The sequence below is a fragment of the Chryseobacterium sp. HMWF035 genome (assembly GCF_003094695.1).
Taxonomy (GTDB): Bacteria; Bacteroidota; Bacteroidia; order Flavobacteriales; family Weeksellaceae; genus Chryseobacterium; species Chryseobacterium gambrini.
This window is the reverse complement of record NZ_QEHP01000098.1, coordinates 1-52,762: the sequence shown is the minus strand read 5'-3', so window position 1 is coordinate 52,762 and position 52,762 is coordinate 1. Positions and strand designations below refer to the sequence as shown.

Annotated in this window: 46 protein-coding genes, 1 tRNA gene and 1 pseudogene; 32 read left to right on the top strand and 16 right to left on the bottom strand. The window is 36.4% G+C overall.

Annotated elements, in window-relative coordinates:
• Nucleotides 1-204 precede the first annotated feature (204 nt).
• From DD829_RS15010 to DD829_RS15000, 3 genes are all read left to right on the top strand, one after another.
• Nucleotides 205-2,502 carry a hypothetical protein gene (locus DD829_RS15010; protein ID WP_108411082.1) on the top strand — a complete coding sequence of 766 codons (2,298 nt, stop codon included), beginning with the start codon at nucleotides 205-207 and terminating at the stop codon, nucleotides 2,500-2,502.
• Nucleotides 2,503-2,819: 317 nt separating this feature from the next.
• On the top strand, nucleotides 2,820-3,122 hold the full coding sequence (locus DD829_RS15005; protein WP_317047722.1) for a hypothetical protein: 303 nt from the start codon (nucleotides 2,820-2,822) through the stop codon (nucleotides 3,120-3,122).
• A 16-nt stretch (nucleotides 3,123-3,138) separates the two neighbouring features.
• Nucleotides 3,139-3,483: a helix-turn-helix domain-containing protein gene (locus tag DD829_RS15000; protein WP_228408213.1), complete on the top strand. Its 345-nt coding sequence runs from the start codon at nucleotides 3,139-3,141 to the stop codon at nucleotides 3,481-3,483.
• Nucleotides 3,484-3,582: 99 nt separating this feature from the next.
• On the opposite strand, the gene DD829_RS14995 is transcribed toward DD829_RS15000, so the two are convergent.
• The 10 genes and pseudogenes from DD829_RS14995 to mce form a co-directional block, all read right to left on the bottom strand.
• Nucleotides 3,583-4,224: a DUF6266 family protein gene (locus DD829_RS14995; protein WP_108411083.1), complete on the bottom strand. Its 642-nt coding sequence runs from the start codon at nucleotides 4,222-4,224 to the stop codon at nucleotides 3,583-3,585.
• 373 nt (nucleotides 4,225-4,597) lie between these two features.
• Nucleotides 4,598-5,398, bottom strand: coding sequence for a DUF6011 domain-containing protein (locus DD829_RS14985; RefSeq protein WP_116547890.1), 801 nt, complete (start codon nucleotides 5,396-5,398; stop codon nucleotides 4,598-4,600).
• Nucleotides 5,399-5,517: 119 nt separating this feature from the next.
• Nucleotides 5,518-5,820 (bottom strand): annotated as a pseudogene (locus tag DD829_RS14980) (protein NO VEIN domain-containing protein); the annotation flags it as partial.
• 18 nt (nucleotides 5,821-5,838) lie between these two features.
• Nucleotides 5,839-6,798 (bottom strand): vWA domain-containing protein, encoded by a 960-nt coding sequence (locus DD829_RS14975; protein ID WP_116547889.1) that lies wholly within the window; start codon nucleotides 6,796-6,798, stop codon nucleotides 5,839-5,841.
• A 36-nt stretch (nucleotides 6,799-6,834) separates the two neighbouring features.
• Nucleotides 6,835-7,497, bottom strand: coding sequence for an endonuclease NucS domain-containing protein (locus DD829_RS14970; protein ID WP_108410819.1), 663 nt, complete (start codon nucleotides 7,495-7,497; stop codon nucleotides 6,835-6,837).
• 16 nt (nucleotides 7,498-7,513) lie between these two features.
• A complete protein-coding gene (locus DD829_RS14965) occupies nucleotides 7,514-9,640 on the bottom strand; it encodes a restriction endonuclease subunit S (protein ID WP_116547888.1) in 2,127 nt (708 codons plus the stop codon).
• Nucleotides 9,641-11,086, bottom strand: coding sequence for an N-6 DNA methylase (locus DD829_RS14960; RefSeq protein WP_116547887.1), 1,446 nt, complete (start codon nucleotides 11,084-11,086; stop codon nucleotides 9,641-9,643).
• A gap of 67 nt (nucleotides 11,087-11,153) precedes the next feature.
• Nucleotides 11,154-13,529 carry an EcoAI/FtnUII family type I restriction enzme subunit R gene (gene hsdR / locus DD829_RS14955; RefSeq protein WP_108409836.1) on the bottom strand — a complete coding sequence of 792 codons (2,376 nt, stop codon included), beginning with the start codon at nucleotides 13,527-13,529 and terminating at the stop codon, nucleotides 11,154-11,156.
• Between the two features lie 201 nt (nucleotides 13,530-13,730).
• A tRNA-Ile gene (locus tag DD829_RS14950) sits at nucleotides 13,731-13,804 on the bottom strand.
• A 62-nt stretch (nucleotides 13,805-13,866) separates the two neighbouring features.
• Entirely contained in the window at nucleotides 13,867-14,265 is a 399-nt protein-coding gene (gene mce / locus DD829_RS14945; protein WP_108409571.1) for a methylmalonyl-CoA epimerase, read from the bottom strand.
• Nucleotides 14,266-14,355: 90 nt separating this feature from the next.
• Between mce and rbfA the strand changes: the two genes are divergently transcribed.
• The 9 genes from rbfA to DD829_RS14905 all read left to right on the top strand — a co-directional run bounded on the left by rbfA (nucleotide 14,356) and on the right by DD829_RS14905 (nucleotide 22,738).
• The gene (gene rbfA, locus DD829_RS14940) at nucleotides 14,356-14,715 is read left to right on the top strand and encodes a 30S ribosome-binding factor RbfA (protein WP_076392997.1); all 360 of its coding nucleotides are present in this window, start codon (nucleotides 14,356-14,358) and stop codon (nucleotides 14,713-14,715) included.
• Between the two features lie 3 nt (nucleotides 14,716-14,718).
• Complete coding sequence (locus tag DD829_RS14935) at nucleotides 14,719-15,924, top strand: ABC transporter permease (protein WP_108409570.1); 1,206 nt, start codon at nucleotides 14,719-14,721, stop codon at nucleotides 15,922-15,924.
• A gap of 47 nt (nucleotides 15,925-15,971) precedes the next feature.
• Nucleotides 15,972-17,777: an endonuclease gene (locus DD829_RS14930; RefSeq protein ID WP_108409569.1), complete on the top strand. Its 1,806-nt coding sequence runs from the start codon at nucleotides 15,972-15,974 to the stop codon at nucleotides 17,775-17,777.
• 60 nt (nucleotides 17,778-17,837) lie between these two features.
• Entirely contained in the window at nucleotides 17,838-18,575 is a 738-nt protein-coding gene (locus DD829_RS14925; protein ID WP_108409568.1) for a shikimate dehydrogenase family protein, read from the top strand.
• Between the two features lie 78 nt (nucleotides 18,576-18,653).
• A complete protein-coding gene (locus DD829_RS14920) occupies nucleotides 18,654-20,459 on the top strand; it encodes a DUF349 domain-containing protein (RefSeq protein ID WP_108409567.1) in 1,806 nt (601 codons plus the stop codon).
• A 60-nt stretch (nucleotides 20,460-20,519) separates the two neighbouring features.
• Nucleotides 20,520-21,551, top strand: coding sequence for a bifunctional diaminohydroxyphosphoribosylaminopyrimidine deaminase/5-amino-6-(5-phosphoribosylamino)uracil reductase RibD (gene ribD, locus DD829_RS14915; RefSeq protein ID WP_108409566.1), 1,032 nt, complete (start codon nucleotides 20,520-20,522; stop codon nucleotides 21,549-21,551).
• Nucleotides 21,552-21,652: 101 nt separating this feature from the next.
• Nucleotides 21,653-21,835 carry a bacteriocin-like protein gene (locus tag DD829_RS14910; RefSeq protein WP_076393009.1) on the top strand — a complete coding sequence of 61 codons (183 nt, stop codon included), beginning with the start codon at nucleotides 21,653-21,655 and terminating at the stop codon, nucleotides 21,833-21,835.
• 9 nt (nucleotides 21,836-21,844) lie between these two features.
• Nucleotides 21,845-22,009, top strand: a complete 165-nt coding sequence (locus DD829_RS23690) for a bacteriocin-like protein (protein WP_165796592.1) — start codon at nucleotides 21,845-21,847, stop codon at nucleotides 22,007-22,009.
• 126 nt (nucleotides 22,010-22,135) lie between these two features.
• Nucleotides 22,136-22,738, top strand: a complete 603-nt coding sequence (locus DD829_RS14905) for an IMPACT family protein (RefSeq protein ID WP_116547886.1) — start codon at nucleotides 22,136-22,138, stop codon at nucleotides 22,736-22,738.
• Here DD829_RS14905 and DD829_RS14900 read toward each other — a convergent pair.
• Nucleotides 22,735-23,424 carry a zinc metallopeptidase gene (locus DD829_RS14900; protein WP_108410063.1) on the bottom strand — a complete coding sequence of 230 codons (690 nt, stop codon included), beginning with the start codon at nucleotides 23,422-23,424 and terminating at the stop codon, nucleotides 22,735-22,737. The genes DD829_RS14905 and DD829_RS14900 overlap by 4 nt on opposite strands.
• 105 nt (nucleotides 23,425-23,529) lie before the next feature.
• On the opposite strand from DD829_RS14900, the gene DD829_RS14895 reads away from it, so the two are divergent.
• From DD829_RS14895 to DD829_RS14815, 18 genes are all read left to right on the top strand, one after another.
• Entirely contained in the window at nucleotides 23,530-24,657 is a 1,128-nt protein-coding gene (locus tag DD829_RS14895; protein ID WP_108410064.1) for a GNAT family N-acetyltransferase, read from the top strand.
• Nucleotides 24,658-24,699: 42 nt separating this feature from the next.
• Nucleotides 24,700-24,876, top strand: coding sequence for a hypothetical protein (locus DD829_RS23685; RefSeq protein ID WP_165762924.1), 177 nt, complete (start codon nucleotides 24,700-24,702; stop codon nucleotides 24,874-24,876).
• A gap of 121 nt (nucleotides 24,877-24,997) precedes the next feature.
• On the top strand, nucleotides 24,998-25,369 hold the full coding sequence (locus DD829_RS14890) for an NADH-quinone oxidoreductase subunit A (RefSeq protein WP_108410065.1): 372 nt from the start codon (nucleotides 24,998-25,000) through the stop codon (nucleotides 25,367-25,369).
• A 111-nt stretch (nucleotides 25,370-25,480) separates the two neighbouring features.
• The gene (locus DD829_RS14885; protein ID WP_047397471.1) at nucleotides 25,481-26,041 is read left to right on the top strand and encodes an NADH-quinone oxidoreductase subunit B; all 561 of its coding nucleotides are present in this window, start codon (nucleotides 25,481-25,483) and stop codon (nucleotides 26,039-26,041) included.
• A 5-nt stretch (nucleotides 26,042-26,046) separates the two neighbouring features.
• Nucleotides 26,047-26,541 (top strand): NADH-quinone oxidoreductase subunit C, encoded by a 495-nt coding sequence (locus DD829_RS14880; protein WP_076393017.1) that lies wholly within the window; start codon nucleotides 26,047-26,049, stop codon nucleotides 26,539-26,541.
• Nucleotides 26,542-26,603: 62 nt separating this feature from the next.
• Nucleotides 26,604-27,827, top strand: coding sequence for an NADH dehydrogenase (quinone) subunit D (gene nuoD / locus DD829_RS14875; protein ID WP_076393019.1), 1,224 nt, complete (start codon nucleotides 26,604-26,606; stop codon nucleotides 27,825-27,827).
• Nucleotides 27,828-27,918: 91 nt separating this feature from the next.
• The gene (gene nuoE, locus DD829_RS14870; RefSeq protein ID WP_076393021.1) at nucleotides 27,919-28,428 is read left to right on the top strand and encodes a complex I 24 kDa subunit family protein; all 510 of its coding nucleotides are present in this window, start codon (nucleotides 27,919-27,921) and stop codon (nucleotides 28,426-28,428) included.
• Between the two features lie 102 nt (nucleotides 28,429-28,530).
• Nucleotides 28,531-29,889 (top strand): NADH-quinone oxidoreductase subunit NuoF, encoded by a 1,359-nt coding sequence (gene nuoF / locus DD829_RS14865; protein WP_076393023.1) that lies wholly within the window; start codon nucleotides 28,531-28,533, stop codon nucleotides 29,887-29,889.
• Nucleotide 29,890: 1 nt separating this feature from the next.
• Entirely contained in the window at nucleotides 29,891-30,775 is an 885-nt protein-coding gene (locus DD829_RS14860; protein WP_108410077.1) for a hypothetical protein, read from the top strand.
• Between the two features lie 42 nt (nucleotides 30,776-30,817).
• Nucleotides 30,818-31,816 (top strand): 2Fe-2S iron-sulfur cluster-binding protein, encoded by a 999-nt coding sequence (locus DD829_RS14855; protein ID WP_087705825.1) that lies wholly within the window; start codon nucleotides 30,818-30,820, stop codon nucleotides 31,814-31,816.
• 179 nt (nucleotides 31,817-31,995) lie between these two features.
• A complete protein-coding gene (gene nuoH, locus DD829_RS14850; RefSeq protein WP_108410066.1) occupies nucleotides 31,996-33,060 on the top strand; it encodes an NADH-quinone oxidoreductase subunit NuoH in 1,065 nt (354 codons plus the stop codon).
• Between the two features lie 91 nt (nucleotides 33,061-33,151).
• Nucleotides 33,152-33,709, top strand: coding sequence for a NuoI/complex I 23 kDa subunit family protein (locus DD829_RS14845; RefSeq protein ID WP_108410067.1), 558 nt, complete (start codon nucleotides 33,152-33,154; stop codon nucleotides 33,707-33,709).
• Nucleotides 33,709-34,206, top strand: a complete 498-nt coding sequence (locus DD829_RS14840; protein WP_076393029.1) for an NADH-quinone oxidoreductase subunit J — start codon at nucleotides 33,709-33,711, stop codon at nucleotides 34,204-34,206. The genes DD829_RS14845 and DD829_RS14840 overlap by 1 nt, the downstream gene beginning before the upstream one ends.
• Before the next feature lie 4 nt (nucleotides 34,207-34,210).
• Entirely contained in the window at nucleotides 34,211-34,540 is a 330-nt protein-coding gene (nuoK, locus tag DD829_RS14835; protein ID WP_108410068.1) for an NADH-quinone oxidoreductase subunit NuoK, read from the top strand.
• A 2-nt stretch (nucleotides 34,541-34,542) separates the two neighbouring features.
• Nucleotides 34,543-36,456: an NADH-quinone oxidoreductase subunit L gene (gene nuoL, locus DD829_RS14830; RefSeq protein WP_076393031.1), complete on the top strand. Its 1,914-nt coding sequence runs from the start codon at nucleotides 34,543-34,545 to the stop codon at nucleotides 36,454-36,456.
• Entirely contained in the window at nucleotides 36,456-37,949 is a 1,494-nt protein-coding gene (locus tag DD829_RS14825; protein WP_108410069.1) for a NuoM family protein, read from the top strand. The genes nuoL and DD829_RS14825 overlap by 1 nt, the downstream gene beginning before the upstream one ends.
• A gap of 16 nt (nucleotides 37,950-37,965) precedes the next feature.
• Nucleotides 37,966-39,351 (top strand): NADH-quinone oxidoreductase subunit N, encoded by a 1,386-nt coding sequence (locus DD829_RS14820; RefSeq protein WP_076393035.1) that lies wholly within the window; start codon nucleotides 37,966-37,968, stop codon nucleotides 39,349-39,351.
• A gap of 76 nt (nucleotides 39,352-39,427) precedes the next feature.
• Nucleotides 39,428-41,731 carry a GAF domain-containing protein gene (locus tag DD829_RS14815; RefSeq protein ID WP_108410070.1) on the top strand — a complete coding sequence of 768 codons (2,304 nt, stop codon included), beginning with the start codon at nucleotides 39,428-39,430 and terminating at the stop codon, nucleotides 41,729-41,731.
• 47 nt (nucleotides 41,732-41,778) lie between these two features.
• Here DD829_RS14815 and DD829_RS14810 read toward each other — a convergent pair whose 3' ends face one another.
• Nucleotides 41,779-42,951, bottom strand: coding sequence for a Pycsar system effector family protein (locus DD829_RS14810; RefSeq protein ID WP_108410071.1), 1,173 nt, complete (start codon nucleotides 42,949-42,951; stop codon nucleotides 41,779-41,781).
• 26 nt (nucleotides 42,952-42,977) lie between these two features.
• On the opposite strand from DD829_RS14810, the gene DD829_RS14805 reads away from it, so the two are divergent.
• On the top strand, nucleotides 42,978-46,694 hold the full coding sequence (locus DD829_RS14805) for a metallophosphoesterase (protein ID WP_108410072.1): 3,717 nt from the start codon (nucleotides 42,978-42,980) through the stop codon (nucleotides 46,692-46,694).
• Between the two features lie 568 nt (nucleotides 46,695-47,262).
• On the opposite strand, the gene DD829_RS14800 is transcribed toward DD829_RS14805, so the two are convergent.
• From DD829_RS14800 to DD829_RS14785, 4 genes are all read right to left on the bottom strand, one after another.
• Nucleotides 47,263-48,135 (bottom strand): hypothetical protein, encoded by an 873-nt coding sequence (locus DD829_RS14800; protein WP_108410073.1) that lies wholly within the window; start codon nucleotides 48,133-48,135, stop codon nucleotides 47,263-47,265.
• 2 nt (nucleotides 48,136-48,137) lie between these two features.
• Nucleotides 48,138-49,217 (bottom strand): FUSC family protein, encoded by a 1,080-nt coding sequence (locus DD829_RS14795; protein ID WP_108410074.1) that lies wholly within the window; start codon nucleotides 49,215-49,217, stop codon nucleotides 48,138-48,140.
• Nucleotides 49,218-49,985, bottom strand: coding sequence for a nucleoside triphosphate pyrophosphohydrolase (gene mazG, locus DD829_RS14790; protein WP_108410075.1), 768 nt, complete (start codon nucleotides 49,983-49,985; stop codon nucleotides 49,218-49,220).
• A 402-nt stretch (nucleotides 49,986-50,387) separates the two neighbouring features.
• Entirely contained in the window at nucleotides 50,388-50,921 is a 534-nt protein-coding gene (locus DD829_RS14785) for a hypothetical protein (protein WP_108410076.1), read from the bottom strand.
• Nucleotides 50,922-52,145: 1,224 nt separating this feature from the next.
• Between DD829_RS14785 and DD829_RS14780 the strand changes: the two genes are divergently transcribed.
• The gene (locus tag DD829_RS14780) at nucleotides 52,146-52,493 is read left to right on the top strand and encodes a helix-turn-helix domain-containing protein (RefSeq protein ID WP_116547885.1); all 348 of its coding nucleotides are present in this window, start codon (nucleotides 52,146-52,148) and stop codon (nucleotides 52,491-52,493) included.
• The last annotated feature ends 269 nt before the right edge of the window (nucleotides 52,494-52,762 follow it).

The window sequence follows — 52,762 nt, the reverse complement described above, 5'->3', positions numbered from 1 at the left end:
AAGCCTTCAAAGATTTTCTATTGAAAAGACGGGCTAAAGCCCGCCTCTATTGATATTACAAATAGTTTTTGATAAAAAATGTCTCCGAGTTCACGTTATAATAAATAAATAATCCCCGAGGCAGAGCCTCGGAGTATTCTCTTAGAATAAATTTTCTTCAAGTGAACTCTTTCTATAATACAATGCGATTAAAAATTAAAAAAAATGAAAAAAACAATTCTATTTTTAGCCTGTTTAGGGGGGCTGGCAATTAAAGGACAAGAAGGAAATGTAGGAATTAATACACCTAATCCTAAAGCCACTTTAGATGTAACAGGTAAACCTGCAGACATCACCCATTTAGATGGTATTATCGCACCCAGATTAACTGGAGATGAACTAAAACTAAAAACGTACACAGCAGATCAAACAGGAGCTATCATTTATGCAACCACAGCAGACTCTTCTCCTGCCGGGCAAACTATTGAAGTAACAAAAGTCGGATATTATTATTTTGATGGCACTAAATGGAAAACATTTACCGTAGAAAGCCAACTAGAAAAAGTTACAGAAAATGGAAAAACTGGGTGGAGAATCCTCGGAAAAGACCCTGCTAAATATTCCGGTACAGGCGTAAATGCAGTTGATTTATCGCATGGAACATCTAGCTTCTACCCTACTACGGGCGCTAGCGGTGAACTTTCTTTTGCAGTAGGAGCAGATGCAATTGCATCGGGAAAAAACTCAATGGCAATAGGGTATCTTGCAAGAGCTTTCCATGATAATTCTATAGCAGTAGGTTCTGTCACTTTTGCTAATGCTCCCAATACTAGTGTTTTTGGGTATAATTCTAATGCTACTGGAGACAATTCTACAGCTCTTGGATTTGCCGCTTATGCAGACGGAAAAAATTCTGTAGCATTAGGGCAAGCATCTAATGCTCACGGAGAACGTTCTTTGGCAGCAATAGGGGGAGAGGCATTTGGACTATCGTCTTTTGCGGTAGGGGAATCAGTAAGAGCAAAAAGTCTAGGAGAAGTTGCCATAGGTTATAACAATACAGATTATATTGTAGGGACAAATGGAGAAACAGTTTGGAATCCTACAGACAGACTCTTTTCTTTAGGAAATGGCCCAGATGGCACTTCTAACAGTAATGCTCTTACCATTTTGAAAAATGGAAATATGGGAGTAGGATTTGATACCCCAACAGAAAAACTAGAAATAAATGGAAAAATAAAAATAGTAGACGGCAGCCAAGCAACAGGTAAAGTTTTAACTTCAGACGCTAATGGAATTGCTACTTGGCAAACCCCTGCCTCTAATTACTGGTCAACAAATGGAAATGCAAGCACCGTAGCTGGAACAAATTTTATAGGAACAACAGACAATGTAGATTTAGTTTTCAAAAGAAATAATGTACAGTCTGGTTTAATAAATACAGTTGAACCACAATTTGAAACTCCTGACTCAGGAAGTACAGCATTTGGTTATAGCACTCTACCTAACGTAGGAAATGGCTATAATTCTGCTTTTGGCTATAAAGCGCTATCTTCTAATACTACAGGATATTCTAATACAGCTTTAGGAAACTTAGCTCTTACAAAAAATACAACAGGACTCGGTAATACTGCTGTCGGAACAGATGCAATGAAAGAGAATACTATAGGAACAGATAATGTAGCAGTAGGGCAAGCTTCTTTAAGAAGTAACACAAGTGGTATTGATAACGTTGCAATAGGAAATGGAGCATTACTTAGTTCAAATTCTGCTAACTATAATACAGCCATAGGTTTCAGCGCATTAAAAGACGCTAAAAATTCAAAAAATACAGCTATGGGATATAGTGCTTTAGGTTTTACAACTTCAGGACAAAATAATATTGCAATTGGGTATAATGCTGGTGTAGTAGGAACAAATGTAGCCGGCTCTTCATTCGATATTAATACCATATCAACAGGAAGCAATAACATTGTAATTGGTATTGATGCAGGGGTAGCAGACGGAACCGCCTCTAATCAACTCAATATAGGAAACTGGATTTATGGCACTAACGGAAATATTGCCATAGGAAAAAGAGGAACACCTCTTCCTGTTCCCACAGAAAAACTACAAGTATATGGTAAAGCTCTTTTTTATGAACAGACTGGAGGTAATAACTCGCTTATTACCATTAATCCTAATGGAGCTGATGCACAAATTGATATAAAAGAAGGCTTTGGAAATACATATTCCTTAATTTCCGGTGTCACTTCAGATACCGTAGGAGGTACATATTTAGGAGGCTTCATGATAAAAAAAGGCACCTCTCCTCAATTTGCCATATTTCCTAATGGAAATATAGTAATAGGCGGTAACCCCAGTTCAAATCCCCAAGAAAAATTACAAGTTTTAGGAAAAATAAAAGCCACAAACATTAATTTTACGGGATTACCCACTTTTGCTAATGATGCCGCAGCCACATCTTTATCAAGTGGAGACATGTATAAAACTGCTACAGGAGAGCTTAGAATAAAATTATAAAACTGTGAGTTATCAAGGAATACTGTTACGATAAAATGTCCATCACAAGTTTAAACTATATTAAAAACCAAATATTTAACTCAATTTTTGACTATCTCTCCTGGATCAACATTATCAATTCACTATAGTTGATAATGTTGATTAAAAAATTACACATCACCTCATTAAAGTACAATCTATAATAATCTATTTTTTTGAAGCATAATTTTAAACATATAAATTTAGGGTACTTAATCAGACAAAGGGTACTTGATTATAATATAACAATCTCCAGAATCTGCCTCTTTTTCAATACTACGGAAACTGAGATTTATGAAATGTACAACTCTGAAAGCCTTGATTCAAAAACGCTATTAAAATGGAGTAAATTACTGAAGTATGATTTTTTCAGACTGTACTCACAACATCTTATTTTGTATTCTCCACCTACTGCCAGAGATCCTGAGTATAAAGATAAAAATATACTCCCACAGTTCAGAAAGAATATCTATACAAAGGAAATCATTGATTTTATTTTGGAAATACTGGAAACCGGATATAAAACCAAAGATCAGATTATGGCTGAGTATGGAATTCCCAAAACAACATTACATAAATGGATCAGTAAATACAAAAAATGACCTCTAAAGAGTATAAATGATGAAAAACGCAGCACAAATAAACTATAAAAAAATTTATCAGGATATTCTTGATATGAAGTTTCCGGAAAAGAAAGAACAATGCCTCTCTGTTTTAAACAAGAAAGAACTTTCCATGCTGGATGTTATAGACCTCAACCAAAAAATATTCGGAAAATCTGATAAGCAGACCAATATATTCAATCAGAGACATCGGTCTTACGACAAATCAGCTATTTTAGAAATTCTGGAATATCAGACGGTAAATAATCTTAATAACTCTGAGCTGGCTAAACACTTTAAAATCAGCCGAAATACAATTACAAAATGGAGAAAAAATCAAGGCAATATCAGGGATTTATAAATTTTTTTTCCTAATTTATACCAGATAGAAAATAATCTGGTAAAGTGGATTTTGGAGATTCTGAAAAAAATCCCCACCCTTTCGGATGGAGATTCAAAATTAAATTAAGGTATACGCCCCGAGATACGCGCTGTTACACGCAAGGGTTTCTTTCACATTCCTGAAAAACACCCAGACCTGAATTTCCTTTCCCGCGTAGGAAGCAGGCATTGTGACATCAGCAGTCAGTGTTCCTCTTTCGGCAACGGATTCGAAAATTTCAAACGTTCCCAGCTCTTCACAATAACACACCGCATTGGCTTTGTCGGCGGTATCTGCGTTTCCCTGTGCGGAATTGTCCTCCCAGCTCAGCGCAATGGTATTTCCGGTTTGCGGAGCAGCAGTAATGTTCTGGAAACCTGCCAAATCGCCTTTCGTGATCAGCACCTTATTGTATACCAGTTCGGGAACATCGCCATTCATCTGTAATGCTTCACTGATCGTGTAGGAAACCGCCATGTTCACCCTTGATTTTGAGCCGCTCCCCGATCCGAAATATTTCGTCTGGATGTTTTTAAGCGGCTGCAGAAAGCTGATCACCATGCTGAATTTGGTCTGCTGAAGAAGCTGTTTATCGGTGGGCTGTTTCGAGCTTGGTTTGGGAATACTTCTGATAATGTCCTGTCCGCGCCAGTTTGCGCCTACAATCGTTCCCACTTTTCCTGAAAATCCTCCAAGGATTCCTTTTGTTATTCGTGCCATTTTGTGCATTTTTATTGGTTAACAGAACGAAGGTATTACAGAATTTTCCAATTTCAGGCACCTGTGAAAAAGATGACCGGTTTTGACTGCTTTTGACCGGTTTTGACCGGTTTGAAAACCCATTTCTTCGGATCATGTTCGGGTCTTCTTCGGATCGGCTTCGGAAAAATGGGATTTTTTCCGAAGGATGACCGAACAACAGCCGAAGGATTTCGGGAGGGTTTTGAGTGGTTTTTGATTGGGGAATGATAATTTAGGTTAAAAAACATGACTGTTTTTCTCATCACAAGAGTAAATCCTGAAACAAAAAATCCTTACTTTTGGATGTAAGGATAATATGAGATAACTGATAAATATTTTTAATGTCTAACTATCAGATGAATTTGGAGTTATAAGAGTTAATCATTTTTTTAGTTTGCCGAAAATAATAATCTCCACGACATACAGGACCAATTCCATAATATATTGATTCCGGAACAGTTAATTCTCTGTTACAAATAGAACAATAGCAGTTTAGTATAGCACCTACATATGAAAATTCACCATCCTTTATCATGTCAAATAAATTGAACTTTAATCTGTTAATAAAATCCTCTTCAAGAAATCCTAACTCATTTATTCTTGCCTGCAAGTATCCATTTCTATCGCAGACTATCATATATGGTTGGTCATTATATTCAAGTCTTTCAAATCCGATAAAAATTTTCCTATACTCATTTTCAATAGAATAACTTTCAATATCATAATCTTCAGATAAATTAACATCTTGTAAATTATTGTGTATTTCGAAATTTTCATTTGGTCTTATTACAATTGGAAGATCATGAATAAAGGACAACATTTTTACACCAAATTTTAATCTTAATTTATTACAAATGGAATGGAGAATAAATCTTAATTGTAGAGTTCTTGAAGTTTCTTCATTTCTTATATTTTTGAATTCATTTACTAAATTTCTTATTTTTCGATGAGAAACTTTTTGTAAAATATTTATTACGTGACCATCTAAAAAGTAAGACTTAAATTCAGATTCAACATCTTCCAACTTTACTTTCTTAAAATAATTATTTGCGAAATAACTTTTTCTCTTTCCTGTAGACGGATTTAGTTTAAGTTGATTTTTTATTTTTTTTAAATCATTAAATGAATTTAATTTTTTCAAACTGTGTTTCATGGTATCACTTGATTCTTAATTATCATTAATAGTTCCCAAATTATAAAAAATAGATCTGTTAATCAATTGATTTCTAATACTTAATTTATAACTGTTTTCTAATTATGGTATCATGGTAACTAAACAATTCGAAAATAGCCTAAGTCAGATTTAATCTTTCTATTTTTAATCGAATACGGTACTATTTTTTTATCAATGATTGCTTGAAATAAGTTCCCAACATTAATTATTTGATTTTCTTTGAAAACTTCTGAAACAAAAATCAATTCATAGTTTTCTTTATGATCTAGAAAAAAGTCCCATTCAGTTTTACTTAGATAAAAACTTTTATCGTTTCCGATCGAACCCTTGCATTCTAAATATTTTAATGATGAACCAGTACCAATTTCAAAGTCAAAAGGCTGATAGCTTTCGGTCACTTCGTTATTCCACTTAAAGTATTATAAGTCTAAAATTTTCTTCAAATAATCATTTACATAGGATTCTGATTGACGACCAATTTTTAGATTCAGTTCGTAATTTTCTAAAATCTCAACTTCATCATTTTGGTCAATTCTTTTTAAATTTGATATCTGGTTAACAACCAATTCGAGTTGTTTTCCAATCAAAGAAATTGCATTAGTATTATCCCCTATTGTTTTTTCAAGTTTTTTAATATAATCATCTGGTGGTGGTAAAGAAATGTCCGGATTTCTTTCTTGAAATGAATTTTGATCTTCGCTACTCGAATCTGTATCATTTTCAATTTTGGGTTCTGAAATCACGCTCAATGACGAACTTATAATATTAGATTTGAGTTCAAATAGCATTGATTCAATATACCTCTTATCATAATTGATTGCCCTCAAATTGACATATTTGCCACCACTCTTATTACAAAGATTTTTACTTTTTAGTTCGGCACTTTCGTCTTGGTCTATTCCGATAATATAAATTGGACATTCTAGATTTGAAGATTTCATGAAATCCAAAATTTTGTCGTCAAAATCTTTTACGTCGTTACTGTCACCATCAGTAATGATAAACATTATTTTCTTTGATAAAACACCGTTTTGTAAGAAATTAGAAAATCGTTTAAATGCTGTGTAAATGGGCGTTCCACCAATTGGGGGAACTTTAATCTCTTTAATTTTTTCAATTGCCTCATTAGTGGATGACCCCGAGTATAGATATCGTGAAACGAATTCATTATATCTATACGTAGAACTTGAGAATCTTATAATGTTAATGAAACTAAAATGTTGAATAGCTGGGAGAATATCTTCAACAAGTATTTTTTTTACCAATTCTATTCTTGGAGAACCATCTGGAAGTAATGTTTTATTCTCATATTCAGGAACACCTTTCATATATCCCATACTTCCAGAGTAGTCAATTAAAATTCTAGCATGAATATCCATTTTCTTAATTTTTATAAGTAGATAGACAAATCTCCGCTAATCTTTCAGGGAAATTTGTTTTAATATTAATTGCTTCCCTTCTTCCAAAGATTTATCATAATCATATACAAACCATTTAAAATGATCTGTTTGAGAAGGAAACATCCCTTTAAAAGTATATTTAATTCGAGGATTTTCTTTTCCGGTAATTAGGTACATTTTGATTTTTGATGCATTCTTAAGGATCTTCTTTTCCAATAAAATCCCTTTGTATCTAAAAAGCTGTTCTATGGCAGATTTCCCACCGTCCCCTATTTTTATTTCCACGATTACATCATTACCTTCTTTGTCTTTACCCATGTAATCGACTCTATCTTTTGTACCTCTTAAAATTTCTTGATTATTGGTACTTGTAACTCCTATTTTTTTCAGAATCTTATTTCTGATAAGATACGCTTCCAGTTCAGCTTCTGAATCAAATTCGTCAGTTGAAGAAAAAATTTGTGTCTTTGTAATCAAAATGTTTGAAGACACTTTTAAATCTTTCGTGAGTTTCGGTGAAGTATAATAACCATTATCTTCAAAGAACTTTTCCAACACTTTAATAGCACCGTCAACCCTTTTTTCATAACCAAACTTTTTCAAAAGGGTTTTAAAAACTATACTTTTACTACCACTTTTGTCAATCATTTCGTCAAAATTCTTGATGAGATCTTCCATAGCTTACTTTTATTAGTTATTTCTTATCAATATATTCCCCAAATCCCACCGGTTCAATTTTCTCTTTTCTAATCCATTCAAGGGTGTGATCTAATACATCAATAAATCTTTTCTTTTTATCATCCCAGGCAAGAAAATCCTGTTTTAAAATTTCATCGGTGAAAAGTTCTTTTCTTATCAATCTATTATTCCATACGGCATACATGGTGGAAATTCTCTCACAGAACTCCCAAGTCTTATCTTGGAATTTATTTAAAAGATTGTTTATACTTTCAGCCTGATCTTTAAACTCCCGATTAAATAAGGATGTTAATTCGTTTGATGCTGATAAAGGAGTGTAAGTGACTTTGGATGTTGCACCAAACTTATCTTTCTTTATTTCGAAAAATCTTAGAGACTTTAATTTTGGTTCTATCACATGTTCCAATTCCCAAGCATGAGGTCCGGCTACATTCTTCTGATATTTTAATTCTGAAGACAATTGACAATGATACTCTACCAGATGAAGCATCTTCTGTAATTTCACACGACCAAAGTCTTTTGAATTCTGAGTACTTAATTTTTTTATGATATAGCCTGCAAGAATTGCCATATCTCCGGTATCACAATTTTTCTGAATATCTTTCGAAACAGAATACATTGGAGAATCTTCTGCAACTAATTTTAGATTTTCATTTTCTACTTCATCCTTTCCTTCAAGTGCCTCTCTTAAAACTTGTTGAAGAAGTTGTTCATTATAATTTTGACTTTCTATTACTGATCTTTCTAAATCATCACAATGTTTCATAAGTTCATTTAACTTTGAAACAATTCTATTCTGAATATCTAATGGTGGAAGAGGGAAAGTTAGAAAATTCACATCATCATTTTTTAAATTTGGTTGCTGACCAATTCCTTTAAATTTACTTTTATAAATATTTAAAATAAAATCAGATTTCATTACAAAGAAAACAAAATCATTATTCAATCTATTATTAACTCTCAGTGCTGCAACTCTTTGATTTAAAAGAGAACGATCATACGAAAGTGGACATTTGCTAATTTTTAATCCCTTTGAAATATAGGGACGAGTTAACGCAAGAATTAAGTCATTATGATAAACCACATTACTTGTGTATTTTTCTAAAAAATCTTTAGGTAAATATTCATCTGTTTCAATAAATTCGTTTACACCAGCATTAGTAATTTTAATACATTTAACACCTTCATTTTTAGCAAAAGAATTACTACTAAAACTAGCACCTGAAACTAAATCAATTAGTTCTCCTAATCTACACCAAGTCCAATTTTCAGGAATTTCAAATGGAATTTCATCATCAGAAATTGGGGGTAAAGGTTTAGATTTTTTAATCTTTTTTTCTTTGATTAATTTCTCTTTTTCAGTTTGAATCTCCAGTAAAAGATCAACGCCGGTTTTTCCATCGGAAGTTTCGTTGTTAACCAATTTACCTTGCATTGCTTCTCGGAGAAATGCTTGACGTAAATTTTTAATAATTTCACTTTGGTTATTTAATTCAATAGAATTTTGATAACTAAGATTATATAAAATGTTTACCCGATTTTTTTTTTCAAAAAACAATTTGTTTGAAAGAATTTCAACTTGTTCCTCTAAGGTACACAAAGGAATTTTTATCTCTTTTAATTTTTCTGCATTTACGTTTGGAATTGCAGCACCACTTTTTAAATCAAATATTTGGTTCCAAAACAAATATGAATTCAAAAACATGTTAATGAAATCAATTTTGGCTTTTTCGTTCAATCTCAATCTTATCAAATAACTCGCATAAACTGATTTTTCTGGACAATCTTTTACAATAAAACTTTTCCCAACTGTTCCTCCAGTTCTAGTGATTAAAATATCATTTTTTTTAAGGAGAAATTTTTTATCATTTTCACAATTACAAAACGGTACGCTATCCCAGTCAACACCATTAGCTTTTATATCGGTAATTCTGACTAATTTATGAGTACCACCGGGCAAAGCCGAAGCAGTGTATCCATATTGTGTAGACTCTAAATAATATTTTAAATTTGTGGTTTGATTAGTTTTGAACAATTCAGCGAAAACAACGGAATTAGATATCTGATTTTCAATATCTGACTTTTCTGTAATAAAGGTTATTGGAAAATATTTAATGTCCATTTAATCGATTGCTTTTCTTATTTTCTGTAAAGAGTTATTAGTTCTGTCTAATGAATCAGAAAACATTTTTATTAATTCATACGAAGTAAACTCTTGTACAGTTTCAGTTCTATGGGGATTTTTAATATCTAAATCATAATTACGATCTTGTAAGATATCAATTGACACCTTCCAGCAAACCTCCGATTCTTTACGGTTATTCCACCATTCTTTAATCGGATCAAACTCAGATTCTTTAATGGGTTTTGTTTTGCTATAAGACTTTTGTCCTTCCGGTAATCGGTGTTCATAGTACCAAACTTCTTTTGTCGCAAAACTTGATGTATCGTTATTATGATGAACTTTATCAAAAAACAACAGATTGGTTGCAACTGTTGCGTAAGGTTGGAAAACAGAATTTGGTAAACGAATAATAGTGTGTAATCTACAATCTTTTAAAAGTTTTTCCCTCACTCTTTGTTTCACACCATCTCCTGTTAAAGATCCGTCCGGTAAAACAATTCCTGCACGTCCACCTACTTTTAATAAATGAATCATCAAAATAAGAAATAGATCTGCAGATTCTTTAGTACGATAGTTTTGAGGGAAATTATTTTCATTATTATTAGCTACAATTCCCCCAAACGGAGGATTTGCTTCGATAACATCCGCACGATCCTTTTCACGATATTCTGATAGAGGTTTATCTAAAGAGTCACGGTAGGTAATATTAGGAATTTCTACATCGTGTAAAATTAAATTGGTGGTTGCGAGTAGATACGGTAATGGTTTATATTCCCACCCGATAATATTATCCTGTAAAGATTTCAAATCATCTAAAGAAGAAACTTTTTTGGAGATATTTTCGATAACCGCAGTTAAATATCCACCCGTTCCGCATGCCGGATCTAAAACCTTTTCTCCTAATTTAGGATCAAGAATATGAGTGATAAATTGTGTAATCGCTCTCGGTGTATAGAACTCTCCGGATTTTCCGGCAGACTGTAAATCTTTTAAAAGACCTTCATAAACATCTCCAAAAGCATGTTTATCTTTTGTATTATTAAAATCAATTTCATTAAGTTTATTTAAAACTTTGCGAATATTGATTCCACTTTTCATATAGTTATTATTACCGTCAAATACTTCGTGAACGATAACGGCACGTTGATTTCCGGTACTTAAATCTAAGTTTCTAAGTGCAGGAAAAAGTTCTCGGTCTATAAAATAAAGTAATTCATCACCGGTCATTCCTTCATCATCAGATGCCCAATTTTCCCATCGGTATTTCTCAGGAATTGGAGATACATAATTCTTATCCATCATTTCCATTTCCTGATCTTTATCACAGAAAACTTTGAAAAACAGCATCCATCCCAATTGTTCCAAACGTTGTGCATCACCGTTTAGCCCGGAATCCTGCCACATGATTTTTCTTATACTTTCTATTACGCCTGTAATACTCATTTATTATTTTTCTAATTTGCAAAAGTACGTTCCTAAGAAATCTACACCAAGATTATAGTAACATAATTTAAGCTATTGAGTAGATTTCATTTTCAAGTTCCTTTATAGCACTGAGATACATTTCTCTCCCGCCAAAAGTTTTTACAATCTCCATTGGCGAGCCAAATTCAGAGATTGGGTTTAGCTTCAATACTTCCATTGATTCGATTGTTTCTACACCTTCATCTGCATACTTATCTACCAACGCAGTTAGGACATTTCTTGCCTGTTCACCATACTTTGCAAAATAATTTCTTTTTTTTACTTCATTTGCACGTTCCTTACGAGTTAATGGTTTTTGATCAAATGCAACGTGACAAATAATATCAAAAAGATCACATTCTTTATTTACTGCCTGCAAAAGTTCTTCAACCATGACACCTTGTTCTGCCAATTCTTGAATAATCGCATCTTTTCTATCGGAATTCTTCCAAAGATTTAAGAACTGATCTAATGAAGAATATTTTTCACTCAGAAGATCTTTAGTATAATCTTTTAAACTCACTGTAATCGGTTTACCTTCTTTATCAAAATATAATTCTCTTGAATTTAGTACAGTGACATCTACACCATTTACGTAGACTTTTGACGGTTTTGTTTTCTTTTCTGTAAATGGATCTGGATATTCTGGTTTAGGGTCATTTACTTGATCAATACTTCCTTTTTCGTCAGTTTGGAATTCGTCCGGAATATCATTATCGAAATCATCGTTTGCCGGAGTATTTTCATCAATAATTTTTATTCTTACCGGATCACCATCAAAATTAGGATCAGCAAATAAATCTGTCACATTTCTAAAATCCATAATCGTAAAATATAACTTACCAAATTCTTCATTCACTCTGGTTCCACGCCCGACAATTTGTTTAAATTTCGTCATTGATCCGATTTCGGTATCTAAGGCGATCAGTTTACAAGTTTGGGCATCTACGCCTGTAGTCATTAATTCAGATGTTGTGGCGATTACCGGATAAGTCTGTTCCGGATCAATGAAATTATCCAATTCTCTTTTTCCTTCATCATTGTCTCCGGTAATTCTCATAACATACTTATGATTTTGCAATACAAGATCGGAGTTTAGATTTGCAATTGCGGACCTCATTCTCTCAGCATGATCTATATCTCTACAAAAGACAATTGTTTTATTAAATCTGCTTGTATTTTGAAGGAACTCGGTTACTTTTTTTGCGACTGCCCAAGTTCTGTTATCTATAACTAAATTTCGGTCAAAATCTTTTCTATTGTAAATCCTATCTTCAACAAGATTGCCATCTTTATCTCTTTTATCTTTTTCAGGTCTCCAACCTTCCACATCTACATCTAAGGTCACTCTAACAACTTGGTAAGGTGCTAGAAACCCATCTTCAATCCCTTGTTTCAAACTGTAAGTGTAGATTGGATCACCAAAATATTCTGAATTACTTACAGTTTCAGTTTCTTTCGGAGTTGCAGTCAGACCTATTTGTGTCGCAGATTTAAAGTGCTTTAGAACTTCTCGCCATGCTGAATCTTCCTTCGCACTTCCTCTATGACACTCATCTATCACAATTAAATCAAAAAAATCTTCACTGAACTGTTTGAAAATGTTCTTCTCATCCTCATTACCGGTTAGACCTTGGTAGATTGCTAAGTATATTTCATAGGATTTGTCCACTTGCCTTTTTTGAACAATGGTCATTTTATCCCGAAAATGTTTGAAATCCCCTCTTTTGGTCTGATCAATTAGCGAGTTTCTATCCGCAAGAAATAAAATTCTCTTTTTGGTTCTTGATTTCCATAGTCTATGAACAATTTGAAAAGCAGTGTAAGTTTTACCGGTTCCGGTAGCCATCACCAACAATATTCTGTTTTGACCTTTAGCTATGGCTTCAAGTGTTAGATTTACTGCATTCTGTTGATAATACCTCGGAGATCTGCCGGAACCATCAAAAAAATAGTCTTGTTCAACAATAGATTTTGAATCGTCTTCATTAAGACCTTTAAATTTCAAGTATTTACTCCATAATTGTTCTGGTGAAGGGAAATCATCTAATTCAATTTCGGTTTCAACGTTCGTAGAATTAGTTTTATCATGGAATAAAAAACGATCTCCATTGGTTGAAAATACAAATGGTAATTGAAGGATGTCCGAATATTCCAATCCCTGTTGCATTCCTGCACCAACTTCATGATTATTTTCTTTTACCTCAATAATCCCTATCGGTATATTGGGTTTGTAATATAAAATATAATCTGCCCTCTTTTTTTTGCCACGAGTAGATAATTTGCCACGAACGATGATTCTACCATCTGTAAAGTTAACTTCTTCCCGAAACTGTTTCATTTTATCCCAGCCTGCTTTTTCTAACGCCGGAGTTATAAATTTTGTACAAATATCTCTTTCCGAAAATAGTTTTTTACTCATTGTAACTAATTAAGTTGATTTGGATCATGATTATTATTGCAATATAGTATATATTTTATAATGAATAAAATATATACTATTGTCTTTATTGATTGAGCAATTAATATATGATGTATAAACAGGATTAAAAGTTCAGAAAAAACGTATCTTAAATAGCTAAAAAAAAGACACTTACGATAATGTAAATGTCTTTTTAAAAAGTGGTCCCACCTGGGCTCGAACCAGGGACCACCTGATTATGAGTCAGGTGCTCTAACCAACTGAGCTATAGGACCTCAAAACTTGATTAAATTTTGTGTTTGCAAAAATAGTAAAATTTCTTTCACTACAAAATTTTTTATTGCTTTTCTTGGCAAAGTTCTACCAGTACGCCGTTCGTAGATTTGGGATGAAGGAAGACAACTAATTTATTATCAGCACCTTCTTTCGGCTCTTCCGAGATAAATTCAAAACCTTCTTTTTTCAGTCTTTGCACTTCCTCCAGAATATTTTCCACGCCAAAAGCCAGATGATGGATGCCTTCTCCTTTTTTTTCAATAAACTTTGAGATCGGGCTATCCTCTTTACTCGCCTCCAAAAGTTCAATTTTGCTTCCTCCGACAGCATAAAAAGAAGTAACTACTCCTTCCCTTTCTACAGATTCTTGTTTGTAAGATTCCTTTCCTAGGAGCTTAGCAAAAAGTTCATCAGAAACGCCTAAAGATTTTACGGCAATGCCTATATGTTCTAATTTCATAAATATTTAAATAAATTAAGTCGTAAATTTGATACAGCGAACAAATTTCAAAGTATCAATTCAAACAAAAGTACTAAATTTGCAGAAATTATGGAAAGTAACAGACAAAGAAAAGTAGCACAGATTATACAGGAAGACTTCGCAGAACTTTTCCGCAAACAGGCTTCAGAAAGCAAACAAAGCATTCTGGTAACGGTTTCGGATGTAAAAGTAACGGCGGATCTGGGTATTGCCAAAATTTATTTAAGCATATTTCCGCAGGAGCACCGCAAAGCCGTGATGAAGGAAATTGAAGAAAATAAAGCACAATACAGAAACTTCATCGGTCAGAAAATGGCGAAGCAGGTTCGTGTAATCCCTAATCTTAATTTCTACTTAGACACTTCTCTGGACGACGTTGAAAAACTGGAACGTGAATTGAGAGGTGAAGGTGACAACCCTATTCTGTAACCCTTGAAAAACATTGCATTTTATATCGCTTCCCGATACCTTTTGTCTAAAAAAGGAAGTACTGCCGTTACGTTTATTACGTGGTTGGCAGTTGGGGCGATGACGGTTGCCGTAACTGCAATGTTTGTTATTATCTCCGTTTTTTCGGGGCTTGAAGACCTCAATAAAGAATTGATTTCAAATCTTCATGCCGATCTTACCCTTAAAAGTTCATCCGGAAAAACACTGAAAGATTTCGATAAAATTAATTCCGTTCTCAAAAGCAATAAAGAGATCAGTAACTTTTCGAGAGTTATTGAAGAAAAGGTCTACATTAGCTATAACGGGAAAGGCGATATTGCTTATTTAAGAGGGGTAGATTCTGCTTACACAAAAGTAAACCCCATTAATAAAGATGTTTTCTACGGTGCTTATCCAAGCTTCAAATATTCCAATGAAGTTTTAATGGAAAACTCTCTGGATAATAGACTTTCGATTCCTGTACCGTCCAGTTCGGATTATGCAACTATCTTTATGCCTAAACCGGGAACAGGAATCATTAATAAAGAAGAAGATATTTACAACAAAAAAGATATCCTCGTCTCCGGAGTTTTTGCAGGAAAAGACCAACTGGACAATTATATTATTGCTCCTGTTGAATTGACTGAAGAGCTTTTAAATCTTCCTAAACATTCGGCTTATCAAATCGTTATCAAATTAAAGAATCCTGAAAATACAGACTCCGTAAAGCAACAGCTTATTTCTTCCCTTGGAAAAAACATTGAAGTAAAAACCAAAGAGGAAGAAAATGCGGCATTCTGGAAAATGATCAATACCGAGAAGCTTTTTATCTATTTAATTTTTGCTTTGGTAATCTTTATTACCACCTTCAATTTAGCAGGAGCCATCATCATTCTTCAACTGGATAAAAAAGAGCAGGCAAAATCCCTTATTTCGTTAGGTTTTCCGTTAAGTCATTTAAGACAGGTTTACTTTTATACCGGAGTTTTAATTGTCGTTTTAGGAATTATTTCAGGCTTACTTATAGGAACCGGACTTTGCTATTTCCAACACTTCACAGAGTTCTTTAAAGCCAACGAAACCTTACCTTTTCCGGTGAAAATAGTGGGTAAAAATTACATCACTGTTGCGGTTACCGCATCCTTATTCGGCTTTGGAATTTCATGGGCATTTTCCAAGATCAGCAAAGATTATATTACTAAAAATTAATACGTAAGCTTTCATTTTTTCGTATCTTTGCGTCCCAATTTTTAAAAATGAAACGTAAATTATTCTCTTTTTTATTGAGCTTTGTCTTGATAAGTACTTTTGCTCAGATTCCTACGGGATATTACGACGGAACTGCAGGTCTTTCCGGAGCTGCTTTAAAAACCAAACTGAAACAGATTATTACCAACGGTCATGTAGACAATGGATATAGTGCACTATATAGTGGTTATGCAACAACGGATCGCGATAATATTGCAGGAATTCCGGGACTGGAAAACGATAATACGGTTTTAGACATGTATTCCGAGAATCCTAACGGAACAGATCCTTACTCATACAGCTATCCGGGAGCGCAGTGCGGAAATTATAACAGCGAAGGCGACTGCTACAACAGAGAGCATATCGTTCCTCAAAGTTTATTCAACAGCAATGCTCCGATGGTTTCAGATATTCATTTCATCAGACCGACCGACGGAAAAGTAAACGGAATGAGATCAAACTTTCCTTTCGGAAAAGTAGGATCGGCTTCTTTCACTTCTCAAAACGGATCAAAACTGGGAACTTCTGTTTCTCCGGGATATTCGGGGACGGTTTTTGAGCCTGTTGATGCTTTTAAAGGAGATATCGCGAGAATGGTTTTATATTTCGTAACAAGATATGAAACTCAGCTTTCAGGTTTCGGAACAGGAAATATGTTGGGAGGTTCCGCATTTCCGGGATTACAGACCTGGGAACTGAACCAATTATTGGCATGGCATATCGCAGATCCTGTTTCTGCTACCGAAATTGCAAGAAACAACGCTTCTTATACTTATCAGGGAAACAGAAATCCATACATCGATCATCCTGAATACGTTGCTGAAATTTGGGGAACTCCGGTTGCTGATACACAGGCTCCGACTGCTCCAACCAATTTAGCAACAAGCACCCCTACTTCCAACACCATTTCTTTAAGCTGGACGGCTTCTACAGATAACATCGGTGTTGTAGGATATGAAATTTATAAAGACGGGGTTTTATACGCTACGGTTACCGGAACAACGGCTACGGTTTCCGGGCTGAATCCTTCTACTACCTATAATTTTTATGTGATTGCAAAAGATGCAGCAGGAAATGCTTCTGCAGTGAGCAATACCGCTTCAGGAACAACTCTTGCAGGAGGACAGCCAGGCGGAAGCTGCGGAGCGGAAGATTTCTCCAATATTCCGGCTGCGGCTTCAAGCTACGCAACACAAACATGGACGAATAATAATATTACATGGACTGCAACAGATGCCAGAACAGACCAAAATATTAACGGAACAGGAAACAAAGCGATTACCATCAGAAACGGAAGTTTAACAAGTTCTACAATTTCAGGCGGAATTGAGAGTTTAACGGTAAAGGCTCAATTGAAATTTTCAGGGAGTGCAGGAAGTTTAAATGTTCTAATTAATGGTACGACAGTAGGAACAATTCCTTACACCTCTTCCTCTACTGCAGCGGTTACGATTAGTAACATCAATATCAGCGGAAATATTGTTATCAGTATTGTAAATCCTGTAACAGATAACAGAATTGCAATTGACGACTTGAGCTGGACCTGCTTCACTACATTGGCAACTGCGGAAGTTTCTAAAGATAAGTCTCTGTTTACCATCTATCCTAATCCTGTAAAAAACAATGAATTGTTTGTAAAAGGAGAAAATCTGAATAAAATTTCGAAAGCTCAGATTTATGATCTTTCAGGAAAACTGATCGAAACGATTGAAAATCCGTTCAGAACTTCTAATAAAATTCATCTGAAAGGTTTGGCAAAAGGAAATTATATTCTGAAAACAGATTCTTCCTCAGCGAAATTTATCGTAGAATAAAACAAAAAAATATTTATCTCAAAGACCGGTTTTTCCGGTCTTTTTTTTTAATTTTATCCTATGGATTCCAATAAAAAATTAGGCTTGATCGGGAAAAACATTTCCTACTCTTTCTCGAAAAAATACTTTGAAGATAAATTCCAGAAACTGATGTTGAAAGATTATTCTTACAACATTTTTGATTTAAACGAAATTGATGAAGTGGAAGATGTTTTTTCAGCTCCGGAATTACTGGGCTTTAATGTAACGATTCCCTACAAGGAAAAAATCATCGATTATCTGGACGAGCTGAGCGATGAAGCGAGAAACATCGGAGCCGTAAACTGTGTACTGATTGAAAACGGGAAGAAAAGAGGCTATAATACGGATGCTTTCGGGTTCGAAAAGACTTTGCTGCTTCACAAAAAACCCTACCATGATTCAGCCATCATTTTAGGAAACGGAGGTGCGGCAAAAGCAGTAAAATATGTTTTGGACAAACACGGAATTCCATCGGTTACGGTTTCCAGAAGCACGGAAATTAATTATGACAATTTAGATGCTGCTTTTGTACAGGATCATAAACTCATTATCCAGTGTACTCCGGTAGGAACTTTTCCGAATGTGGAAGACTGCCTGAATTTCCCTTTCGAAGGGCTTTCAAAAGAACATTTGATTATCGATTTAATTTACAACCCAAACTATACCAAATTCATCATCAATGCCTCTGAAAAAGGAGCCAAAACAGTGAACGGATATTATATGCTGGAACAACAGGCAGAAAAAGCCTGGGAAATTTGGAATTTTCAAAAAAAATAACATAAATTAGTACTGTATTTAGCTTTTTAGCTCTATATTTAGAGGATATTTTAATGCCACTCACATAAACGATTTGCTATGATTACAGAAAACAACCTTTCTGAAAACGAGGAAAACAAAAATTCTAACGAAGTCCCTCAGGAAAAAACATCAGAACCTGCAGAACCTCAGGATGAAAGCATTCATCATGAGGAAACGGAACATGAAGAAGAGCACGAAGAAGTAGAAATTTCTCTTGCCGATGCCCTGAAGGAAATGGAAAAAATCATCAATGTACCCAATGCAGGTGAAGATTTCAAAAAATTCAATCAGCTCAAAGAAAAAGCAAGTCATTACATCCATGATGAAGTGGAAGATAAAAAGCATGAATATGCCGAAGCGGGAAATGCTCCTGAAAATTTCAGTTATGAGCATCCTTCTCAGGCGAAATTCTCTGCTTTGGTGAATATTTTCAGAGAAAAGCATGATGCTTACCAAAAGGGGCAGGAAGAAGAACAGAAGAAAAATCTGGAGCACCGCCAAACCATCATCGAAAGGCTTAAAAATCTTTATACGAATTCCGAACCGGGAACCAATCTTTTCAAATCGATAAGAGAGATTAAAGAAGACTGGTCGAAAGCGGGACAGGTTGCGAAATCTGAATTCAAGATTCTTAACAACAATTATTTTCATCATCTGAACCAGTTTTATCAGATGCTTGATCTGAATAAGGAATTTCTGGAGCAGGAGTACAGCCACAATCTTGAAAAAAGACAACACATCATTGAGCGTGCAAAACAGCTTGAACATGAGCCTGTGATTCAGAAAGCGCTGAATGAGCTGCAATATCTTCACAAACTATGGAAGGAAGAAGCTGAACCGGTTGCAGAAGAATTCCGTGAGAAAACATGGGAAGAATTTAAAGAAATTTCCAACAAAATCCACGAAAGAAAATCTGAACTTTCTGCCGCCATTGAAACGGAGCAGAACGAGAATCTGGAAAAGAAAAATCAGATCATCGCTGAAATTAAGAAACTTTCTGAGCCCGGTGAAAATCCTAACCATAATTACTGGCAGAACGCCATCCGCAGAGTGGAAGATCTCCGTTCAGAATTTCTGAAAACAGGAAGCGTTCCGAGAAAGCTCTCTAACCAGAACTGGAACGAGTTCAAAACGATTCTGAGAGGATTCAATACAACAAAAAATACTTATTATAAATCATTAAAAGGTTCTCAGCAGGCGAATCTGGAAGAAAAATTAAAACTGATCCAGACTGCAAAAGACAACCAGAATAATGAAGAGTGGGACATCGCCGTTCCTTTATTCAAAAAACTTCAGGAAGACTGGAAAAAAATAGGTCACGTTCCGAAAAGCATGACGAATAAAATCTGGGATGAATTCCGTGATGCGTGTAATGCATTCTTCAACAATTACCGTGAAAAAAGCAACGCTTCTACGGATAACTGGAAGGAAAATTACAAGCATAAAAAGGCAATTCTTGATGAGTTAAAAACAATCGGGAACGAAGATGGAAGCATCGAAAGAATTGAAGCCATTAAAACCGCATGGAACAACATCGGAAAAGTACCGAGAGATAAAATCTCCATCAATACAGAATTCAACAAAACGTTGAGAGAAAAATTGAAATTAAATAAAATCAACGAGCTGGAACTTAAAGAAGAAGGATTATCTGAAAATCAGCTTACGGACAAAGCAAGAAAAATCAAGAGCCAGATTTCTGATCTTGAAGCTGAAATCGTAAAGCTGGAAAACAATCTCGCTTTCTTTAAAAATCCTTCAAGAGAGAATCCTATGTTGAGGGATACTTATAATTCTATCGACGAGAAAAAAGCTCATCTGGAAACTTTAAAACAAAATCTTCATAGCATTATTGCGGGAGAATAAAACTATTTAAAATATTAGAAAGCGGAGCAAAGCAATTTGACTTCGCTTTTTTCATTCAGTATGCAGGACGAATTTTATATTAAAAGAGCCATCGAACTGGCTCAGAAAGCCATCGGAAAAACCTATCCAAATCCTTTGGTGGGAAGTGTGATTGTTCACAACGGTACAATTATCGGCGAAGGCTATCATCAGAAAGCAGGAGAACCTCATGCGGAAATTAACGCCATTAATTCTGTTGAAGACCCATCTTTAATCCCCGAATCCACTATTTACGTTACATTAGAACCTTGTGCACATTACGGAAAAACGCCGCCCTGTGCTTTAAAGATTAAGGAATTAGGCTTTAAAAAAGTCGTAGTGGGAGCAATGGATTCTCATGACAAAGTGAACGGAAAAGGAAAAAAAATTATTCAGGATGCCGGAATTGAAGTAATTTCAGGCGTTTTGGAAAAAGAATGTATTGATCTTAATAAAAGATTTTTCACCTACCACGAAAAGAAAAGACCTTACATTATTCTGAAATGGGCGCAATCGGGAGACGGATTTCTGGATAAGGATTTTAAACCAACCGCAGTTTCAAATTCTTTAGTGAATCAGTTCGTACATCAGTTGAGAGCCGATGAACACGCTATTTTAGTTGGAACACAGACCGCACTGAATGACGATCCAAGTTTAACGGTAAGAAATGTGGAAGGCGTTAATCCTGTGAGAATTTTAATTGATTTTGACCTTAAAGTTCCTCAGAATTTTAAAATTTACAACGAAGAAGCAAAAACCATCGTGATTAATTCTGTAAAAGAAGAAATTGCAGATCATGTTCATTTTATTAAAACCGAAAAGGACAATTTCCTTCAGAATCTTATGGAAGCTCTTTATAAAGAGCAGATTCAGTCTGTGATTATCGAGGGTGGAAAATTCACTTTACAGCAGTTTATAGATGCCAATCTATGGGACGAAGCGATTGTTATTACCAATGAACATCTTCTTCTTGGGAACGGAACCAAAGCTCCTGTTTTTGACCGGTCAAATCCATTTAAAACTGAAATTATCAGAGATAACCGCGTTGATTTTTTTCTTTCAGAAAACATTTAAATATTTAATAATCAAAAATTTAACATAATAAATATTTTATAATTTTTCACCATAGTTTGAAATTAAATATGTAGTTTTATGATGAACTAAAAATCATCATCATGAAAAATCTGAGAAAATTATCAAAACATGAACTGAAAAGTGTTTTGGGAGGAATTGAAAAATGTTATTATCTTCAAAACGGAACAAAAGTGTGTCCTTGCAACATCCACACGCAGTATAACTGCAATGGTGTCTGTATTCCGATCGGACAGGCTTGCTTTGACCCACCTATTTCACTTTAAAAATATTATATGAAAAATCTAAAAAAACTACCAAGAAAAGAGCTTAAACATCTTGTTGGCGGAATAGCACCGGTTTGCTGTTCTTATTATCCTGCAAACCTGCAAAGATGCTGTAAAACACCTTCGAGCATGAGTTGTCCTCCACCTTGGCTGGAAGGAAGCTTTCCTTGTTAATGGATTAAAGAGAACTGTAAAGGTTCTCTTTTTTATTGTCCGTTTACGGGACTTTTCTTAAAAAAATTTTACCTTTGAACAATTAAATCTAACATTCTCAGCAGAATCATTTTTTCTCTATTATATATGTTCAATTTTAAGACGATAGAATCTCCGGTAGAAAATACTTTATTAAAAGAAAAGGGAAGCAAATTTCTTGGTTTTGCGTTTCCCGTGAACAATGAGGAAGAACTGAAAAATGCTTTGGAAAAGATTCGTGCGGAACATCCGAAGGCAACGCATCATTGCTATGCTTTCAGAATGGGACTTAACGGAGAAAACTATCGGGCAAATGACGACGGAGAACCTTCCGGAAGTGCAGGACTGCCCATTTACAACCAGTTATTAGCACACGAAATTACCAATGTTCTGGTTATTTCCGTCCGTTATTACGGAGGCACAAAACTGGGCGTTTCCGGTCTGGTAAAAGCGTACAAAGAATCGGCAAAAATTACACTGGAAGAAGCAAATATTGTTACGAAAGAGCTTGAAACTACTGTTGAGATTCAGTTTAATTTTAATCAGCAGAATATAATTTTTACTTTACTGTCTAAGTATGATGCGAAAGTCCTGCAATTTGAGGCGAATGAAAACTGCATTGTAACCGCTTCTCTGAAACTTTTACAAAAAGAAAACATCTCGGAAAAACTATCCGAGATGCAGTATGTTTCATTCAAATTTAAAGATTAATCCCTTCTTCCTCCCATTAATAAAGAGATAAAATAAAGAAGCTGTACCAAAGATCCGATTGCAGCTACTACATACGTTCTTGCCGCCCATTTCAGACTGTCTTTTACGCCTACATATTCTTCCATTGTTACCGTCCCCGTATCACGAAGCCATTTCATGGCTCTGTTGCTTGCATCATATTCCACCGGAAGTGTTACAAATGCGAAAAGCGTCGTGAAAGCAAACATAATAACCCCTATTGTAAGAACAAGTTTACTTCCACTAAATGCCATGATGACAAGCCCTCCCATAATTACAAACTGCATCAGGTTGGAACTTATGCTTACTACCGGAACCAATTTGGACCGTAACTGCAACATTGAATATCCTACTTTATGCTGAACCGCATGACCGCATTCATGAGCTGCAACAGCCGCTGCCGCTGCATTTCTCTGCATATACACTGCTTCAGAAAGATTAACTGTTTTATTTTCCGGATTGTAATGATCTGTTAACTGTCCCGGAACCGACATTACCTGAACGTCGTTAATCCCGTTATCTCTCAGCATTTTCTCCGCCACTTCTTTTCCTGAAAGCCCGTTTCTGAGATAGACTTTAGAATATTGTTCGAATTTCGATTTCAGTCTCCACGAAACCAACCAGCTCACCGCCATCGAAACAATAATAATCAAATAATAACCATTCATCTCTGTAATCTTTATAATATACTTTTCATCCGATATGATGTAAAAACTGTGCCAAAGTATTGTATTAATTTAGTTATATTTGTTCCATAATTTCACGAAAAAATCATGTCAGAGATTTCAGTTATTGAAGTAAAAAACAGCGAACAGCTAAAGCAATTCGTAAGATTTCCCATGGATCTGTACAAAAACAATCCGTATTATGTTCCGTCCCTTATTAATGATGAGATTAAAATATGGAGCACGAAAGAAAATCCTGCGCTGCAATACTCTGAAGCCAAACAGTTTCTGGCGTACAAAAATAGCAAGGTTGTCGGAAGAATTGCCTTAATGATCAATCATAAGGAAGAACGCGAACTAGGGATAAGAAAAGTACGCTTTGGCTGGATTGATTTTATTGATGATGAAAAAGTTTCTCAGGCACTCATCGGAAAAGCAGTTGAGTACGCCAAAGAAAAAAACATCGGAAAGATTGAAGGACCGATGGGTTTCACGAACCTTGATAAAGCCGGAATGCTGACTTTAGGTTTCGATAAACTGGCAACGATGATCGGAATCTACAACCATGATTATTATCCGAAACATCTTGAAAAACTGGGTTTAACCAAAGAAAAGGAATGGGTAGAATTTGAAATTATGTTCCCGGATTCCCTTCCGGAGAAAATTTACAAATTCAATGAACTGATTTCCCAGAAATATCATCTGAAAGTTTTAAGATTTAAATCTAAAGAAGAAATTCTGCAGTATGTGGATGCGATGTTTGATCTGCTGGATGAAACGTACAAGCACCTTTCTACCTACACTCCTATTTCAGATGAACAGCGAAAAACCTACAAAGAGAAATATTTCCCTTTAATCGATAAAGATTTTATCGTGTGTATCGCAGATGAAAATAACAATCTGGTTTCTTTTGCCATTACAATGCCCTCCTATTCAAAAGCTCTGCAAAAATCCAAAGGAAAACTGCTTCCTTTCGGATGGTGGCATTTTTTACAGGCAGGAAAGAAAAACGACAGGGCTAATTTTTACCTGATCGGCATTCATCCCGATTATCAGAGACGCGGTGTTACGTCCATTATTTTTAAAGAAATCTGGGATATCTTCAACAAAAAAGGAGTAAAATATCTGGAAACGAATCCGGAACTGGAAGAAAACAAAAGCATTCAGCTGTTATGGCAGGATTACAATCCCGTGAACCATAAAAGAAGGAGAACCTACGCTCTGGAAATCAAATAATTTTTCATCATCAAAAAGTAGACTTATTGTAAGTTTTAAAATATGAAACCACAACTCATCATTTTCGGAATTTTAATTGCCGGATTCATTGCATACAATTTATTTTTCCAGTTGGCGGATGACAGAACCAATACGGCGGTGAATATTATCTACGCAAGTCTCCTTTTTGCCTATATTTCCTTTATGGCGTATTCTCTCATCAGAAAAATGAAAAAATAACTGTTATTTTTAATGATTCTAAATTATCCGTTTTGCCTATTTTGGAGCCACTTTTAACCTCATAAATTTCATGCTTTCTTGTTTATTCGCTAAATTTGCAAATTGAGATAATAATGCAAAAATGAATTTACCTGAAAGTTATATTCCAATCCTTATACAAGCAGGTGTTGCGATCGGTTTCGTAGCCATTTCTTTGCTTGGAGCGCATTTTTTAGGTCCGAAACAGAAAAAAGGAAATTCTGTGAAAAACCAAAGCTGGGAGTGTGGAGTCCCGGTAGAAGGAAATGCAAGAACACCGTTTTCCATTAAGTACTTTTTGACAGCGGTATTATTCGTATTATTCGATATTGAAATCGTATTTTTTTATCCGTACGCGGCAAACTTCAGAGAATTCGGAATGGAAGGATTCCTTGCCGTTCTTACATTCGTAGCGATCTTCTTCATGGCATTTTTCTATGTATGGAAAAGAGGCGCTTTAGATTGGGATAAATAAGAAATAAGAAATTATAAATTTTAAATTACAAATTTTAGATGGTGATTTTCGATTAAAGTTAACATTAACAATAATTTAGAATCTAAAATTTAAAATCTAAAATCTACTAAAATGTCAGATAACAAACCAGTAATAAGAACAGATGCACCGGCTCCGGAAGGATTTGAAGGAGAAGGGTTTTTCGCAACAAAACTGAGCAGTGTAATCGGGATGGCAAGAAAATTTTCTCTTTGGCCATTACCATTTGCAACCTCTTGTTGCGGTATCGAGTTTATGGCTACCCTGAATCCAACGTATGATGCTTCCCGATTTGGTATGGAAAGAAACTCTTTCTCCCCAAGACAGGCAGATATGTTAATGGTTTGCGGAACGATATCCAAAAAATTAGGACCGGTACTTAAAGAAGTGTACACTCAGATGGCAGAGCCGAAATGGGTGGTTGCAGTTGGAGCCTGTGCTTCCAGCGGTGGTATTTTTGATACGTATTCTGTTTTACAGGGTATTGATAAAATTATTCCGGTAGACGTTTACGTTCCTGGATGTCCTCCGAGACCGGAACAGATTATTGAAGGTGTAATGCAGGTTCAGGCTTTGGCGGAAAGCGAAAGCATCAGAAGAAGAGATATGCCTGAATATCAGAAATTACTAGACTCTTACAACATAAGCAACTAACGGAAATGACAAACGAATTTGTATTAGAAGCAATTACAAGAGAATTTCCGGAGTCTGTTATTGCAAGTTCAGAGCCTTATGGAATGTTGACGATTGAAGTAAAGAAGGAAGATCTGAAAAAAATCGTTCACTATCTGAAAGATTCATCACTGGAAATCAATTTCCTTACCGATGTATGCGGAATCCATTATCCTGAGTTTCCGGAAAAGGAAATCGGCGTGGTTTATCACCTTCACAATATGATGACGAACTTCAGATTACGTCTGAAAATATTCATGTCCAGAGAAAACATCGAAGTAGATTCTTTAGTGGAATTGTATGCAGGAGCCAACTGGATGGAAAGAGAAACGTATGATTTCTACGGAATCAAATTTAAAGGACATCCGGATCTGAGACCTATTTTAAATATGGAAGATCTTGGTTACCACCCGATGCTGAAAGAATATCGTCTGGAAGACGGAACAAGAACAGACAAGAACGACAGCATGTTCGGAAGATAAAAAAGCGAATGGCCAATGGCAGCTAGCCAATAGCCAGAAGCAAATAGCTAAAAGCAATCATTATGAAAGATAACTCATTATCTAATATACTAAACCAATACGAAAGTAAGGAACAGATTGACGGACAGTTATACACCCTCAATTTAGGACCTACCCACCCTGCAACGCACGGTATTTTCCAGAATATCTTAACGATGGATGGAGAAAGAATCCTTCATGCAGAGCAGACTGTGGGATATATCCACAGAGCATTTGAGAAAATTTCTGAAAGAAGAAACTACTCTCAGATCACTACCCTTACCGACCGTATGAATTACTGTTCTGCGCCCATCAACAATTTGGGTTGGCACATGACGGTTGAAAAACTGATCGGCGTTGAAGTTCCAAAACGTGTAGACTATATGCGTGTTATTTTAATGGAGCTTGCAAGGATCGGAGATCACCTGATCTGTAACGGTGTAACAGGAATGGACTCCGGAGCAATTACCGGTCTTACCTATATGTTCATCGAAAGAGAACGTATCTACGATATGTATGAGCAGATCTGCGGAGCGAGAATGACGACCAATATGGGAAGAATCGGAGGTTTTGAAAGAGATTTCACTCCAAAATTCCATGAGTTATTAAAGGATTTCCTTAAAACGTTCCCGCCAAGATTCAAAGAATTCTGTACATTATTAGAAAGAAACAGAATCTTTATGGACAGAACCATCGGAGCAGGATCTATTTCTGCAGAAAGAGCATTAAGCTATGGTTTCACAGGTCCGAATTTACGTGCAACCGGTGTGGATTATGACGTGAGAGTTGCGCAGCCTTATTCTTCTTACCAGGATTTCGACTTTATCATTCCGGTGGGAACTTCCGGAGATACCTACGACCGTTTCATGGTTCGTCAGCAGGAAATCTGGGAATCTATCAAAATCATCAAACAAGCATACGAAAACCTTCCTGAAGGACCATTCCACGCGGATGTTCCGGATTTCTATCTTCCTGAAAAGGCAGATGTTTACAAGAAAATGGAAGCACTGATTTACCATTTCAAAATTGTAATGGGAGAAACAGATGTACCTAAAGGTGAAGTTTACCATGCTGTAGAAGGCGGAAACGGAGAATTAGGGTTCTATCTGGTGAGTGATGGCGGAAGAAGCCCTTACCGACTGCATTTCAGAAGACCTTGTTTCATCTACTATCAGGCGTATCCTGAGATGATTACAGGTTCTGTAATTTCAGATGCGATCGTTACAATGTGTAGTATGAATATTATTGCGGGAGAATTAGACGCATAAAATTGTAAAAAGTATCATTGTAAATTTTGCAGTGATTAAAATAAATAAGTCATTAGTACATTGTACGTTGTACAATAATACATTAAATAAAATGAGCGAAACAATAGCTTTTAAACCGGAAAGTTTAGCACAGGTACACAAAATTATCGCAAGATATCCTGAAGGAAGACAAAAATCTGCCCTTATTCCTGTACTTCATTTGGCACAGAAAGAATTCGGAGGCTGGTTAGACGTTCCGGTAATGGATTATGTTGCAGAATTATTGAGTATCAAACCTATCGAAGTTTATGAAGTAGCTACTTTCTACACTATGTTCAACATGAAGCCGGTAGGTAAATATGTTCTGGAGGTTTGCAGAACGGGACCTTGCATGGTTTCGGGAAGTGAAAAAATCCTAGACCATATCCGTACAAAACTGAACATTAAAGACGGACAGACTACGGAAGACGGAATGTTTACTTTAAAACCTGCTGAATGTCTGGGAGCTTGTGGATATGCTCCGATGATGCAGTTGGGAAAATTTTTCCATGAAAATTTAACGATAGAAAAAGTAGACGAGATCCTTGATCTTTGCAGAGAAGGACAGATCGCTTTAGACTAATAGAAATTTTAAATTCTACATTTTAGATTTTAAATTATTCACTTAACGTTTAATCATAATTAATGCAAGAAGCCAAAAGCCTATTGCAAGAAGCAAATAACAATGAGTAAAAAACTTTTACTTAAAAACGCACATATTGAAGGCATCCGCTACTTTGAAACCTACCGTAAAAACGGAGGTTATGAAGCTGCTGAAAAAGCCTTAAAAATGACTCCTGACGAAATTCTTGAAGAAGTAAAAGCTTCAGGGCTTCGTGGACGTGGTGGAGCAGGATTCCCAACAGGAATGAAATGGAGCTTCCTTGCAAAACCGGAAGGTGTTCCGAGACACCTTGTTGTAAATGCCGACGAATCTGAACCGGGAACTTTCAAAGACAGATATCTGATGGAGTTTCTTCCTCACTTACTGATTGAAGGAATGCTTATTTCATCATACTGTTTAGGTTCAAATGTTTCTTATATCTACATCCGTGGAGAATATTCGTGGATCCCCGATATTTTGGAAGAAGCCATTGAAGAAGCGAAGGCAGCAGGATTTTTAGGTAAAAATATTTTAGGAACCGGTTTCGATTGCGAAATTTACGTTCAGAGAGGTGGTGGAGCATACATCTGTGGTGAAGAAACCGCATTGCTTGAATCTCTTGAAGGTAAAAGAGGAAATCCGAGACTAAAACCGCCATTCCCGGCTGTAAAAGGACTTTGGGAAAGACCAACGGTAGTAAACAACGTTGAGTCTATTGCGGCAGTAGTTCCGATCATTGAAATTACAGGAGCTGAATATGCTAAAATAGGAGTTGGAAGATCTACAGGAACAAAATTGATTTCTGCTTGTGGAAACATCAACAAACCCGGAGTGTATGAAATCGACATGACCATTACGGTTGAAGAATTCATTTACTCTGAAGAATATTGCGGAGGAATTAAAGACGGGAAAAGATTAAAAGCCTGTATTCCGGGAGGAAGCTCTGTTCCGATTGTTCCTGCTAATTTATTATTAAAAACCGTAAACGGAGAACCTCGATACATGAACTACGAATCTTTGGCTGACGGTGGATTTGCTACCGGAACCATGATGGGTTCAGGAGGATTCATTGTTTTGGATGAAGATCAGTGTATCGTAGAACATACCATGACTTTAGCGAGATTTTATAATCACGAAAGTTGCGGACAATGTACGCCTTGCCGTGAAGGAACAGGATGGATGTACAAGATTTTAAAGAAAATCGAGAAAGGAGAAGGAAAAATGGAAGACATCGATCTACTTTGGGACATTCAGAGAAAAATCGAAGGAAACACAATTTGTCCGTTAGGTGATGCAGCAGCATGGCCTGTTGCAGCGGCTATTCGTCACTTCAGAGATGAATTCGAATGGCACATTAAAAACCCTGAATTATCACAGACTCAGAACTACGGACTGGCACATTATGCAGATCCGATTCCTGCAGTTGAGAAGAATGCTTAAGATGAAAAAAATATTGGCAGTAGGTCTAATGATGTCGGGTTTTGTTTTCGGACAGGTAAAAAAAGATACATTAGAAGAAAAAGAATATAAACTGGAGGTAACTCCATACAAAGCTGAAAAAAAAGAAAAACCTTTACCTTTAAGCAAAAAAGGTCAGGTTTTCGTTTTCTACGGATGGAACAGAGCGGCTTACAGCAATTCTGACATTCATTTCTCGGGAAACGGTTATGATTTTCAGTTAAACAATGTCTCTGCGAAAGACAGACCAACAAAATTCGGAATTGTTTATTTCGATCCAAGCTGGTTTACAGTGACACAATATAATTTCAGACTTGGTTATTTTATTAAAGATAATTTAGCTTTGGTTTTAGGAATTGATCACATGAAATATGTAATGAACCAGGATCAGACGGTTGGGTTTTCAGGAAATATTTCAGATCCGAAATATGCAGCGATGGTACAGAACGGGCAGGTAAATCTTGCCGATGAAAAGTTCCTTACTTTTGAGCATACAGACGGATTAAATTATGAAAACGTAGGACTTGAAAAATATAAAAATCTGGTTCATAAAAAGAACATTGATCTGGTATGGTCTTACGGAGCCGGAATCGGGTTTATGTTTCCGAAAAGTAATGTAAAGCTTTTTGGTAACGAGAGAAGCGACCGTTTTCACGTTGCCGGAATGGGAACCGATTTAAGATCCAGTCTTAACCTTGTATTCTGGAAAAACTGGATGCTGAGAGCAGAAGTAAAAGCCGGATACATCAATATGTGGGACATTAAAACGACATTAAATAATAAACCGGATAAAGCCAGACAGGATTTTGTTTTCGGACAGGTTCTCGCCGGAATCGGATATACATTTAATACAAAAAAGTATAATTAAAACAGAGCTTAATTGCTAAGGCAAAAGCGAAAAGCATAGAATATGAGCGAAGAGGTTAAAAAATTCAAAATAACGATAGACGGACAGACTACTGAAGTTTTGCCGGGTACTTCTATTCTGGAAGCTGCAAGACAAATCGGCGGAAAATCTGTACCTCCTGCAATGTGCTACTACAGCAAACTGGAAACCAGTGGCGGAAGATGCAGAACCTGCCTTGTGGAAGTTTCCAAAGGATCTGAAGCAGATCCGCGTCCTATGCCGAAATTGGTGGCAAGCTGCAGAACCAACGTAATGGACGGGATGGAAGTAAAAAATCTTACTTCTGAAAAAGCTCAGGAAGGTAGAAAAGCAGTTACGGAATTCCTTTTGGTAAACCATCCGTTAGACTGCCCTATCTGTGATCAGGCGGGAGAATGTCACCTTCAGGATTTAGGTTACGAACACGGAAATCTTGAAACCAGAACGGAATTCGAAAGAAATACATACGAAGCAGACGATCTGGGTCCTCACATCAAACTGAATATGAACCGTTGTATTCTTTGTGCAAGATGTGTATTGGCTGCTAATCAGTTAACCGGAGAAAGAGAACACGGAATTTTGTTCAGAGGAGATCACGCTGAAATTTCAACTTATTTAAATAAAGCTTTGGATAATGATTTCATCGGAAACGTAATCGACGTTTGTCCGGTAGGAGCATTAACCGACAGAACAGCACGTTTTTCAAGCAGAGTATGGTTTACAAAACCGATGAACGCTACCTGCAAATGCGATAAATGTTCCGGAAAAGCCGTAGTCTGGATGAAAGGCGATGAAATCGTGAGAGTTACTGCAAGAAAAGACCAGTGGGGAGAAGTTGAAGAATTTATCTGCGACACCTGCCGTTTCGACAGAAAAGAACTTTCTGACTGGAACATTGAAGGTCCGAGACATATCGACAGACACTCAGTAATTTCACTGAACCACTACGAAAAGCCTAAAGATGAACTGAGAGTTTTAGACAATCCGATGGCAAAGGAAATCAGTGAAAAAGACGAAAAATAATAAGTTGGATGTCTGAAGATGGAAGATGGAGGTTTGTACCCGTAAAATATTCCGCTTCTGCTTTTAACTTTAAAATCGTTAAAAAATAAAATAAATTGGTAATGTGATGAAGAGTTGATGCCACGATGTGACAAACTTCCAGCTCCCAGCTCCCATCTTCAAAACATTTAAAATAAAAAATGGATTTACTTACATTTAAACTTATACTTGTATTTGCGCTTTTCCTGCTTTCGTTAACGATTGCAGCCTACTCTACCTGGGCAGAAAGAAAAGTTGCTTCTATTATGCAGGACAGAATTGGTCCCAACAGATCAGGACCTTTCGGATTGCTTCAGCCTTTAGCCGACGGTGGAAAGTTTTTCTTTAAAGAAGATTTTACCCCTGCGAATGCAGAAAAATTCCTTTTCGTACTGGGGCCGGCTTTGGTGATGTTTATATCATTAATCACAGGAGCAGTTATTCCCTGGGGTAAAAGTTTAAATATTGCAGGTACGTCTTATGATCTTCAGGTGGCAAATATCGATGTCGGAGTATTATTCATCATCGGAATGGCTTCCATCGGAGTGTACGGAATTATGATCGGAGGTTGGGCTTCCAACAACAAATATTCATTATTAGGTGCGATCCGTGCTTCTTCTCAGATGATTTCTTATGAATTGGCAATGGGATTGGCTTTGCTTTCTATCATTATGATGACGGGAAGTTTAGATTTAAAAGAAATTACAGAAAGCCAGACAAACGGAAAACTGTGGGGATTCATTCCTTGGGGTTCTGGTATGAACTGGAATATTTTCTACCAGCCAATTGCTTTCTTAGTATTCTTCGTAGCAGCTTTAGCAGAAACAAACAGACACCCTTTCGATTTGCCTGAGTGTGAATCTGAATTGGTAACAGGATATTCTACGGAGTATTCTTCCATGAAATTGGGATTGTATATGTTCGGTGAATACGTGAATATGTTTATTTCGAATGCTTTCATGGTTGTTCTGTTCTTCGGAGGTTACAATTATCCCGGAATTGAATGGGTTACTCAGAACTGGGGAGAAAATACAGCCGGAATTTTTAGTATTGTGGCGTTTTTAATTAAAACTATCATCGGAATTCTGATCTTCATGTGGATCAGATGGACACTTCCGAGATTCAGATATGACCAATTAATGCACTTAGGATGGAAAACTTTAATTCCAATGGCATTGGTTAACCTGCTGGTTACAGGAGCTGTAATTTTAGCATTTGGAAATTAATTAATTTGAAAATGAGCTGATGTGAAAATGTGATGATGCGACCAACTTCCATCTCCCGGCTTCCATCTTCTAACATTTAATAATAAAAAAAATGAAACTTACGAACAGATCAAAAGTTGTTTCTAACAAAGAAATGACCCTTGCTGAAAAAATCTACTTACCTGCGATTTTTACAGGAATGGGGATTACATTTAAGCATGCTGTAAGAACCGTTATGAAAGGTGCTCCCGCAGTATACTCGTATCCGGAAGTACAGAAACCAAGAGCAGAAATCTGGAGAGGTCAGCACGTTTTGAAAAGAGACGAGGAAGGCAGGGAAAGATGTACGGCTTGCGGACTTTGTGCGGTGGCATGTCCTGCAGAAGCAATTACCATGACTGCTGCAGAGAGAACCAAGGAAGAAAAGCATCTTTACAGAGAAGAAAAATATGCTTCAGTATATGAAATCAATATGCTGAGATGTATTTTCTGCGGTATGTGTGAAGAAGCCTGTCCGAAATCTGCGATCTATCTTACCGACAGATTGGTGGACGTGGAAACCAACAGAGGTTCTTTCATTTACGGAAAAGATAAATTGGTGGAAAAAATAAATGAAAGGATTGACATCACAGAAAGACAATCCGAGAAACAAAAAAATGCGGTAAAATAATGGATCAGTTTTTATTTTTCTTGGTGGCGTTTTTAGCAGTGGCAAGTGCGGTTTACTTCGTTTTTGCAAGAAATCCTCTGTATGCTGTTTTGTCATTAATTGTTACAATGTTCTCTATTGCGGGCATGTACATCCTTCTGAATGCACAGTTCCTTGCGATTATCCAGATTATTGTGTATGCCGGAGCGATCATGGTATTGTTCCTTTACATTCTGATGATGCTTAACCTTAATAAACAAGACGAAAGTAAGAAGGGCAATACTTTAAAATTTGCTGGAGTTTTTACAGCAGGACTTTTGTTAATTGGAGTTTTAGGCGTTTTCAGAGGTGTTCAGCAAAATCAGATCGTTGTTGAAAATGTAGACAACGGAGTTGGTCTGACGAAAAATCTGGGAAGACTTTTGTTTAATGAATATGTTTTGCCGTTTGAGCTTGCATCCATCCTTATTTTGGCAGGTATTGTAGGTGCGGTATTAATCGGTAAAAAAGATCTATAAAATTATGGGAGAAGTAAATACATTTATACAAAGCGTCCCTGTGAATTATTTCATTATACTTTCATCAGTACTGTTCTGTTTGGGAGTTTTGGGAGTATTACTGAGAAAAAACGCGATTGTTATTTTGGGTTGTGTAGAGCTTATGCTGAATTCTGTAAACCTTTTACTGGCTGCGTTTTCTGCATACAAAGGTAACGGCGACGGACAACTTTTAGTTTTCTTCATTATGGTGGTTGCTGCTGCGGAAGTAGCGGTAGGTCTGGCAATTATTGCTATGCTGTATAGAAATACCCGTTCTGTTGATGTAAGTATATTTAATAAATTAAGAGGATAAGAATGGAAAATTTAGTGTATGCAATAATACTTTTACCACTTTTAGGTTTTCTTATAAACGGACTTTTCGGAAAAAATCTTCCAAAAATAGTTGTCGGTAGTTTGGCTACAGCAATGGTTTTTGCATCTTTCTGCATCGCAGTAAGTATTTTCATGAATTTTGATTCTGAAAGCCAGCCTGTCATTGTAAAAGCTTTTGAATGGTTCAGAGTAAACGGAGTTCAGATTAATTTCGGATTCCAGATCGATCAGTTATCATTAATGATGGTGATGATCATCACAGGGATCGGATCTTTAATTCACCTCTACTCTATCGGATATATGAGCCACGATAAAGGTTTCTATAAGTTTTTCACTTATCTGAATCTGTTTATCTTCTCTATGTTACTATTGGTAATGGGAAGCAATTACTTAATCCTGTTCATAGGATGGGAAGGTGTAGGATTGTGCTCTTACTTGCTGATCGGATTCTGGTACACCAACGAAGAGTATGGTAAAGCGGCAAGAAAAGCGTTCATCATGAACAGAATTGGTGATCTTGCTTTATTAATAGGTATTTTCATGTTAGCTTCACAGACAAATGCTGTAGATTATTTAACAATTAAAGAAAATGCAGGAAAATTTGAATTGGACGGAACGGTAATCATTTTCATTACAACGAGTTTATTTATCGGTGCTACCGGTAAGTCTGCTCAGGTTCCATTATATACATGGTTGCCGGATGCGATGGCGGGACCTACTCCGGTTTCAGCGTTAATTCACGCAGCTACCATGGTAACGGCAGGTATTTATTTAGTGGTAAGATCCAACTTCTTATTCACTTTGGCACCAACCGTTCAGGGAGTAATTTTATTCATCGGATTCTTAACGGCAGCTTTAGCTGGATTCTACGCACTTCGTCAGAACGATATTAAAAAAGTACTGGCGTATTCTACCGTTTCTCAGCTAGGATTCATGTTCATCGCTTTAGGTCTTGGAGCTTATACAACAGCGATGTTCCACGTAATGACACACGCTTTCTTCAAGGCATTATTGTTCTTGGGAGCAGGATCTGTAATCCATGCGATGAGCAACGAACAGGATATGCGTTTCATGGGAGGTCTGAAAAAATACATCCCGATCACACACGCTACATTCCTTATCGGAACATTGGCAATCTCAGGATTCCCTTTATTATCAGGGATGATTTCCAAAGACGAAATTTTAGTGGCAGCTTTTGCTAAAAATCCGGTATACTGGGTAATTTTATTTGTTTTAGCGGCTGTTACGGCTACTTATATGTTTAGATTGTATTATCTTACTTTCCACGGAGAGTTCAGAGGTACTGAAGAACAAAAACACCACTTACACGAAAGCCCTTCGAATATGACATTACCATTGATCGTACTGGCTGTTCTTTCTGTTTTGGGTGGATTAATTAACCTTCCTCACTTCATCGGTCACGGTCATTATGCCAAATTAATGGAATGGCTGAAGCCTGTTCTTACCGAGGAAAGCTTTAAACAAATGGAAGCAACTCTTTCGGGAGTTCCGTTTGGGACTGAAATGATACTTTTAGGAGCAACAGTAGTAATGTTCTTCTGCGTTTGGTTCCTTGTTAAAAATACTTATGTGAATAAGAAAAAACAGGCGTTACCGGAACAGCAGTATACAGGATGGGAAAAACTGTCTGCTAAAAAATTATACATTGACGAAATTTACAATGCATTAATTGTAAAAACTGTTGAAGGATTAGGACGCGGAGGAAAGATGTTTGATAAAGGTATTCTTGATCGTTTTGTGGACTTCGTAGGTGAAGGAGCTGAAGACAGCGGAAAAGCCATGAAGCGTATCCAGAACGGAAATGTTGAGAATTACATCTTAATCATGTCTTTGGCTGTGGGAATTATACTGATTGTTAACTTTATATTACAATAATGTCTGGTTTATTATTAACACTATTACTATTACCTCTGGTAGGTTCGGGATTAGTTTTTGCATGGAAAGATAAATCCAGCAAATATTTGGCACTGGGAATTGCTTTGATTCAGATGCTTGTAACGTTTTATATCGTATCGGATTTTAATTTTGGATTAACGGTAGATAGTACATTACAACACGAGATCAATTACCCTTGGTCACAATTTATTAAGAGTAAAATTCACTTCGGTATCGATGGGATGAGTTTACTTCTTTTATTGTTAACCAATATTCTGGCGCCCATCATTATTTTATCTTCATTTAATGAAAATGTAAGCTACAGAAATACATTCTATGGTTTAATTCTGCTAATGCAGTTCGGTCTTGTAGGAGTTTTCACTTCGCTGGACGGTTTGCTGTTCTACATTTTCTGGGAAGTTACTTTGATTCCGATCTGGTTTATTGCCGGAATCTGGGGTCAGGAAAATAAAAGATTTGAATTCACTACGAAATTCTTCGTTTATACCTTCGTTGGATCATTATTCATGTTAGCAGGATTGATTTATGTATACAATCACTCTGCATCTTTTGCGCTGACAGATTTATATAATGCCCAGTTAAACGAAACACAACAAACCGTTGTATTCTGGTTTATCTTCTTTGCTTTCGCAGTGAAATTGCCGGTTTTCCCTTTCCACACGTGGCAGCCGGATACGTATACCTATTCGCCAACACAAGGTTCGATGCTTTTATCAGGGATCATGCTGAAAATGGCGATCTACGGAGTTATGCGTTATTTATTACCAATCACTCCCCTTCCGATTGCAGGAATTTCAGGACAGATTGTGATTATCTTAGCTATTGTGGGAATTGTTCACGGAGCTTTAATCGCGATCATCCAGACTGATATGAAAAGAATTATTGCATATTCTTCTTTCTCTCACGTTGGATTAATGGTGGCTGGTATTTTTGCTTCAGCCGTAATAACCTTAAGAGGAAACTTCAATATCGAAGGGGCTGAAGGAGCTTTGGTACAGACTTTTGCTCACGGTATTAACGTTGTAGGTTTGTTCTACTGCTGCGATATTTTATACAAGAGATTTAAATCAAGAGACATCAGACAGATGGGAGGTTTGGCGAAAGTTGCTCCTAAGTTTGCCGTATTGTTCTTGATCATTATATTAGGTTCAATGGGAGTTCCGTTGACCAATGGATTCATCGGGGAATTTATCCTGTTGAAATCGGTGTACGATTTTAACGGATTGGCAGCAGTAATTGCAGGTCTTACCGTAATCCTTTGTGCTGTCTATTTATTGAGATTCTACGGAAAAGCAATGTTCGGACAGGGTGATGAAGCTGTTTTAAGCACAGTAAAAGATCTTTCTGCAGTAGAATTCTCTGTATTGGCAAGTTTAGCGGTTTTTGTGATTGTATTTGGTATTTTCCCACAACCGATAATCGAAATGGTGAATAGTTCGTTGAAGTTTATCTACCAATCAATGGTAAGCTAATTTGATATTTTAAGAAATGAGTGTTTTAATTATTGTTTTCCTAACGGCAGTTGTTGCGTTATTTTCAGGAGTTTTTGAACAAGGGAAATTCGCAAGATACATTGGGATTTTGGGATTAATCATCGCATTATGGGTAAGTTTCATGCCGGAATGTGCTTTCTTCGGACAGTACAAGCATATGTATGACTACACCGCCAATACTGCGCTATTCACAAAAATATCAATCGTAACGACATTATTGTTATTCTTTCTGGGCGGTTTTGCATTCAGCAACCACAGAAGCCACCAGTCTGAACTGTATGCTTTAATGCTTTTCGCTCTTTGTGGCGGGATTATCCTTTTCGGATATCAGAATATGGTTACGCTGTTCTTAGGAGTTGAAATCCTTTCTATTCCTTTATATGTAATGGCGGGAGCTAACAAAACAGATCTGAGATCAAACGAAGCTTCCATCAAGTATTTCCTGATGGGTGCATTCGCAACAGGTTTCCTGTTATTCGGGATCGCATTTATCTACGGAAGTGTAGGAAGTTTCGATTTATATAAAATTCAGGACTTCGGAGTTTCAAACCCGAAAGATGTGATGTTCATCTTAGGCGTTCTTCTGATTCTTTGCGCATTGGCATTTAAAGTTGCTTTAGCACCTTTCCATATGTGGAGTCCGGATGTTTATTACGGAGCGCCTTCATTAATCACGGCTTTCATGGCAAGTGTAGTAAAAATCTCAGGATTTTTCGCACTATTCAGATTAATGACGATAGGATTTGGCGGAGTTACAGAAAACTGGATTAATGTTTTCGGAGTATTCTTAATCATCACATTGCTTTTGGCAAACGTTATGGGATTGGCTCAGACAAATGCGAAAAGAATGTTGGCATACTCTTCAGTTTCTCACGCAGGATACATCGGTTTGGTATTCTTCGGAATGACAAGTCTTTCTACTTATAATCTGGCGTTCTATTTATTTGCATACGCTTTGGCTACAGTAGGAGTTTTCATGTGTCTGATTTATGTTGAAAAACTGAAAAGAGAAACCTCTTTCGGAGCGTTCAAAGGATTGGCAAAAACAGAACCTTTATTGGCAACTACTGCATCAGTTTCCATGCTTTCAATGGCAGGAATTCCTTTAACAGCAGGTTTCATGGGGAAATTCTCTTTATTTTCTCAGGCGATGAATTCTCAGCACGGAGTTTTCCTTGTTTTGATCGCTGTTTTAGGTTCAGCCGTTTCCATTGCTTATTATTTAAGACTTATTATTTCTATGTTTTTCTTCAAAGAAAGTACATTTAAATCTTCAGAAAAAGTAACGATCACATACAACATCGTAGGAGTATTTGTTATTGCTTCAATCGTTGTTCTGGGAGTTTTCCCGGATCTGTTTGCAAGACTGTTCGGATTATAAAAAATCTTATTAAAATAGAGAACCACAACCTTTAAGTTGTGGTTTTTTTTTACCTTTACTCTAAATTTCAGTTTTTGTGTCACAGCTATATAAAAAAGACACTCCATTTCAGGTTTTTATTTCGTTCAAAAAGTATTTGGATGTGTTGGAACACATTCGGTACAACGACCGTCTGGAATACCGCGCCAATTATGCTGAATCTCTAATTGAGAAAACAAAAAATTTCAGCGAATTCCGCGAGGGATTTCAGGAAGTATCTTTTCTGGAAAAAAACGAAGACCTCATCAAGCTTTTGCTTGCAGACCTCTTCCCTACCGGACTTACAAACAACGAAATAAAAGCGGCAAGCGTTCCGGTTTCCAATATCACTTTTAATTATACAGACCGTTTTAAAGCCATCTTAAAAGATGCGGGAAAAGACTTTGAAATCGAGATGCGTGATATTGATGACGATGAATTTTATGTGTTCTGCTGCTGTCTTATTTTACAGAGCTATTTTAAAAAAGACATCAAAAGTACCATTCCTTTTTATTATGACATTCCCAATGCACAGGGAATTATGAAGCACTATAAAATTACGGTGAATGCAGATTTCACGGAAATCTATCCGGCTGAAGGAACAAAAATACCTTCGGATGAAACTCTGGATATTTTGCTGGAAAACTTAGACGATTTTAAGCTCTGGAGAAAATATTTTCCATCGGAATCATGGATCTTAAAAGGTTTTACTATTATTTCTCTGGTGGACTGCACTACAGAAATAGCCCTGTCTGATCTGAAATCTACCATGATTGAAGTAGATACTGAAAATTTCTCGCAGGATAAAAACCTTATTGAAATATTTAAATCTTACTTTGATATTGCAGAGCTGAATTTTGGTCTGATGCTTTACAATAAGAAAGAACAGCGGCTGGAAAAAATGCCGGTGTATGAAAATATTTTCACCAACCATATTCTGAACTTCTGGATCAATGCCATAGACGAAAACACCCGGAAAAGTACAATCATCAATCTGCATTACAATCCGAAGCCTATTGTGATCTCAAACCTCAACCATCTTGATGAAGAGGCGAAAGCAAAACCTTCGTTCAGTATTTTAAAGGAAAATAACATCAACAGCTTTATGGTTATTCCGATTGTGAAAGACAATGAGCTTTTGGCTATTATGGAATTTACCTCCCCCATTCCGAACAGTTTCAACGGTCTGAAACTGAAAAAAATGGAATCATTCAGCAACATGATTATTTTCTCGCTGAGCCGATTCAGTTTTGAAAAAAATTATCAGATCGAGGCGATCATTCAGCGTGAATATACAACGATTCACGACAGCGTGGTCTGGAAATTCAGAAACGAAGCTGAAAAGTATTTTAATGCCTCTCTTGGTAAGAAAATGTATTCTCTAAAAGAGATTTCTTTTAAAAATCTGACGCCGCTTTTCGGATTTTCAGACATCCGTTCTTCTTCTGAAAAAAGATATAATCTGATGCTTGAAGACCTCAACCAGCAGATTGATGGTCTTCATGAGATTTTTAATCTAACCCATTCAGATTCGGAAAAGTTTTTACTGGCTTTAGATATTTTTGAAAATGAACTCAACAATGAAATAAAAGCTGATACCGAACAGCGATTCCAGCGATTGGTAAGGGAAGAAATTCATCCTTATCTTCAGGCTAAACTGGAAGTAAAATCCTCCAGCGAAGTAAAGGCAAAAATAAAAGATTATTTTGCACAGGTTTTTAGCCAGACCGATCTCTTTTACACCAACAGAAAAAGTCTGGATGATTCGATAACTTTGGTCAACAGAAAACTGGCGGATGTTCTGGATGAAGCACAGATACAGGCACAGCAGATCTTTCCGCACTATTACGAACGGTTTAAATCAGACGGGGTGGAGCATAATTTGTACACCGGACAAGACATTGCACCCGATCTTCATTACCATTCAAAAATTGTTAACAAACTTCGTTACTGGCAGCTAAAGACCATCTGCAATATGGAAATTGAATTCAGGAATTTCAAAAAAGATCTTCCGGTTTGTCTCGATATTGCCTCGCTGATTTTTGTGTATAACGAAAAAATAGATATCCGCTTCAGAATGGACGAAAAACGTTTTGATGTAGACGGAGCTTACAATTCCTACTATGAAATCATAAAAAAACGGCTCGATAAAGCGCACGTAAAAGATTCAGACGACAGAATTACCTGTCCCGGAAAAATAACCATCGTTTATTTCGGGATGGAAAACCAGAGAGAATATCTGGATTACATCAATAAGTTACAAAAGAAAGGAGTTCTCCAGAACGATATTGAATTCTTAAAAGTAGAAGATTTGCAGGGAATTACAGGACTTTTAGCACTAAGAGTTTCATTAGCACAATAAAAAAGCTCATCCGGTCGGGTGAGCTTCTTCATTTGTTTCGTATTTATCTAAAGACTTAAAAACGCATATCCGAAAGACAAAACAGAAATTACAATTCCTGCCATAAAAATCTTGTACGTAATAGATAAAAGCCTGTATTTTCTGTCTAAAACCTTTCCTAGGAAATACAAATCTTTCACCATAGAATCATAGATATAATCGCGGTCTTTGATGAGAACATTCATTGCATTCTGATAATCATCAAAAATCATCCTGTTGAAATTTCCGAAGAATAAAAGATTCACCTTTCTGTCGGCAACATCCTGTAAGCTGAATTTTGCTTTGGTTACATTCGGTTTTGTGGATAAGATCGCAAAAATGATGGTAAGAACCGCAGATAAAAGCAGGATAAAACTTGGAATAATCAAATGCGAATTCTTAGGCGTATCCAGCTTCGGAACCAGAACGGAAAGACAAACCGAGATGATGATCGCATTTACAGAAAGAAGAATATTCGCTTTGCTGTCGGCAATATCACTCAGCCTTGTATGATTGCTTAACGTAACTCTGAACAGCGTATCTACACTTCTGTCGGATTTCGGCTCTTTTTCTTTCGACTTTTTATTTTCAGAACTTTCTTTTTTATCCTCGTCTTTTTCCAACTTCTTTTCAATTTTTTTAATATTTTTCTCCTTCAGAGGCTGCCATTCTTTTTTCGCATACTCTGTGTAGAACTGATGCTTATTTTTTAGCATATCCAGATTTCCGGCATTCCATTCGTCATTAGAATAGCACCGTACATTCGTAAGCTCCCATTCTTTCCTCAAAGCATCGGAAATATCGTTATAATCGTGGCTTGCAAAATGGCTGCAGTCTGCATCTTTCACTATTTTTTCCAGAAGATTCTGCGGAACGTACGTTATTTTGGTTGCCAAAATAAGCTTCGAAACATCCTCGATATAGTTTTCCGGATAATTTTCCTGCTGCAGAAAATTTTTCATAATCTTTACACCTGCCTCTTCATGATTTTTGGCACACTCTATGTAACCAGTATCATGAAACCAAAGAGCCAGAATCACTTTTTCCTGATCTTCTTCAGAAAGAGGAGTGCTTCTGAGAATTTCTTCGGCCTTATTTACCGTGAAGGTAGTATGTATAAAATTATGATAAGAATATACTGAAGATAGTTTATCTTTGAATAAGGTTTCGACATAGTCTTTGGCTTTTTGTAAAATATTCATCATCGAAATTTTATTAATGTAAATTTATGAATTTATCCTTTAAAACTCATTTAAAAAATACTTCTCTGGTGATCAGAGTAGCATTGTCTGCCGGAGTTCTCTACTCCTGCGCAACATATAACGTAAAAAAGGGTAAAAACTTATCTGAAATTAAAAATTCTGATATAAAATCTGCCACCGATTTTAAAATATTTCTCGTAGGCGATGCCGGAAATGCAGACGAAACACAGGCTCAAAATACATTAAACCTCTTAAAAAGTCAGCTTGAAAAAGCCGACAGCAATTCGATGCTGATCTTTTTGGGCGATAATATCTATCCTTCCGGAATGCCAAAAGAATCTGATAAAAATTATCCACTGGCAAAACAGAAACTGGAAGATCAATTATCCATTGTAAAAAACTTTAAAGGCAAAACACTCGTTATTCCGGGAAATCATGACTGGTACAACGGATTGGATGGCTTAAAAGCGCAGGAAGAACTCGTAAAAAATTATTTAAACGATAAAAAAGCATTTCTTCCTAAAAATTCATGCCCGATTGATGATATTAATCTTACCAAGGACATCAAACTTATTGTGATCGACACGGAATGGGCTTTGGTCAACTGGAACAACTATCCGGGAATTAATAAAAACTGCGATATTAAAACGCGGGAAGATCTTTTCACAGAGTTTAAAGATTTAATTAATAAAAATCAGGACAAAAGAATTATCGTTGCGATGCATCACCCGATTATCAGCACCGGAACTCACGCAGGATACACCTCTGCAAAATCTCATCTTTTTCCGCTGAAAAGTAAAATTCCGGCTCCGGGAGTTGCCAGTCTCATCAATGTGGTAAGAAGTTCATCGGGAGCAAGTCCGGAAGATCTTAATAACCAGCATTATGCAGATTTAGCCAACAGAATAAAAAGCATTGTTCAGGAAAAGGAAAACATCATTTTTGTGTCGGGGCACGATCATAATTTACAGTATCACGAATTCAGAAACATCAGACAGATCGTTAGCGGAGCCGGTTCTAAAGTAGATCCTGCAACAATTGGCGAAAAAACAGATTTTTCTTACGGAGGAAGCGGTTTTGCGGTTTTGAATATCAGAAAAGATAAAAGCTCGGATGTAGAATATTTTTCAACAAAAAATAATACGCTGGAACAGCTTTCGCACATTCAGGTGATCGATCAGCCGAAAGAATTTGTTAATAATTATCCGAATTCTTTTCCTTCTGCGATAACCTCAACCATTTATCCTGAAAAATTAACGAAAAAAAGAAAATTTTATACGTGGCTTTGGGGAGAACATTACCGAAAATATTACGGAATGCCTATTGAAGCTCCGACTGCTAATATTTCAACGCTTGACGGTGGTTATACGCCATTTCGTGAAGGCGGCGGAAACCAGTCTAACAGTTTAAGACTGAAAGCACAGGACGGACAGGAATTTGTAATGAGAGGCGTTAAAAAAAGCGCAGTCCGTTTTCTGAACAATATGGCTTTTAAGAAAAGTACATTCGGGAACGAACTGAACAATACCTTTCCTGAGAAATTCCTCTTGGATTTTTATACGACCAATCATCCTTTTACGCCATTTGCGGTAGGAAATATGGCAGATAAGATTGATCTTTTCCACAGCAATCCACGATTGTTTTATATTCCTAAGCAAAAAGCTCTGGGAGAATACAATCTGAATTACGGGGACGAATTATACATGATCGAAGAACGTTTTTCTTCTGATCCGAAAACGCTGGCTTCGCTGGATAACGCAACAGATATTCTTTCCACAGATGATGTCCTGAAGAATTTTAATAAAAATTACAAATATTCCGTAGATAAAGAAACCTACATCAGAGCAAGAATTTTTGATATGCTGATCGGTGACTGGGACAGACATTCTGACCAATGGAAATGGGCGGAATACAAGGAAGGCGATAAGGTAATTTACAAACCGATTGCCAAAGACAGAGATCAGGCTTTCAGTAAATATGACGGAGCTGCTTTTAAAATCATTATGAATATTCCGGCAATCCGCCATATGAAAACCTTTAAAGATGATATTAAAAGTGTAAAATGGCTTGCTATGGAACCTTATCCTCTGGATCTGGTATTCCTGAAAAGTTCTACGCAGGAAGACTGGATTGCACAGGCGAAATACATACAGGAACATTTATCGGATAAAGATATTGATGAAACCTTTGCCAATCTTCCGAAAGAAGTTCAGGATGAAACCATTGCAGATATTCAGCGAAAACTGAAACTGAGAAAGACAAAATTAGCAATCTACGCTTCACAATATTATGAGGTACTGCAGGAAAAAGTTCCTCTTGCCGGAACGGTGAATCCTGATAAATTTGTGATTACAAAAACGGCAAACACCGTTAATGTAAAGCAATATAAATTAGACAAAAACAAAGAAAATCCGGAACTGGTTTTCGAAAAAACATATGACGATTCCAAAACGAAGGAACTGTGGATTTACGGATTGGAAGATGATGATATCTACGAAGTTTCCGGAGACGGAAGACCTAAAATGAATATCCGTCTTATCGGAGGATACAATCACGATACGTACAATGTTGCCAATGGAAGCAAAGTAAAGATCTACGATTTTAAATCGCAGAAAAACACGTACAATACAAACGGTGCGACAAAAAATATTTCAGACGATTACGACATCAATACTTACAACTACAAACATCCGAAATACAATTTTGTTGCAGGATATCCGAATGCAGATTACAATCCAGATGACGGAGTGATTCTCGGTGCGTTGGTTAATTACACGGTCAACAATTTTATCCGCTCTCCTTTTACCCAAAAGCACAGCCTGAAAGTTAATTATTATACGGCAACCGGAGGTTTTAATGCCTATTATAAAGGGATCTTTAAAAAAGCCATCGGAAGCTGGGATTTTAATCTTGATGCAGGATTTACCACACCGCGATTTGCCGAAAATTTCTTCGGATTATCCAATGAAAGTATTTACGATAAGAAAGCAGATGACAGAAGATTCAACAGGGCAAGAATTTCAAAGATCAATTTTGCACCTTCCGTTTCCAAAAAAAGCTGGACGAATGTTTTCAACCAGTTTCAGTTGACTTTTGAAAATAATAAAGTACAGCGAAACGGCGACCGTTTTGTAGATCTTTCACCCGATGTAAGACCTGAAGTTTTCGATAATCAGCAGTTTGCAGGAGGAAATTACACCTTCAGCTATAAAAATCTGGATAACAATGCTTTCCCGACCATGGGAATGGAATTTAAAGTAAATGCAGACTGGAAAACCAATCTTGCCGATACCAAAAGAAATTTTCTGATCTTGAAAGGAACGCTTTCCATAGATCACAGGTTAGACAGCCGCGGAAATTTTGTATTTGCCAACTCCAGCAACGGAATGTGGATCAACAATAACAATTTTGATTTTTATCAGGCTGCAGCCATCGGCGGAAACAACGGAATGAGAGCTTTCAGAAACGACCGCTTCTCAGGGAAATCCTATTTTACCAATAACTCGGAGATCCGTTGGGATTTCGGAAGGGTAAAAAACAATATTGTTCCGGCAAACATGGGTGTTTTACTGGGATATGATGTCGGAAGAGTGTGGAATGACAATGAGGACTCTAAAAAATGGCATCAGTCTGTAGGCGCAGGATTCTGGCTGAGTATTGTAGAAATGTTCTCCGCAAGACTGAATTATTTCTACGGAAGCGACGGAGGAAGAATTTCCGGAGGTGTGGGAATGACGTTTTAAAAATTATACAATCAAGATAAAAATCCGCAGAAAGTTTCTGCGGATTTTGTTATTAAAGTTTACAGTAAAATGCCAGAAAACTATTTGGAGTTTTATCTGTGTAGAAATCATATTAGGAATAGGTTCAGCGTCCCATAGGAACGCTATCTTTAGAACATTTATCGTATTACAGATATCAATCCTACGGATTGATTGATATATTAATTCTTATTTCTTCACAGATTCTGCTCCTAAAGGAGCAAAGATCTTTTACTTCATTATAATTTGAAAGATGCTTCGACAGGCTCAGCATGACATTCCTAATACTAACTGTTGTTTTATGGTTGTGTCAGACTGAGCCAGTCGAAGCCTTTGTGATAAAAAATTATTTAGATCCTTTCAGGATGACATCATTCTGCATAACATTCCTATACTAACTTTTAATTTGTAGCGGTGTCAGACTGAGCTTGTCGAAGTCTTTATGATAAAAACAGGCAATTAAAATATAGTGTTCATTATTGAAAATGCGTTGTTGAGATCCTTTCAGGATGACATCATTCTGCATGACGTTTTATCTGTCTAAATTCATTTATTTTAAACTAAATTGATACACATTTCCGCCTTCTTTCCCATCCTTTTCATCGGCGATAAGTAAAGTTTTATCATCAGCAAAAACAATGGCTTCTTTTTGAGAATTGTGGTTGAGTGAAACTTTTTCAATCTTGGTCTTGCTGAAATCATTTGCTGAAAAACCGGTGAGGATCTGGATATTTTTATGGTTCAGAAGAACAATTTTATCTTTCGTGCTGTTGATGGTTGCGGAAGTAATTGCCGCATCGCTGTATCCTCCGTCAAGTTTTAATTTCCCGATCAGTTTTGCTTCAAAATCTCCTGCTTTGTTAGGAACCTGAAAAACTAAAAAAGTGCCGTCGAAACCTTTGCTTCTGTTTTTTGTGAAAAGGTAGAAATTTCCATTCATCTCTACAAAAGCCTCACAATCGTATAGCCAGTTGGATTTCTTTGGAGGAAATTCCGTCTGTCCTTCGTAGTGAAATGTTGTGGCTTGGGTAACTTTTGCAGATTTTTGCGAGGCATCTTTTAAATCAACTTTTAAAATCGATAAATTCTGCCTGTCGTTTTCATTGTTTCCAAAGTCACCGATGTAGATATTTCCGGCTGCATCTTTCGTAATATCTTCCCAGTCGTGGTTTTCTGCATTTTCTACCAGAACATCACTCGTAAGGTTTCCTTTTCGGTCTACTCCGTAAATAACGTTTTTATTTCCCTGATCTTCAATTGCCCAGATGGTATTGCTATCCTGAGACAAAGTAATACCGGAAACTTCCTTTAGTTTTTTAGGCAAAGAAAATTCAACCTTCAGATCATCGGTTTTGGGAGCTTCCTGAGCTTTGGGATTACAGCTCAACAGTAAAAATGACGATAAAACGACGATGCGCAACATATTTATTTTTTTAATTTTTTAAACTGAAAATAAGAGAACCTTATATTTTTCTCTAATTTATTAATAATCTGCTGATGATGGAGGAAAAATCCTGCCGCCAAACCAATAAGACTTCCGATAATGGTATCCAATAATCTTGCCTTCATTAAAATTTCCACATCATGATGAATTTCACTTGCCGTTTCCGCCAGAAGAATCGTTAGAGGCGTGATGAAAACCACTGCAAAACCGTAGTTTCTTACAATTAACAATTCAATAATAAACTGTAAAACGGTGATGATAACGATCATGATGATCTTTTCGGGATTAAACAAAAGAATCACCCATGCCAAACCAATTCCGATGAAAGTTCCCAGAATTCTGTGCATATTTCTCTGTCGGACGTGCTCAAAATTCCTTCCCTGCATAATAGCGACTGCCGCGATGGAAATCCAGTAAGTGTTTTTAAATTCCAGAAGATGACCAATGATTAAAGTAAGCGCCATAAAAAATCCGATGATGGAGCTTTCTACAAATTTTGTATATCTTCTTTTGTTGAAACTTCTTCTCGGTACGGTTACCACTTTGCTTTTTTCAATAAAAACGGAGTACAGAAAAGCAAAGGAACAGGAAAGTATTGCTCCCATTGCAACCAGCCCTACTCTTGTGGGGATCATTTCCAGATCAAACTTATAGGTACTCGCCATTGCTGCGACCATGATGAAGAAAAAATTTCCCGGCGGCGGAATTTTAAAATACGAGGAAATAAAATGCGCCAGAAAAGAAATAACGGCAACCGACAGCGCGGCAAAATAAATATTAAACCCGAAAAAAGAACTTACCGTAAAGGAAAAAACAATTCCGAAAGCACAAATTGCGAGATGAATCATTCTCTGTGTAATCGGCGCCGAAGTAAAATATAAAATCGTTAAAGCGCCCAAACTCGAAAGCGCACCGTAATTCGGTTTTCCTAAAAAATATCCGATGAAAAGACAGCTTCCGATGCACAGCGCGGCAAGAAAAGGAAAATGCCATTTCCTTTCCGTCTGCTTAAACTCCAAGAGATACTGAAATCTGTTCTGCGTCGGGTTCTGTACCTTCATTTACTGTAAACGTTTAGCTTTTTCCCACAAAACATCCATTTCTTCCAGAGACAGATCGGCAAGATTCAGCTTCTGTTCCGAAGCTAAAACTTCCATTTTCTGAAACCTTGAAATGAATTTAAGATTGGTTCTCTCGAGTGCAGAATCGGGATTGATTCCTGAAATCCGGGCATAATTGATTAATGAGAAAAATACATCGCCCAATTCCTGCTCTTTTTTATCCAGATCTGTTTCCGCATGAAATTCCTGAATTTCTTCATCCACTTTTTTCCACGCATCTTCCGCATCATGAAATTCGAAACCGATTCCTTTTACCTTATCCTGAATTCTGTAGGCTTTTACCAAACTCGGCAGACTTTTCGGAACGCCGCCCAGAATAGATTTATTTCCTTCTTTCAGTTTCAGTTTTTCCCAGTTCTGTTTTACTTCCTCTTCGTCTTTCACTTCCGTGTCTCCGTAAATGTGAGGATGGCGGAAAATTAATTTTTCGTTTAAAGAATTAATGACATTCGCAATATCGAAACTGCCTTTTTCAGAGCCTATTTTGGCATAGAAAACCAGATGAAGCAGCACATCTCCCAACTCCTTTTTTATTTCCTGCAGATCATTCTGCAAAATAGCATCCGAAAGTTCGTAGGTTTCTTCCAACGTTAAATGGCGGAGCGATTCCAGCGTCTGTTTCTGATCCCACGGACATTTTTCGCGCAGATCGTCCATAATGTCTAATAATCTTCCGAAAGCTTCCAGTTTTTCCTGTTTGGTATTCATAATTGAGAATTCAAGTCTTACAAATTTACGGGAAATCTTTGTGAAAGTTCTTCTGTCCTGAAATAAATGAGGGTTGTCGTTGGCTTCGGCTCCGCTCAGCCAACGGTTTTACTCGTTTCGTTGTGATTTTGAGTATTATTTTACAAACCATCATAGTTGGCTGAGCGGAGCCGAAGCCAACGGTTTTACTCGTTCCATTTTGATTTTCGGCTTTATTTTACAAACCACCATAGTTGGCTGAGCGGAGCCGAAGCCAACGGTTTTGCTCATCCCATTATGATTTGGAGTTTATTTTACAGACTATTATAGTTGGCTGAGCGAAGTCGAAGCCAACATTACAATTCATTACATTTTGCGGTTGGCTTCGGCTCCGCTCAGCCAACCGACTACGCTCAGCCAACCTTATCCCTTCATCTTTTTATGGCAGTTTTCCAGAATCAGCGGGGCGGCTTCCAGTAATTTTATGAGTTGGAAGTAAGGAATGATGATCTTCTTTTCCGTGTCACAACTGAAATTTCCTAATGAGAAATAAGCTGTTGCCGACAGAAAATCATCGAAATCCTGCAAAGTGCAGACTGTAAAAGCGTTCTGAAATGCGCGTAACGGATTCCTGTGTTCTTTTTCTGAAAGGCTTATTGCTGTTTTGGGAAAACTGACTTCCGTTGAGTTTTTAAACTTCCCTTTTTTAGCTTTTTTCGTGATCTGATGAGAGACGAGAATGAATGACCGTAACGATTGGTACAAATAGAAAATTTCGGCAGGTTCTTTTGCGATTCGGGTGTTTTTCTGTACTGAAGATTGTACCATTTCATTGAGGGTTTCTTTCGTCGCAGCAAGATCATTGAACTGGAAAAAGGTTTCCAGTAAACCTATGGCGGTATGTTTTCTCGTTCCTGACCAGAATTTGGCTTCGAAATTTGTTTTTTTCTTTTTCATGAGTCTTTTTTTTGGTTATCGTTTTTATAAATTTTAACAGGTTGGATTTTAATAGGTTGGATTTTCGCAAAGGCGCGAAGTTGTTTTAAAATAGTATGCTTTAAGGCGCAAGGATTTTATCTGCGATAAAATTAAACATCAACATTATAAAAGAAAATCAAAGATTTTCTCCCTGCGTCTTGAAAGAATAGGACTTTTATCAAACCTTGCGCCTTAGCGTTTTTCCAATATTTATATAGATTCTTATTTTTAAATTTAACTTAATAGCTATAACCATCGCAAAGGCGCAAAATATTCATTAAATACAGTCTTATTTTAAGGCGCAAGGATTTTATCTGCGATAAAATTCATCATCAATCCTTTATCGAAAATCTTTGATTTTCTTGCGCCTTAAAGATTGGAGATGAATAAAAAAACTTTGCGCCTTAGCGTTTTTCCAACAAGAATATTTTATTGACTGATCCCTTTTACTAATAAAGGCTTTCCTTCGTCAGGCTCAGGATAAACTAAGCTCAGCCTGACAATGTTAAAATATTGCGGTTAGTATTCGAGAGGTCACCCTGAGCTTGTCGAAGGGACACTATTAGAAAACCGCTTACTCATCGTTATTTTCCAATATTAATTGAAAGGATAGGTCAATATTCTTATTTAAAAAAAGCTTAAACAAGCTCTTTAAAAAATTCTAAAATCCGTTTATTCTGATGGCAAAAGTTTGCCAAATGGAACAACAGCGCTTCCCGATCTGTGGCAAAGAAACCTTCTGCATTTTTTAAATTCCTTTCGGGATGAAAATAATTTGGAAAATTAAAAGAAAGCCAGTACTTTTAAGGGTGATTTTTAGCGTACTTCGGCTTTCCTTTAGGCGTAAAGGAATTTCGAAGGGTAAAGGTTTTTGGGTAAAACTGTACTCCGACTTCCTGCGTTTGCGGGCAGTCTCGGTGTAGCGCTGTTGTTGGTTTTGCAGCAGAACTCCGTTTATTCGGGAGGTACTGAAAACTGCAGGGTTGAGATCTTCTTTTTCATCATCTGTGTATTTTGAAAATTTGTACCTGAAACCTATCCAAAGACCGCATTTTTACCGACGAAAAAGTGCTGAACTTTTTGTTGTCGGCTCGGAATGCGTCTTTTCAATCGGTCTTTCGAGGCTTTTGCTAATTCGCTGATACAAATGTATAAAATAATTTTTAAAACACCCAACATATTGGGTTATTTTTTTAAACAAATATGGAAAATATATTTTCTTTCGAAACTACCGGATTTGATTTTGAATTTATAAATCATGTAAGAAAAATCCGTACAACTAAGAAACTAAGCGCAGAACAGCTAAGTTTAAAAATGGGTGTAGCAAAAAGTTTCGTAAATAATGTAGAATCCTATACTCAGCGTCATAAATATTCAACCCGCCATATTTCATTACTGGCAAAAGCATTCGGCTACAAAAATATTTCCGAACTCATGGACTTCCCCACTCCACAACACGACCGAATTAAAGTAACCGTGAAGCAGGTTTACAACGAAACCGGAACAAAGGTGATGGAAAGTGAAGTGTTGGGAATTGAGGGGATTGAATAGAAAATACTATAGAATATAATTTTAGATAATCATCAATTAATATTTTATTACTTATGTTACCATAGTAAAATATTTTTTAAAAAATTAAATATTAAAAGAGATTATTTTGGTATTCAATATTCTACTAAATTTAATTTTTTTTTACTTTTAAATAAAAAATTAAGGGAATAAATAAAAAAATTTAATATTATTGGTAATAATATTTAATAAACTAATAACAATATGAAACTAAAAACATTCAATATTAATAAACTATATGGCTACAGAGA

Bases quoted from the DNA above. Each gene is read 5' to 3' on its own strand.
- DD829_RS15010 (WP_108411082.1), top strand. From the start codon at position 205: ATGAAAAAAACAATTCTATTTTTAGCCTGTTTAGGGGGGCTGGCAATT.
- DD829_RS15005 (WP_317047722.1), top strand. From the start codon at position 2,820: ATGTACAACTCTGAAAGCCTTGATTCAAAAACGCTATTAAAATGGAGT.
- DD829_RS15000 (WP_228408213.1), top strand. From the start codon at position 3,139: ATGATGAAAAACGCAGCACAAATAAACTATAAAAAAATTTATCAGGAT.
- DD829_RS14995 (WP_108411083.1), bottom strand. From the start codon at position 4,224: ATGGCACGAATAACAAAAGGAATCCTTGGAGGATTTTCAGGAAAAGTG.
- DD829_RS14985 (WP_116547890.1), bottom strand. From the start codon at position 5,398: ATGAAACACAGTTTGAAAAAATTAAATTCATTTAATGATTTAAAAAAA.
- DD829_RS14975 (WP_116547889.1), bottom strand. From the start codon at position 6,798: ATGGATATTCATGCTAGAATTTTAATTGACTACTCTGGAAGTATGGGA.
- DD829_RS14970 (WP_108410819.1), bottom strand. From the start codon at position 7,497: ATGGAAGATCTCATCAAGAATTTTGACGAAATGATTGACAAAAGTGGT.
- DD829_RS14965 (WP_116547888.1), bottom strand. From the start codon at position 9,640: ATGGACATTAAATATTTTCCAATAACCTTTATTACAGAAAAGTCAGAT.
- DD829_RS14960 (WP_116547887.1), bottom strand. From the start codon at position 11,086: ATGAGTATTACAGGCGTAATAGAAAGTATAAGAAAAATCATGTGGCAG.
- hsdR (WP_108409836.1), bottom strand. From the start codon at position 13,529: ATGAGTAAAAAACTATTTTCGGAAAGAGATATTTGTACAAAATTTATA.
- mce (WP_108409571.1), bottom strand. From the start codon at position 14,265: ATGAAATTAGAACATATAGGCATTGCCGTAAAATCTTTAGGCGTTTCT.
- rbfA (WP_076392997.1), top strand. From the start codon at position 14,356: ATGGAAAGTAACAGACAAAGAAAAGTAGCACAGATTATACAGGAAGAC.
- DD829_RS14930 (WP_108409569.1), top strand. From the start codon at position 15,972: ATGAAACGTAAATTATTCTCTTTTTTATTGAGCTTTGTCTTGATAAGT.
- DD829_RS14925 (WP_108409568.1), top strand. From the start codon at position 17,838: ATGGATTCCAATAAAAAATTAGGCTTGATCGGGAAAAACATTTCCTAC.
- DD829_RS14920 (WP_108409567.1), top strand. From the start codon at position 18,654: ATGATTACAGAAAACAACCTTTCTGAAAACGAGGAAAACAAAAATTCT.
- ribD (WP_108409566.1), top strand. From the start codon at position 20,520: ATGCAGGACGAATTTTATATTAAAAGAGCCATCGAACTGGCTCAGAAA.
- DD829_RS14910 (WP_076393009.1), top strand. From the start codon at position 21,653: ATGAAAAATCTGAGAAAATTATCAAAACATGAACTGAAAAGTGTTTTG.
- DD829_RS23690 (WP_165796592.1), top strand. From the start codon at position 21,845: ATGAAAAATCTAAAAAAACTACCAAGAAAAGAGCTTAAACATCTTGTT.
- DD829_RS14905 (WP_116547886.1), top strand. From the start codon at position 22,136: ATGTTCAATTTTAAGACGATAGAATCTCCGGTAGAAAATACTTTATTA.
- DD829_RS14900 (WP_108410063.1), bottom strand. From the start codon at position 23,424: ATGAATGGTTATTATTTGATTATTATTGTTTCGATGGCGGTGAGCTGG.
- DD829_RS14895 (WP_108410064.1), top strand. From the start codon at position 23,530: ATGTCAGAGATTTCAGTTATTGAAGTAAAAAACAGCGAACAGCTAAAG.
- DD829_RS23685 (WP_165762924.1), top strand. From the start codon at position 24,700: ATGAAACCACAACTCATCATTTTCGGAATTTTAATTGCCGGATTCATT.
- DD829_RS14890 (WP_108410065.1), top strand. From the start codon at position 24,998: ATGAATTTACCTGAAAGTTATATTCCAATCCTTATACAAGCAGGTGTT.
- DD829_RS14885 (WP_047397471.1), top strand. From the start codon at position 25,481: ATGTCAGATAACAAACCAGTAATAAGAACAGATGCACCGGCTCCGGAA.
- DD829_RS14880 (WP_076393017.1), top strand. From the start codon at position 26,047: ATGACAAACGAATTTGTATTAGAAGCAATTACAAGAGAATTTCCGGAG.
- nuoD (WP_076393019.1), top strand. From the start codon at position 26,604: ATGAAAGATAACTCATTATCTAATATACTAAACCAATACGAAAGTAAG.
- nuoE (WP_076393021.1), top strand. From the start codon at position 27,919: ATGAGCGAAACAATAGCTTTTAAACCGGAAAGTTTAGCACAGGTACAC.
- nuoF (WP_076393023.1), top strand. From the start codon at position 28,531: ATGAGTAAAAAACTTTTACTTAAAAACGCACATATTGAAGGCATCCGC.
- DD829_RS14860 (WP_108410077.1), top strand. From the start codon at position 29,891: ATGAAAAAAATATTGGCAGTAGGTCTAATGATGTCGGGTTTTGTTTTC.
- DD829_RS14855 (WP_087705825.1), top strand. From the start codon at position 30,818: ATGAGCGAAGAGGTTAAAAAATTCAAAATAACGATAGACGGACAGACT.
- nuoH (WP_108410066.1), top strand. From the start codon at position 31,996: ATGGATTTACTTACATTTAAACTTATACTTGTATTTGCGCTTTTCCTG.
- DD829_RS14845 (WP_108410067.1), top strand. From the start codon at position 33,152: ATGAAACTTACGAACAGATCAAAAGTTGTTTCTAACAAAGAAATGACC.
- DD829_RS14840 (WP_076393029.1), top strand. From the start codon at position 33,709: ATGGATCAGTTTTTATTTTTCTTGGTGGCGTTTTTAGCAGTGGCAAGT.
- nuoK (WP_108410068.1), top strand. From the start codon at position 34,211: ATGGGAGAAGTAAATACATTTATACAAAGCGTCCCTGTGAATTATTTC.
- nuoL (WP_076393031.1), top strand. From the start codon at position 34,543: ATGGAAAATTTAGTGTATGCAATAATACTTTTACCACTTTTAGGTTTT.
- DD829_RS14825 (WP_108410069.1), top strand. From the start codon at position 36,456: ATGTCTGGTTTATTATTAACACTATTACTATTACCTCTGGTAGGTTCG.
- DD829_RS14820 (WP_076393035.1), top strand. From the start codon at position 37,966: ATGAGTGTTTTAATTATTGTTTTCCTAACGGCAGTTGTTGCGTTATTT.
- DD829_RS14810 (WP_108410071.1), bottom strand. From the start codon at position 42,951: ATGAATATTTTACAAAAAGCCAAAGACTATGTCGAAACCTTATTCAAA.
- DD829_RS14805 (WP_108410072.1), top strand. From the start codon at position 42,978: ATGAATTTATCCTTTAAAACTCATTTAAAAAATACTTCTCTGGTGATC.
- DD829_RS14800 (WP_108410073.1), bottom strand. From the start codon at position 48,135: ATGTTGCGCATCGTCGTTTTATCGTCATTTTTACTGTTGAGCTGTAAT.
- DD829_RS14795 (WP_108410074.1), bottom strand. From the start codon at position 49,217: ATGAAGGTACAGAACCCGACGCAGAACAGATTTCAGTATCTCTTGGAG.
- mazG (WP_108410075.1), bottom strand. From the start codon at position 49,985: ATGAATACCAAACAGGAAAAACTGGAAGCTTTCGGAAGATTATTAGAC.
- DD829_RS14785 (WP_108410076.1), bottom strand. From the start codon at position 50,921: ATGAAAAAGAAAAAAACAAATTTCGAAGCCAAATTCTGGTCAGGAACG.
- DD829_RS14780 (WP_116547885.1), top strand. From the start codon at position 52,146: ATGGAAAATATATTTTCTTTCGAAACTACCGGATTTGATTTTGAATTT.